Source organism: Roseovarius conchicola, assembly GCF_041403425.1.
Taxonomy (GTDB): domain Bacteria; phylum Pseudomonadota; class Alphaproteobacteria; order Rhodobacterales; family Rhodobacteraceae; genus Roseovarius; species Roseovarius conchicola.
Genome location: NZ_JBGEHK010000012.1, coordinates 1 through 56,687 on the forward strand (window position 1 = coordinate 1; position 56,687 = coordinate 56,687).

Consider the following 56,687-nt stretch of genomic DNA (forward strand, 5'->3'; position numbering starts at 1 on the left):
ACCCGGGCCAGCGCCGGACCGTGGGATGGCGCTCAAACGGTCATGTGGTGTGCTTTATCCAAGCCAAGCCCATACTCCCCATCCAAGACACGCCCAGCCTCACCAAAGCGCCAGCCCGACGGGGCGGTCCGGCGCTGGCCCGGGGCCTGCGGCCTGTTAACCGGGCTGGGGTAGTGGAATGGCCGCAAAGGGCTCAAAACAGCCCTTCACAACGATCCCCACGGATAGCCATCTTACCGATCTGGGCCTACTCGCATCCAGTATTCGACATGACTATGAAAGCAATCCGGCCACCCAAAGCAGCGCGAGGACAACGGAAAGTTGATGCCGCCCGACATCCGACGCATGCTATGCGCAAATGATGCTTCGCTTTCTTCTGTCCGGCCTTGGACTGGCCGCCCTGCCCGCCCGTGCCTGCGAAGTCGCGCTGGTTCTGGCAGTGGATGTCTCCGGCTCGGTGGATCGCGGGGAATACCGTATCCAGATGCAGGGTCTCGCCGACGGGCTGCGTGACGGAGCAGTGTCCGAGGCATTGGTTGCCGGAGAGGCCGCTTTGACTGTGGTGCACTGGACCGGCACATCGCGCCAAAGCATTGCCGTGCCTTGGGCGCAGATCACCAGCTTTGACGCGTTGGAGAAGTTCGCCGCCGCAGTCGAAACCGCCCCGCGAAGGTGGCGCAATTACTCAACCGCGATTGGCGAGGCGCTTGTCTTTGCCCATGATCAGTTCGCCGCCGTCCCGGGGTGCAAAAGACGGATCATCGATATCTCGGGGGATGGGTCGTCAAATGAAGGCATACATCCCCGGGCCGTACATGGTCGGTTGCTGAGCGACGAAATCACCGTCAACGCGTTGGTTATTGAAGGCGCCGAGCCGGACATGACCGGCTATTACTGGGAAAACGTGATCACCGGACCGGGCGCGTTCGTGATCACCGCCAACAGCTATGCCGATTACCCGGACAGGATGCGCCGCAAATTGCAGCGCGAGGTTGCCAAGCAGGTCTCGGATGCCCACTCTGATGATGTGACTCATGTGAGGTTCGCCGATTGAAAAAGACAGTTTTCATGGCCTTGCTGGCTCTTATGCCCGGTGCCGCGCTGGCACAGGATGACGCTGTCGAGGCTTTCGTGGCTTCAAACCTGATCGCCACGCTGTATCACGAGCTGGGCCATGTCTTGATTGATCAGATGGGCCTGCCGGTACTGGGTCAGGAAGAAGATGCCGCGGATGTGCTTTCGGTACTTATGATTGATGCATTCTTTGAAGAAGAGCTTGCCGTTTCCATCGCGATCGACACAGCCTTCGGGTTCTATGAAAGCGCCGAGGACGACGCGCCCGCCTTCTGGGATGTACATGGGCCCGACCTGCAGCGGTATTACACAACGGTTTGCCTGTTTTACGGTGCCAACCCGGATGAGCGCGAGGATATTGCCCAGGACATGGGTCTGCCCGAAGACCGCGCGGAGAGCTGCGAAGAGGAATTTGAGTTGGCCCATGACAGTTAGGGGCCGATTCTGGATGAGCTGGCAGCGGATGCGCCTGGCGCGACCCGGATAATCCAGGTTGATACCTCGCCCGAGGCCGACCTTGCCTATGCAGTTCTGAGCGACGAGGTGGCGGCCCTAAACAATGATTTCGCCCTGCCCGCCGCACTCGAGATTCGTATTGAGCAATGTGGGGAAGCCAACGCCTGGTACGATCCGTCAGATGCCTCGATCACGGTTTGCAGTGAATATGTGACTTTCCTGACTGAATTGGTTGGCGCATGAGTCGCGTGAAATTTGTGATCACGCCATTTTTTTCGTGATCACAAAGCAGTTTTTTGCGACAATTTGCCTGTCCAGACTGGTATTTAGGGCTGGGCAACAGGAACAGTCGCGTTAAAATAAAGAAAACAGGTCTGCTCTAGAAGGGTCGTCAGCGATCCGGGCCTGCATACGGAAGGGACCGACTATGGCTGACGTGAACCGGGGCAATCGCCCACTGTCACCACATCTACAGATTTACCGCCCGCAACTGACCTCGATCACCTCGATCCTGACACGCATCACTGGCAACGCGCTGCTGTTGGGCGCGCTCCTGATGGTGTGGTGGTTTCTGGCTGCGGCCAGTGGCCCCGAGTATTTCGCTGTCGTGGATGGGATCATCACCAGCTTTATTGGCGATCTGATCATGCTCGGCTCGCTCTGGGCGCTCTGGTATCATTCGCTGGCTGGATGGCGTCACATGATCTGGGACAGTGTCTGGATGATTGACATCGACAGCGCCGAAAAACTGGGCTGGGCGGTGATCGGCGGATCGCTGATCCTGACCATCCTGACCGTCATCATCATCTGAGGAAGCAAAGACATGCGTTACATCACCGACCGCAAACGCGCCGCTGGCCTTGGGTCTTCCAAAGATGGCGTCAAACATTTCTGGGCCGTGCGCCTGACCAGCGCCGGGCTCTTTATTCTGATCCCCCTGTTCATCTTCACCTTTGGCCCCATGCTGGGCGCACCGCATGACGAGGTGGTTGCCTATTTCGCGCGCCCCTTCCCTGCGATTGTTGCTGCGCTCACCATGATCGTCGGCTTCAAGCATTTCTGCGATGGCGCGCGGGTGATGCTGGAAGATTACGTGCATGGCGACCTCGAAATCATTGCCACCGTGGCCGTGACCATCATCAGTTATGGCGCCATGGCGACGGGGCTTTTCGCCATCGCCAAGATCGCCCTTTGAAAGACCGGAGTACATAAAGAATGGCTGCTTACGAATACGAGACGCATGAATATGACGTCGTGGTCGTCGGTGCCGGGGGCGCGGGCCTGCGCGCCACGCTTGGCATGGCCGAACAAGGGCTGCGCACCGCCTGCATTTCCAAGGTCTTTCCGACCCGCTCGCACACGGTTGCTGCACAGGGCGGCATCGCCGCGTCCTTAGGCAATATGGGCCCGGACAGCTGGCAGTGGCATATGTACGACACGGTCAAAGGCTCGGACTGGCTGGGGGACACGGACGCGATGGAATACCTCGCGCGGGAAGCCCCCAAGGCGGTTTACGAGCTGGAGCATTACGGCGTGCCGTTTTCGCGCACCGAAGAGGGCAAGATCTATCAACGCCCCTTTGGTGGGCACACGACCGAATTCGGCGAAGGCCCCGCCGTGCAGCGCACCTGTGCCGCCGCCGACCGGACCGGCCACGCGATCCTGCACACGCTCTATGGCCAAAGCCTGAAAAACAACGCCGAGTTCTATATCGAGTATTTCGCCATCGACCTGATCATGAGCGATGACGGCATTTGTACCGGCGTGATCTGCTGGAAGCTGGATGACGGCACCATGCATGTGTTCAACGCCAAGATGATCGTTCTGGCCACAGGTGGTTATGGACGCGCGTATTTCTCGGCAACCTCTGCCCATACCTGCACCGGTGACGGTGGCGGCATGGTGGCCCGCGCGGGCCTGCCGCTGCAGGACATGGAATTTGTGCAGTTCCACCCCACCGGCATCTATGGCTCGGGCTGTCTGATCACCGAAGGGGCGCGGGGCGAAGGTGGATACCTGACCAATTCCGAGGGCGAGCGGTTCATGGAGCGCTATGCGCCCAACTACAAGGACCTGGCCCCGCGCGATTATGTCAGCCGCTCGATGACCATGGAAATCCGCGAAGGGCGCGGTGTGGGCGCGAATGGCGATCACATCCACCTGAACCTGTCGCACCTGCCACCCGAGGCGCTGCATCTGCGCCTGCCCGGCATTTCGGAAAGCGCACGCATCTTTGCCGGTGTGGACGTGACCAAGGAACCAATCCCGGTTCTGCCGACAGTGCATTACAACATGGGCGGTATCCCGACGAATTACTGGGGCGAGGTTCTGAACCCCACTAAAAAAGACCCCAACGCGGTCGTGCCCGGCCTGATGGCCGTGGGCGAAGCGGGCTGTGCCTCGGTGCATGGCGCGAACCGTCTGGGATCAAACTCGCTGATCGACCTTGTGGTCTTTGGACGTGCCGCTGCTATTCGCGCGGGCACCGTGGTGGATCGCAAGGCGCCGGTGGCAGACACCAACGCCGCGCAGGTCAACAAGGCGTTTGAGCGTTTCGACGGGCTGCGTCATGCGGATGGGGGCACCCCCACCGCCGAGCTGCGTCTGGAGATGCAGCGCACCATGCAAGAGGATGCCGCTGTCTTCCGGACCTCGAAAACCCTGGCCGAAGGTGTCACCAAGATGGAAGCCATCGCTGCCAAGCTAGGCGATATCAAAGTCACCGATCGCACACTTGTGTGGAACTCGGATCTGATGGAAACGCTGGAACTGACCAACCTGATGCCCAACGCCCTGGCCACGATTGCCGGGGCCGAGGCGCGCCATGAAAGCCGCGGCGCCCATGCGCATGAGGATTTCAGCAAACGGGATGATGAAAACTGGCGCGTGCACACGATCTCGCGCATTGAGGGCACTAAGGTGGACCTCACCTATCGCCCGATTGTCGAAGCCCCGCTGACCACCGAGAAAGAAGGCGGTATCAGCCTCAAGAAAATCGCACCGAAAGAGAGGACATTTTGATCAGACCTGAACATATTCTCGCAGTGTTGGTGTTTGGAGCCTTCACCACGCAAGCCTCGGCACAATCTGCACCGATTTTCATAACCGATACCATGGTCTTCGAATGCGTGAAGGAAACGCGCGCGCCGGGCCGCTATGAATGGCTCCAGGTTGAAAACCTGATCGAGATCCAGGCCATCGAGACCGGTACCGCGCGCGGTGCAAATGATGTGAATGACTGTCTGCAGGACAAGTTGCAGATTCAGTACGGGTCCGCCGCACTGACCAAAGCCGCAGCCGGATCGCCCGGCACGGTTACCGGCGTCGGGTGCCGCAACGCGACCGCGACGCTCATGGCGGGCAACATCTATTGCATCGGAAGGCGATGATGCGTGGCTGGATACTGATACCTGCGCTTGTGGCCCTGGCCGGTTGTGACGCGGCCAATGATGCCGCCGACACTCTGGCCCGCGAGCGCGCCAAAACCGTGGTGAACGGTGTTGTCGAAAACAAATTCCCCGGCGTGAACGCCGCGCCGGTCACGGATTGCATCATCGACGCGGCCTCGGCCAATGAAATCCTGACAATCGCCGGGGCCTCGGTCACCGGTGTCACAAACGATACGGTTCAGCAGGTGGTCGAGATTGCTCAGCGCCCCGAAGCCGTTCAATGCATGCTAGAAAACAGCCTGACCCTTGATGCAGTCCTCCGCGCATAAACTCTCGGATATCCGTGGCGTTTGCGTGGTGAAATCGCACCTGCGCCAGACAGACCGGTGCGCCGGGGGCGCATGGCGATGACGGCACTGCAGGAGAAAGCGCCCGAGACGCATGAGGCGTGGGGCAAGCTGGGCTTTGTGCCCGGGAAAACCTTGCGGGTCTTTGGGATGCGCCGTTCTGGCAATCATGCCATCATCAACTGGCTGCAATGCAATGCGCCAAACGGGCGCTCGGTGTTCATGAACCATTGCAAACCCGGCGCAGACCCGTTCCAGACCTTCAAAAGCGTTGAAATAGATGCCGTCCGCCTGTCCCGCAAAAAGGCACAAGCGAATCTCGCCGGGTTTTGCGCCGATGTCGGCGACGGTGCCATGCTGCTGATGTCCTACGAGGACAGCGCGCCGGTTGAGTGCAGTGTGAAGAATCCGATCTCAGGCCCGTTTGACGAAACGCTGCTGGACGCAGACGTGCTGATCTACCGCAGCTTCCTCAACTGGGCGGCGTCACTGTTCAAAAAACTGTCAGTCAATGAAGACTATACCGAGGTTGGGCGCGCTGCCATTCTATTGCGCACATGCGAGACCTACACCCGCCTGCTGAAACGGGTCGCCAGCGCCGAGACGTCGGGCACCGTGCCGGTTTGCTATGACGACTGGCGTAAGGACCCGTCCTATCGCGCCAGTACCCTGGCTAGGTTGGGACTACCTATGCGAGACAACTCGCTAGGAGAAATCCAACCCTATGGCGGCGGTTCTTCCTTTCAGAAAGACATTGCGAACGCCGACGAATTGGCGACCGGTCAACGTTGGCAGCAAATGGCACATGACCCAAGATATCAACTCATCCTGGCCATGGCCGCGCGCGATACGGATTTGATGGCCGTCCTGACACAGCTGTTTCCCAAAGACGCGTCCGTGCTGGCAAAGATAGCGGCACGGGTGCCCCTTGAGCAGGAGTTGTTTCAATGACCCCTGCATTCAACACGAGTGGCGCCAGCCCCGCGCCGAACCACATTGCCGACCTGCCAGGATCGGTTAAGATAGACCGCCACATGCGGAGAACCGCCCGGTGCCGGATGGCACCCCGCGTAGCAAGGAGACAGATCCATGGTTGAATTCGCTCTGCCGAAAAACTCCAAGATGACGACCGGCAAAACCTGGCCCAAGCCAGAAGGCGCGACCGATATCCGCAAGTTCCAGATTTATCGGTGGAACGAGGAGGACGGCCAGAACCCGTCCATCGACACCTACTTTGTTGATATGGACACCTGCGGACCGATGGTTCTGGACGCCCTGATCAAGATCAAGACCGAGATCGATCCCACCCTGACTTTCCGCCGCTCCTGCCGGGAAGGTATCTGCGGGTCCTGTGCGATGAATATCGACGGGATCAACACGCTGGCCTGCATCTATGGCATGGATGAAATCAAGGGAGATGTGAAAATCTATCCCCTGCCTCACATGCCCGTGGTCAAGGACCTGATCCCGGACCTGACGCATTTCTACGCCCAACATGCCAGCATCATGCCGTGGCTGGAAACCAAGACAAACCGCCCCGCGAAAGAGTGGAAGCAAAGCATTGAGGATCGCGAGAAGCTGGATGGGCTTTATGAATGCGTGATGTGTGCCAGTTGCTCGACCGCCTGTCCCAGTTATTGGTGGAATGGTGATCGCTATCTTGGGCCCGCCGCATTGCTGCACGCCTATCGCTGGATCATTGACAGCCGCGATGAAGCGACGGGCGAGCGTCTGGACGATCTGAACGATCCGTTCAAGCTGTATCGCTGCCACACGATCATGAACTGCGCCAAAACCTGCCCCAAGGGGTTGAACCCGGCTAAGGCGATTGCAGAAATCAAGAAGATGATGGTCGAGCGCACGGTCTGAATTTGGCCGCGTCCTTTCCCGTGATCCACATGCAGTCGGGCCAGATGCGCCCGACCGAAATCGCCGTGTTTGGCGAACGCAATTCCGGGACCAATCTGGCCCATGCCCTGTTGCAACAGAACATTCCGGCCTTTGAGAACAGCCCTGGGGACCGGATCGGCAAGTTCGGGTTTCGCTATGGCTGGAAACACGGCTTTCCCCAGATGCTGGCCGCGCCTGACACGACGCTGGCGATCTGTCTGTTTCGACATCCGGAAACTTGGCTGCGCTCGATGCATGCCCGTCCCTGGCACGCCGGACCTGACTTGAAAGATCTGCCCTTCGCAGAGTTCATCCGCACCGAGTGGCAAACCCGCGTGGATGAGACGAATTTCGGCGTCAACAAGGCCGACCCCCGCGCCCTGGCCGAGTTGCATTGGGACCGTCACCCGCTGACCGGCGAGCGGTTTGAAAACATCCTTGCGCTGCGCAATGCCAAGACCACCGGGTTCCTTTCCCTCAGGGCCCGGTTCGCCCATTGCCTAATACTGCGCCACGAAGACATCACTGCCGCACCCGAGGGTTTTGTGACCCATGTTGCACAGCACTATGGCGTGGAGCGCCGGAATCAATTTCACCCGGTAACAGACCGCCGCGGTCGTTTCACGGAAGGCAAGTTTGAAGCCGCGCATTATGATCCGCTTAAACCAAAGGATCGCGACTTTGTCTGGTCCAAGCTGGACAGAGCGCAGGAAAAAACACTGGGGTATCAAGGCCCAAGCTGACGCAGCGACAGTTGCACCGATTGCATGGCGGGATGGCAGGAACGGCTGTGTAAACGGGCACCCAAGATGCCTACATTCCCATCAAGCCATTCTATAAAGGAGCAGCCCAATGGCACAAGCCGCCCTCAAACCCGTCCCAGTCGAGGCCCCGAAGACCCCTGATTGGGTGGATGCCTATTACAGCCCCGAGCCAGCAAACTTTCCGCGCAAGCCCAGCCCCGAGTTGAGCGCGCTGGAACAGATGTATGCCTATTACGACGCCTGAACAGCATCAGACCACCCGCGCCTAGTCCTCGGGCGCGGGCATCCTTTGCGCCACGATCAACGCGACCAATGCAACCAGCGTCGCAGCGACAAGGTGATACCCCAGGAACCAAAGCTCTCCGGCGGCAGCCTCAAAATCGGCTGACGTGATGAATGTCTGCGCCGCGCGCCAGGTGATGAACAACACGATCCCAAGCGATATACCCATGGACCACGCCATGGTGCGCGCCAATGCGGGCTTGCTGCCGGTGATCCACAGCAATCCCCCACCCAGCATCACTCCCACTACGCCACCGGTCAGGGAGGCCCGCGTCTGCCAGAACGGATGGGTCAGCTCAACTGCCGCCAACAGCCCGCTGAGGACCAGCACAGCCAGCACAGCAACACCGCAAAGACAGGCGAACAAGATGCGCATGGGGGTTAACTCCTTTCAAATCCCGATCATCTTGCACCTCGCGCGGACAACACTCAAGAGCCGCTCCGACCGCCAATCCATCTGCACGAAAACTGCGCAACCACCCCCATGGGATATGCACGAGGCGCGGGCATCCTCCGCTCATCGCAGCAAAGAATGAGGACATGTGAAATGCTGAAATCCCTTGGTTTACGATTTTTGATGGTGGGTCTGTTGATCCTGTTGATGTTTATCCCCGTGTTATTTGTCGGCGACATCATTGATGCGCGCGCCGATTACAACCGCTCGACACGCAGTTCGGTCGGGCAGGAATGGGGTGGCCAGCAATCGATCAGCGGCCCGGTGATGGTGATCCCCGTGCAGGAAACCGTCATGGTGCGCGAACGCCGCGAGGTGCTGGACCCGGAAACAGGCATTCAGCGGCTGGACGGCGATGACAAGCCGGTGTTTCGCTATGTCGATGTGCAAAGGACGCTGAACCGCGCGCCGGTCTTCCTTTACCCGGACCAGTTCACAGCCGCTATCGACACCGTCACTGAAGAACGCGCTCGTGGGATATTCACCGTTCCCGTTTACACCGCTTCGGCCGCGCTTACATTTGACTTTCCAACCGATCAGGCAGCCAAGGCGCTGATCAATGACGAGGTGTTGATTTGGGACGAAGCGGAACTGCGCGTCAGTGTCTCGTCCAACCGAGCCTTGCGCGGGGCGGCGAAGTTGCAGGCCGGAGATACGCAGTTTCAGATGGAACCGCAGGCCCTTCAGGATAACCGGATCGGCGGTATTCTTGCGCCCCTGGGCGACCCCCGACAGCATGGGATTTACAACCTGACATTGGAGTTCAATGGGGCCGAAGCCCTGTCGATTGCACCGGTGGGTCGGGACAGCGAGGTGACCTTGACCAGCGACTGGCCCGATCCCAGCTTTCGCGGAGCTTTCCTGCCGGATAGTCACGAGATCACAGAAGCCGGGTTTACCGCGCTCTGGACGATCCCGCATCTGGCCCGGCCCCTGCCGCAGATTGCACGCGAGGATCAGGATTATGCCGCACGTCATTCCACCAGTTTTGGGGTTAACCTCTATCAACCCAATGATTTTTATCAGAAGTCCTATCGCGCGGCGCGCTACGGCATCCTGTTCATTGGGCTGACTTTCCTGACCATCTTCCTGATCGAAGGACAGGCAAAACGCCCCACGCACCCGGTGCAGTACATCCTTGTGGGGCTCGCCCAATCCACCTTTTTCCTGCTGATGCTGGCGCTGGCCGAGCAGGTTGGATTTGCCACGGCTTACCTTGTGTCCGCCGCAGCCACCGTTGCGCTGATCACCGCCTTTGGCGCCATGGCCCTGCAACTGGGCAAACGGGCCTTGGTTCTGGGGTTGCTTTTATCGGTGCTTTACGGCGTGCTTTACCTGATCCTGCGCAGTGCCGATTATGCCCTGCTGGCCGGTTCGGTGCTGACCTTCGCGGCAATTGCCGGCACGATGTTCGCCACGCGGAATGAGAACTGGTACGGCGAACCGCGCGCCAGTGGCCCCAAGCGCGGTTGGTTCTGGCGCAAAGATCCTGCCCCGGTGCCTGCGCCCCCGGAAGCCCCTGAACAGAGCTAAAGACTGGCCCCGCCCGAGTTCACCCTTGGGCGGGACCCTGTTAAGGTGCAGCCATGATATTTGTGATCCTCGCCCTTCTCGTCGCGTTTGTTCTGATCGTCTTGTTTGCGCGCAGTGACATGCGCAGTTGCCGTTGGCGCAAAGTCGGGCCAAAGGACGAAGACGGAAAGACATTGTACAAATGCGCCGCCTGTGGTGCGCGGGTCTTGACCACGACCGGCAAAGCGCCTTTGGTCTGCAAGGTCAATCCACGCGACTAAGGACAGCCCATGACCGCCCCCAAAGATGCCCAGGCCCGCCGCGATATCAAGCCAGTGATCTGCTACCCCAATGAGACGCTGCCAGTGCCTGACATGGCACTCTACGCTTCGGCACGTGCGGGCGCCGAGAAAGTCGCCGAGGTCCGCGTCAAGCCGCGCGAGGCCGCCTGTTTCCGCGCCAAGGCCGGGCAGTTCTTTCGCATCACCAGTATTGAGGGTCCGCAAGTGGGCGATCTGAACCTGTGGAATGCCGATGATCTGTCCGAGCGTTTCTATTCCGGCAAATCCCGCGCGCTGCACGGCACCCATTTGACCACGGGCGAGCGGATGTGGTCGTCCTTTCCCACTTTGCGCCCCATGGCCACCATTACCGAGGATACGCTGGGCTGGTACGGGATGGATGCCTATGGCGGATCGGTCCATGACGTGATCGGCACGCGCTGTGACCCCTATACCGGCAAACTGCTGGCCGGGTCGCTGTACCACCACTGCTGCCATTCCAACCTGATCCGCGCACTGGCTGATGAAACGGGCCTGTCCCTGTCCGAGGCCGAACCGCTTGTGCATGACGTCCTGAACGTCTTCATGTGTACCGGCTTCACCCGCGACACCGGTCAGTATTTCATGAAGGCCAGCCCTGTGCGCCCCGGCGACTACCTTGAATTCTTCGCCGAGATCGACCTGCTGGGCGCGCTTTCGGCCTGTCCGGGGGGCGATTGCTCATCCGAGCATTCCAGCGATACCGCCGCCTGCCATCCGTTGCTGATCGAAGTGTTTGCCCCGCAAGACGGCACGCTGGAAAGCTGGGCCAGCCCGCCAGTCAACGGGTACGACCGGTCGCATGGGCGCTAACCCCAGCTTCTTCTGGCCATAAATATCCCCGCCGGAGGCATAAAACTCTTACTCAAGCGCCGCGGTCAGCGCGATTTCGACCATCTCAGCAAAGCTGCGTTCGCGATCAGAACTGGGCAGCGCCTCACCCGTTTGCAAATGGTCTGACACGGTCAGCACGGCCAGCGCCCGCGCGCCATGGCGGGCGGCCACGGTGTAAAGCTCGGCTGCCTCCATTTCGACTGCCAGAATGCCGTGGCGGGTCATTTGCTCGTTCAGGTCGGGGCGTTCGTCATAGAATGTGTCCGAGGAATAGATGCCGCCGACATGGAATGACGCCTCCCGTGCTTCTGCGGCATGCACCGCCTTGTGCAGCAGGGTCCAATCCGCACAGGGTGCGAAATTCACCTCGCGCAGTATCGTCGATGATGGCGTCGAGACGCTGGAGGCCGTCGTCGCCAGCACCAGATCGCGCAGGTGTACATGCGCCTGCATGGCGCCACAGGACCCGATGCGAATAAGGGTCTTGGCACCGTAATCGCGGATCAGTTCGTTGGCGTAGATCGACAGGCTGGGCATCCCCATTCCGCTGCCCTGAATGCTGACGCGATTGCCTTTCCACAGGCCGGTATAGCCATTCATGCCGCGCACGGTGTTCACCTGCTCAACATCACTCAGAAAGGTCGCTGCCGCCCATTTGGCGCGCAACGGATCGCCCGGCATCAGCACGGTCTCGGCAATCGCCCCCGGTTCGGTCCCGATATGGATGGTCATGCTGCCCTACCCCCGCGCGTATTTGATAAACGGTGTCAGTTGCGCAATCCTGTCATACAGCTTGCGCGCCTCTGTGTTGAAATCTTGCGTCATCCAATAGACTGACGGTCGGCCATCGGCATCGGCCTGTGCATAGACCGCCTCGATCAGCTTACGCCCCACGCCAGTGCCCCGCACCGACGGATCGGCATACAAGTCTTGCAGGTAACAGACCTGATCCACCCGCCAGTTATGGGCATGGTAAATGTAATGCACCAACCCGACAGGCATGTCGCCCTGCAGTGCCAGAAATCCGTTCTGATCGGGATGGTCCGCTGATAGAAGACGGGCGAATGTGGTCTTGTACACCTCATCCGGAACGCTGGTTTCATAAAACTCCAGATAGGCCGTCCACAGCGCGCGCCAGGCGATTTCGTCTTCGGGCGCCATCGGGCGGATGGTAATGGACATCTGATATCCCTCTTGTGGCTGGGGTCTGGTCCCGCATTTTGGGCCGAATTTCCCTCTCATACCAGCGGATTATGGCGTAGCAGGTGGCAGGGCTGTACCGAAAGATTTGCACTTGGGGCCCAAATACCCCATTTGGGAGAGAGAGCAGAGCGCCCGAGGCGCATCAAATACCAAAAATGGAGTCCCTGATGACCCTCAAACCTTTTCTTATCGCTGGTCTGATAGGCCTGACAGCACTGAGCGCACCAGCCCTAAGCCACGCTCAAGAATCTGTGGCCCCTCTCACCGCCGAAACCGTGACAGATGCGCAGGTGAACGGCTTTGTGCGTGCTGCGATTGGCCTTGAAGGGCTGCGAAAAGAGTACACGCGCAAGATCGCAGAAGCCGAAACCGAGGATCAGCGCGCCGAGTTGATCGAGGAGGCGGATGAGCTTGCCAAGAAGCTTGTCACCCGGGCCAAGGGCATCACCCCCGATGAGTATCTGGCTATTGGGCAACTCCTTCAAACCGACACGGGCCTGCAAGAGCGGGTCACAAAACAGGCCGAGGTGGTGAAAGCGGAAATCGCCCAGTTGGAACAGAATAAATCCGATCTGAAACGCCTGAAAGCCGAAGAACAGTTTCAGATGTTAAACCAGTAAGCGCCGCTTACTCTGCGGCCACAGCCTGCGGATCGGCCAGCGTGACGATATCCATCATGATCGTGTTCAGCTCAAAATCCTTGGGCGTGTAGACGCGCGCGACACCCATCTCGCGCAGGCGCGCGGCGTCGTCATCCGGGATGATCCCGCCAACAATCAGCGGCACATCGCCAAGGCCCTCGGCGCGCATCCGTTCGATCAGATCCTCGACCAGCGGAATGTGACTGCCGGACAGGATCGACAGGCCGACCACGTTGGCCCCGTCTTCCTTCGCTGCTGCCACAATCTGCTCGGGCGTCAGGCGGATGCCTTCATAGGCAATGTCCATTCCGCAATCCCGGGCGCGGAAAGCGATTTGCTCGGCGCCGTTGGAATGCCCATCCAGCCCCGGTTTGCCGACAAGGAACTTCAGGCGCTTGCCCAGACGGTCGCTGACCGCATCCACCGCCTCGCGGATTTCATCCAGACCTTCGGTCTTGTTCGACGGGCTTGAGGACACGCCCGTCGGCCCGCGATATTCGCCATGCACCTGGCGCATCTGCCCGGCCCATTCGCCGGTCGTGACCCCCACTTTGGCCGCCGCGATAGATGCGGGCATGACATTTTCGCCCTTTTCCGCCGCTTCGCGTAGGGCGGCCAGTGCGGATTTCACTGCGTCCTGATCCCGCTCGGCCTTCCAGGCAGTCAGGCGATTGATCTGTTCCTGCTCGACCGCAGGATCGACCACCATGATGCCGCCATCCTCAGTTTGCAGGGGCGAAGGTTCGGTGGTGGTGTATTTGTTCACGCCCACGACAACGGTTTCATTGGCTTCAATCCGACCAAGGCGTTCGGCGTTGCTGTCAACCAGCCGTGATTTCATATATTCGATCGAGCCAACGGCCCCGCCCATGCTGTCGAGATTGGCCAATTCGTGGCGCGCGCCCTCTTTCAGCGCTTCAACCTTGGCATCCACCGCCGGGTTGCCCTCAAACAGATCATCGAATTCCAGAAGATCGGTTTCAAAGGCCAGAATCTGCTGCATCCGCATCGACCATTGCTGATCCCAAGGGCGCGGCAGGCCAAGTGCTTCGTTCCAGGCGGGCAACTGCACCGCACGGGCGCGGGCCTTTTTGGACAGGGTTACAGCCAGCATTTCGATCAGGATTCGGTAGACATTGTTTTCCGGCTGCTGCTCGGTCAGCCCAAGCGAGTTCACCTGCACACCATAACGGAACCGGCGGTATTTCGGGTTCTCGACGCCATAGCGTTCTTGCAGGATCTCGTCCCACAGATCGACAAAGGCGCGCATCTTGCACATCTCGGTGACAAAGCGGATGCCTGCGTTGACAAAGAAGCTGATCCGCCCGGCCAAAGCCGGGAAATCCTCGTCCGGAACACGGGTTTTCAACTCATCCAGCACGGCGATGGCCGTGGCCAACGCAAAGGCCAGTTCCTGCTCGGGCGTGGCACCGGCCTCTTGCAAATGGTAGGAACACACGTTCATCGGGTTCCATTTCGGCACGTTGGTATAGCAGTATTCAGCCACGTCCCCGATCAACTTGAGCGAGGGTTTGGGCGGGCAGATGTAGGTGCCGCGGCTGAGGTATTCCTTGATCAGATCGTTCTGCACGGTGCCTTGCAGCTGGCTGATATCTGCGCCCTGTTCTTCGGCCACGGCGATGTAAAGCGCCAGCAGCCACGGAGCCGTCGCGTTGATCGTCATCGAGGTGTTCATCTGATCCAAGGGGATATCGTTGAACAGCGTGCGCATATCACCCAGATGGCAGACCGGCACGCCCACTTTACCCACTTCGCCGCGCGCCAGTTGATGATCGCTGTCATAGCCCGTTTGCGTCGGCAGATCGAAGGCCACGGACAGTCCGGTCTGACCCTTGGCAAGGTTGGCACGATAGAGCGCGTTCGAGGCGGTCGCGGTGGAGTGACCGGCATAGGTGCGGATGAGCCAGGGACGATCTTTCTGCGTTTGCGACATGAGCGGGCCTCGTGAATCAAGAAGGGTAATATTCTTACTTAGATTGCTTGATACCGGTAACAATATGCCAATGTCAATTCGCTGCGATGCGGCATAAGGCCATTTACCCCACCGTCAAACACTGTAAAGCTGCGCGGATGGGTGGAACGGTCCAAATGCCCCTCTGGGCGCTGATCCTTTTGGTGGCTTTCGCCGCCGTTACATTCGCATCTCATTTCCTGTTCCCTTCTGTACGCTGGTTTTTTCGCCGCCGGATGGAACGTGTGGTCAACCGGCTGAACGAAAAGCTGGAACGTCCGATTGAACCGTTCAAACTGGCCCGGCGCTATGACATGATCCAGCGTCTGATCTATGACCCGGTGGTCGCGCGTGCCATAGCCGACTATTCGACCAAACACGGCGTGCCTGAAAACGTCGCCTTTGAAAAAGCCCGTCGTTACGCGCGTGAAATCGTGCCGCGGTTTTCGGCCAGCGCTTATTTCGGGGTGGCGATCCGGCTGGCCAAACTGCTCAGTCGTTCGCTCTACCGGGTGCGACCGGGCAATTTTGAGGAAGCCAAGCTGCTTGAGGTGGACAAGGACGCGACCGTCATCTTTGTAATGAACCACCGCAGCAACATGGATTACGTGCTGGTCACCTGGCTGGCCGCCGAACGCTCGGCCTTGTCTTATGCGGTGGGCGAATGGGCGCGGGTCTGGCCGCTGAGCAGTTTGATCAAGGCGATGGGGGCCTATTTCATCCGCCGCAAATCGCGCGGCGACCTTTATCGGCGGGTTTTGGAACGTTATGTGCAGCTGGCTACCGAGGGCGGCGTGACCCAGGCGATTTTCCCCGAAGGTGGGCTAAGCCTGACCGGTGCGTTGGCTGAACCCAAGTTGGGCCTACTGAAATATATATATGAAGATCACAGTCCAGGCGCGCGCGATGTGGCGTTCGTGCCCGTGGCGCTGAACTATGATCGCGTGTTCGAGGACCGCATCCTTGTCGCGGCGGCCCATAAGGGCGGGCGTCGCTTTCATGCCAAGATCAGCGTCGTGGCCAGTTTCATCTTTAAACAACTTTGGTTGCGCGTGACCGGGCGGTATCATCGTCATGGTTATGCCGCCGTCAGTTTTGGCGCACCGGTGCTGTTGTCCGAGTTCCGCCAGAACCATCCGGGCGCACCGGTTGAAGATCTCGGCGCGCGGCTGATGCAGCGGATCGGCGAAGAGGTGCCCGTGCTGCCCGTCCCGATGGTGGCCCGCGTGTTGCTGCAGGCCAGCGGCCCCCTCACCGAAGAAGCCTTGCAAACCCGGATCAGCGACATGATCGACGAGTTGGCTGAGGCCCATGTCCACCTTCCCCGCGACGACAGGGCGTATACGACCGAGGTAGGATTGAGGATGCTGCGGCTGCGCGAGTTCGTCGAAGACACACCCGAAGGCGTGAAGATCATCGAACAGGAACGCGACATGCTGGCCTACTACGCGGCCTCGATCGCCCATTTGTTTCGCGACCGCAGCGAATAGCCCTCATTTTTCTGCAACTGCTGGGTTATAAAATTTCAAAAAAGATGCATCCGGCATTGCATTGTTGCGCGACCAGCGATATCTCAAAGGTCATCTCGCGATTCTGCATCGCGGCAAATGCTTACTGAGGAGGCCCGATATGGCTCTGGACACTGAAACGGGTATTGCACCCTACGACGCGCCCAAGAAAGACCTGTATGAGGTTGGCGAAATGCCCCCGCTGGGCCACGTCCCCAAGCAAATGTACGCATGGGCGATCCGCCGGGAACGCCACGGCAACCCCGACACGGCGATGCAGGTCGAAGTGGTCGATGTGCCCAAACTGGACAGCCACGAAGTGCTGGTTCTGGTGATGGCCGCAGGCGTGAATTACAACGGCGTCTGGGCCGCTCTGGGCCAACCGATCTCGCCCTTCGATGGCCATGGACAACCCTATCACATCGCGGGATCGGATGCTTCGGGTATTGTTTGGGCCGTTGGCGACAAGGTGAAGCGCTGGAAAGTCGGCGACGAAGTTGTCATCCATTGCAACCAGGACGATGGCGATGACGAGGAATGCAATGGCGGCGATCCGATGTATTCGACGACACAGCGGATCTGGGGATACGAGACCCCCGATGGGTCTTTCGGGCAGTTCACCGCCGTGCAGGCGCAGCAATTGATGCCCCGCGCCAAGCATCAGACCTGGGAAGAAAGCGCGTGCTACACGTTGACGCTGGCCACCGCCTATCGGATGCTGTTCGGACATGAACCGCATGATCTGAAACCGGGTCAGAACGTTCTGGTCTGGGGCGCTTCCGGTGGGCTCGGCTCTTACGCGATCCAGCTTGCGTCTGTTGTCGGGGCGAATGCGATCGGGGTGATTTCAGGCGAGGACAAACGCGATTTTGTCATGGGCCTGGGCGCAAAGGGCGTCATCAACCGCAAGGATTTCAACTGCTGGGGCCAGTTGCCCACGGTCAACACGCCGGAATATGCCGAGTGGTTCAAGGAGGCCCGCAAGTTCGGCAAGGCAATCTGGGACATCACCGGCAAGGGCGTGAATGTCGACATGGTTTTTGAACATCCGGGCGAAGCCACTTTCCCGGTCTCCACGCTGGTCTGCAAGAAGGGCGGCATGGTCGTGATCTGTGCCGGCACCAGCGGGTTCAACTGTACCTTCGACGTGCGTTACATGTGGATGCATCAGAAGCGCCTGCAAGGCAGCCATTTTGCCCATCTCAAGCAAGCCTCCAGTGCCAACCGGCTGATGATCGAAGGGCGTCTTGATCCGTGCATGTCCGAAGTGTTCACCTGGGATGACCTGCCCGAAGCGCACATGAAAATGCTGCGTAACGAACACAAGCCCGGCAACATGTCGGTTCTGGTTCAATCGCCCACGACCGGCCTGAAAACCGTTGAAGAGGTTCTGAACGCCCGCAAAGGCTGATCAAGTTTATTCCAAATTGGAAACAATGAACCGCGGGCCCTGCAATTGGCCCGCGGTTTTTTCGTGCCGGAAACCGTAAGCTTTTGGAAACAGCGCCTTAGGATTTGCCACCCCCCTATTTCTGGGGAGTTGAAAACCGCGAATTCCACAAATCTTCTGCACAATTTATACTTGTGTTAACCCTTCGTTAACCATCGTTAAAGAGAGTTGAAATGAAAGATGAATGGATACTCGACGTTCTGACCGACCTGCGGGCCTTTGCCCAACAGAACGGGATGGGCCAGTTGGCAGAACAGCTGGATGACACGCGGCTTGTGGCCGCGACGGAACTGGCTTTGACGGGGGAAGGGAAGCGCGTAAATGACGGTTGCTCCGCGATTGCGGCTGGACCCCCTTTTGAGCGCGTTGGAGAACGCCACTGAACTTGCCCAGGTCCAGGGCATCATCGAAGATTTGCGAACGCTCTTTGGTGTGGATCACATGGTCTATCACTGGGTCAGTGCGGCAGGCGATCAATATGGCTGCGGCACCTATTCGCTGGACTGGAAACACCGTTACCTTGAAAAGGAATACCTGCGCGTCGATCCGGTGATTCAGGGGTGTTTTCAACACTTTCACCCGGTTGACTGGAAGCGCCTGGACTGGTCCGGCAAGGCCGTGCGCGCCTTCCGGCAAGAGGCAATCGAGTATGGGGTCGGCAATCAGGGGTATTCGGTCCCGGTGCGCGGACCCAACGGACAGTTTGCCCTGCTGACCGTCAGCCACACATGTGACGATGACGCCTGGTCCGACTTCACCGCCAAGAACCGCCGTGACCTGATCCTTCTGGCGCATTACTTCAATAAGAAGGCGCTCGATTTCGAACCCGATCGGACACCGGAACCGGCCCAGCCCCTCAGCCCGCGCGAGGTGGATGCCATCACCTTTCTGGCCATGGGCTACAGCCGCGCGCAGGTGGCCGAAGCATTGTCGATCTCCGAACACACTTTGCGAGTCTATATCGAATCCGCCCGCTTCAAACTGGGCGCGATGAACACCGTGCATGCCGTCGCAAAGGCGTTGAGCCGGGGATTGATAGTGGTTTAACGCACGGTGCCATTACGCTCCCTTAACCATTGCGCCCTACCCCTTTTCGCCGGAGCAAGCGAAAAGGAAAACGGAGATGCTACGTTATGTTTACGGGAATGATCTGGCAGATTACCCCAAATTGCGGGACACGATGTTTCGCGACCGGGCCGATCAATTCAAGACTCGTCTGAACTGGGCCGTCAATGTCGATGCGGATGGCTATGAACGCGACGAATACGACGACCTGAACCCGCTTTATGTGATCTGGGAAACACCTGCCGGGGCGCATGGGGGTTCGATGCGGCTGTTGCCAACCACTGGACCGACCATGGTCAATGACCACTTCAGCCACCTCACCGGTGGCGGGGCCATCACCAGCCCCTTGATCTGGGAATGCACCCGGTTCTGTCTGGCCCGCGACGCCGGTCAGAATGTTGCCGGTGCTCTGATGCTGGCCGGGGGTGAGATCATGCATAATTTCGGGATCGAGCATTATGTCGGCGTATTTGATGCCCGGATGGAGCGGATTTACCGTTTTATCGGATCCTCGCCTGAAATCATCGGACAACAGGGCGAAGGCCGCGATCGGATCAGTGTTGGCTTGTGGGAGTTCACAGGCGATGCCCGAACCCGCGTGGCGCGGCGCGCGGGCCTCTCGCTGGCGATCTCTGAACTGTGGTTCAACCGCGCCTTCGGCCATATGCAGGGCGATCTGGTGAAAAGCGCCTGAAGCACTTCTTTCACTGGCATAGGACGTGGCGCGGCGATAGGGTCGCGCCATGTCGCAAACCGCACTCACTTTCAGCCATGATCAGGCCGACGCCCATGACCGCATCAGTGAAATGTTGCGCAACGCGGGCATTGATCTGGAAGACAGCCTGCTGACGCCACCGCGCGATGGCAAAGACAGCGTGATGGCCGTTGTGGGCAAGGCCGGATCGGGGAAAACCCTGTTGCTGGCCGCGCTTTACAAGGCGCTGGAAGAGGCCGGTGTCGATGTGGTCTCGGGCGATTGGGAAGGCAAGCGGCGCAAGGACCGGCGCACCCTGGCCATCCTGGCCCCCACCAACAAGGCGGCTAGTGTCCTGCGCACGCGCGGCGTGCCGGCCACAACGATCCACCGCATCCTATATACGCCCGTCTATGACCCCGAATATGAACGCATCGCCGATTGGTTGGCCGGACAAGGCGAGCGCCCCGAGATCGAGGGGTTGACCGATGTGGCGCTGGACCGGGCGCATGCGTTTTATCAGTCGAATAAATCCATCCCCGGCGCTTTGGCGGCTGCGGGCCTGCGCGGCAGCGATTTCATCACCGGCTGGAAACGGCGCGAAGACCCGTTGGACGTGGGATTTGTCGATGAAGCCTCGATGCTGGATGAAAAGCAGTTTCAGGACCTGACCGAGATCTTCCCAACCCTGCTGTTATTTGGCGATCCGGCACAGTTGCCACCCGTCAAGGGCGAAGGCGGCGGGATGGTGTTTGATACCCTGCCCGCTCCTGCCATTCTGGAACTGCACCGCATTCACCGGCAGGATGCTGACAATCCGATCCTTGATCTGGCCCATGCGCTGGCGGACCCCGAGGTGGATTTCTACGCGTTCGAGAAGCTGGTGCAAGAGGCCGCCGCGCGGGATGAGCGGGTGAAATGGGCCGAGCGGGTCGAGGTTGATCTGATGGCGCGCAGCCCCGTTCTGGTCTGGCGCAATGCGACGCGCATCCGGCTGATCAACGCCTTTCGCAGCGTGCATGGCGCCCCTGAGACCGAGCTTCTGGAGGGTGAACCGCTAATCTGTGACGGGATCGAGCTGCCCATGAAGCACCGCAAGAAGCGGCTGGATCTTGAGGCGCGCGGATTGATCAAGGGCGCGCAGGTGATTTATCTGGGACCCGGTCGCAAGCCGGGGTTTTCGCGCCTGCACGTGATGGGGGCCGAAGACCCGCAAGTCAGCGCCGCCAGCATCGTCAAAATCGAAAAACCTGATGAAGAAGAACCGTTTATCCCCTTTGCCGCCCGGATGGGCGCTACGTTTTTGCATGGGGCTGCGGTGACGATCCACAAGGCGCAGGGGTCACAGTGGTCCGATGTGCAGGTCTTTGCGCCTGACATCTATGCCGCCGCCCGGATGGGACGGTCCGAGGCGGGGCAACCCTTGTGGAAACGCCTGATCTATGTGGCGATCACCCGCGCCGAAGAGCGACTGCATTGGGTGGTGCGCAATCGTTTGTCGAAACCCACCAGCCCGTTGCGCATTGATGATCTGCGGGTCACCCCCGCGCCGCTGGAACTGGAGGCCGAAACATGAAGACCATTATCATCACCGGGGCCAGCTCGGGCATTGGTCGGGCTACCGCCGAGCAGTTTCTGGAGGCCGGATGGCAGGTCGGCCTGATCGCCCGGCGCAAAGAACGCTTGGAAGAGATCACGCATCCCAATGCCGTTCCCCTGCCCTGTGACGTGACCGACGCCCCAGCGATGAAAGACGCTTTTGATCGTTTTGTCGCGCGGGCCGGGCGGCTGGACGTGCTGTTCAACAATGCCGGGCTTTTCGGCCCCAACGGCCCGATTGACGAGATCCCTCTGGACGGTTTTGACGAGGTTCTAGCGATCAATATCCGGGGCATGTTCATTGCCGCGCAACTGGCCTTTGGGCACATGCGCGCGCAAGACCCGCAAGGCGGGCGGATCATAAATAACGGCTCGCTGTCGGCGCATAATCCACGGCCCGGTTCGGTTTGTTACACCACGTCGAAACACGCCATCACCGGCATGACGCGCAGCCTGTCTCTGGATGGGCGACCCTTTGATATCGCCTGTGGGCAGATCGACATTGGCAACGCCAAATCCGAGCTGGTCGAAAACCTGAACGCCCGCGCACAGGCCGCCAACCCAGATCAGCCGTTGATGCCGATGATGGAGGTCGAGGATGCGGCCCGTTCGGTTCTGCATATGGCGCAGATGCCGCCCTCCGCGAATGTGCAATTCATGACCGTGATGGCCACCAAGATGCCCTATATCGGACGGGGGTAACCCATGCATCCCAACCAGATTTTTCGCAAGACACCGGAAGCGCGCAACATCGCGTTCGCGCGCGAAATTGGGTTTGGCATGCTGGCTATCTCAACCCCGGGCGCCCCTCTGATCAGTCACATTCCCTTTTTGCTGTCCGAAGATGGCAGGCTGGCCGAATTTCATCTGGTCCGCTCAAACCCTATTGCGCGGGCGATGAAGGATGGCGCCGTTGCCGCCCGGATCGCCGTGCAGGGACCTCATAGTTACATCAGCCCGGATTGGTACGGGATCGACGACCAGGTACCCACCTGGAACTATGTTGCCGTGCATCTGACGGGCGATATCACACTGGCTCCTGAGGAGGGATTGCTGAACCTGCTGGATCGCCAATCCGAAGGGCTCGAGGCACGGCTTGCCCCGAAACAGCCATGGGTCACGGACAAGGTGAGCGACGGCGTGATGGAGCGGATGATGCGCCAGATCGTGCCCTGCAGGATGGAGGTCACGCAGATCGACGGCACCTGGAAATTCAGCCAGAACAAGATCGACAGCGCGCGCCATCTGGCGGCTGATCATGTCGATGGCTATGGCATGGGCAGCGAGGTGCGCCTGCTGGCCGCGATGATGCGGGCCGATCCCGAGACGTGATGGACAGGCCCGTACAGCGCGCCTAAGCTGTGCCCAACCACAGGAGAACCCCATGAAACTGATCTCGGCCGGCCCCTCGCCTTTTGTGCGCAAAGTGCGCGTTTTATTGCATGAAACCGGACAGTTGGATGATGTCGAGATTGTTGATATCGCCACCACGCCCGTCAAATCCGACCCCCAGGCGATTGCCGCCAACCCCACCGGCAAAATCCCCGCGTTGATCCGCGAGGATGGCCCGGCGATCTATGACAGCAGGGTGATCACCCGGTTTCTGGATGCGCGGGCGGATGCGGGGTTGTATCCCACGGCCCGGCAATGGGAGACGCTGACGCTTGAGGCCACAGCCGATGCGATCATGGATGCCGGGGTTCTGATGGTCTATGAGCACCGCGTGCGCGCACCGGAGAAGGTGGATGACGATTGGGTCAATGCGCAATGGGGCAAAATCTCGCGCAGCCTGTCGGCGGTCAACACCCGCTGGATGAGCCATCTGGCCGGGCCGCTGGACATCAGCCATATCGCCATTGGGTGTGCGTTGGGGTACCTCGATTTCCGTCACAACGCGCGGACATGGCGCACCGGTAATGACAGCCTTGCCGCGTGGTATGACACGTTTTCCCAGCGTGAGAGTATGATCAGCACCGCACCCGAGTGAGGCAAACGCCGGAGCCTCCGGCGGGGATATTTATGGCCAGAAGAAATGGAAGGCCCGGGGATCAACCTCGGGCTTTCGTGTGCTTAACCCAGCGCCTCGTTGCAACGCGCGCAGGTGCCGGGGTGTTTATGCGTGCCCACATCCGGCAGGATTTTCCAGCAGCGATTGCATTTTTCGCCCTCGGCCATCTCGAAGACAACGCCAACTCCCTCAACCTCGGGCAGACGGAACGCCTCGTCCGGGGCCGGATCGCCGGTCAGGCGAAGACCGGAGGTGATGAACAGGTCGTCGACATTGATCTGGCGCAGCATCTCACGGACGGTAGTATCCTCAACATGCAAGATCGGGGCCGCCTCAAGGCTGGAGCCGATCACCTTGTTCTGACGTTCCTGTTCCAGCGCCATGGTCACCACCCGGCGCACCCGGCGGACCGAGGCGACGGCAGCAGCAAGGTTGTCGTTGCGCCACTCGGCCGGAGTGTCCGGAATATCGACCAGATGCACGCTGCCTTCACCTTCGGGAAAGCGCGACAACCAGACCTCTTCCATGGTGAACACCAGAACCGGTGCCAGCCATGTGGTCAGGCGATGGAACAACAGATCCAGCACCGTGCGGGCCGCGCGACGCCGCAAACTGTCCCCATCGCAATAAAGCGCATCCTTGCGGATATCGAAGTAAAACGCGCTCAACTCAACCGTGGCGAAGTTGAACAGCGTCTGTATGACCCCCTGGAAATCATAGGCGGCATAGCCCTCGCGGACACGTTCATCCAGTTCGCTCAGACGGTGCAGCACCCATTTTTCAAGGTTGGGCATTTCCGCCGGGTCGACGCGGTCGCTTTCCTCGAAATGGCTGAGCGCGCCCAGCATGAAGCGCATCGTGTTGCGCAACCGGCGATAGCTGTCGGCCACCCCTTTCAGGATTTCCGGCCCGATGCGCAGATCGGCGGTGTAATCCGATTGGGCCACCCACAGACGCAGGATATCGGCGCCGTATTGTTGCACGACCTTCTCGGGCGCGACGGTGTTGCCAAGCGATTTGGACATCTTGTTGCCCTTCTCGTCCAGCGTGAAGCCGTGGGTCAGAACCCCGCGATAGGGCGCATGCCCGATGGTGCCGCAGGCCTGCAGCATGGAGGAGTGGAACCAGCCGCGATGCTGGTCGGTGCCTTCAAGATAAAGATCGGCCAGCCCATCCTCGCTGCCATCTTCGCGGTCCCGCAGAACGAAGGCATGGGTGGAGCCGGAATCAAACCAGACATCAAGGATATCAAAGACCTGCTCCCAGTCGTCGGGGTTGTAATCATTGCCCAGGAACCGCTCTTTCGCGCCGTCCTTGTACCAAGCATCCGCGCCTTCAGCCTCGAAGGCTTCCAGAACACGAGCATTCACCGCCTCGTCCCGCAGCAGGAAATCGTCATCAGTGGGCAACGCGCCCTTCCGGGTGAAGCAGGTCAACGGCACACCCCAGGCACGTTGACGCGACAGCACCCAATCGGGGCGCGCCTCGATCATCGAATAGAGGCGGTTGCGACCCTTTTGAGGGGTCCATGTGACCATCTGGTCGATGGAATTCAGCGCGCGTTCGCGGATGGTTTTACCATACTGATCCTTACCGTCGCCCACGGGGCGATCCACAGCGGCAAACCATTGCGAGGTATTGCGATAGATCACCGGGGCCTTGGAGCGCCAGGAATGGGGATAGCTGTGCTTGATCTTGCCCCGCGCCAGCAGGCCGCCCACTTCTGCCAGCTTGTCGATCACGGCCTTGTTGGCACTGCCCTCCTTGCCATTGGGCTTGAGGATAGCCGTGCCGCCAAACAGTGGCAGGTCCTCGCGGAACCGGCCATCTTCCATGACGTTATAGGTGATCACCTGTTCCAGCATGCCCAGATCGCGGTACAGCTCGAACTCTTCCATCCCGTGGCTGGGCGCGCAGTGCACGAACCCGGTGCCTTCTTCGTCGGTTACGAAATCCGCGGCGCGGAAATCACGGGGGTCATCCCATTCGCCATTGCCACCTTCGGCCCCGGCAAGGGGGTGTTTCAGGCTAAGGCCCGAGAGTTCATCGGAAGACACATCGCGCGCACGCGTCCACATGCCATCCTCAAGACGGGCGCGCGCAAACACATCGCCAGCCAGCTTGTCGGCCAGCAGGAAACGATCCCCGACCTTGGCCCAGGATTCCTCAGGCGTCGACGTAATCTCGTACAGCCCGTAGGAGAAATTCTCGCCATAAACGACCGCCTTGTTGGACGGGATCGTCCAGGGGGTCGTGGTCCAAATGACTACATTGGCCCCGGCCAACTCTTCGGCTTTCTTTTCCAGTTCGCCGAATGCCGCTTCATCGACCCGCTTGTATACCTCATCAGGGAACGAGACGTCTTTGGAAACCTTAAACTTCACCCAGATCGTAAAGCTTTCCTTGTCGTGATACTCCACCTCGGCCTCGGCCAAAGCGGTTTGTTCGACGGGTGACCACATCACGGGTTTGGAGCCCTGGTAGAGCGTGCCGTTCATCAGGAATTTCTGGAATTCCTCGGCGATGATCCGTTCCGAGCGAAAATCCATGGTCAGGTAGGGTTTTGACCATTTCCCGGTGACGCCCAGCCGTTTGAATTCGTCGCGCTGCACGTCGATCCAGCCTTCGGCGAATTTGCGGCATTCCTGGCGGAAATCGACGATATCCACATCGTCCTTGTCCCGCCCCTTGGCGCGATACTGTTCCTCGATCTTCCACTCGATGGGCAGGCCATGGCAGTCCCAGCCCGGGATATAACGCGCATCATGCCCCATCATCTGTTGGGAGCGCACCACCATATCCTTGAGGATCTTGTTCAGCGCGTGACCGATATGAAGATGGCCGTTGGCGTAAGGAGGGCCATCATGCAGCGTAAAGGGCTTCCGTCCCTCTGCCTTCTCACGCAGCTTGTCATAGATGCCAATCCTGGCCCAACGCTCCAGCCATTCAGGTTCACGTTTGGGCAGGCCCGCACGCATCGGGAAGTCGGTCTGCGGCAGGTTCAGCGTGTGTTTATAGTCGGGTGTTTCGGCGCACATTTGTGGCGTCCTTCGTATCGGTAACTGTCATGGTAAAGGGGGGCGGCGTGAGGGGTCAAACGCCTTGTCCCGGCGGCTCGATCTGCTCAGAGCGCCGGGCATATAATTCGAATAATGATGGCCAGTATCCGTGTCATGACGTGCCTTATAAGCAGGCCTGGATAGAGGGGCAAGATGAATGCGCGCGCGCGTGCTGGGCTAGATCGGCCATTGCATAACTCTTGATGAATTGTACCACCGGCAATCCCATGCCATTCTGCCAGAAACTAACCACCTGTGAATGGGAGCGAAACTTGAGACCCCTTTTGTCTTTCATTGCCGCCGTCATTCTATGGCAAAACGCCGCAAACGCCCAAACCAGCGCAATGTATGATCAAAGTTGCCGCGACCTCGTCAAGGCAATGGAAGAGTATTATGCGGATCGCGACGACGCCAACCTGCTTGCAGTGGTGGCCAATGATCCGGCGTCGACGCTCCTAGACGATTTCATGTCAGGCTTGAACGGCGATGTTCTGATCCGCGTTCGCATCGCCCTTGAAGGAGACTTCATTTCAGCTTGCGCATTAAATGGTGGAGTAAGCTCAGTCGTCCCGAATACCGTGGGTGGCCACTTGGAGACTATCGTAAAGACGTATGGGTTCGATCGCTCAGCACCAGATTGGGGTCTTCCTAACGTCCCAATGCTAGATTTCAAAATCCACACCGTCGAAGATTGGCTGCGGTACTTTCAATCGCTTCCAAAGGACGTAACACTCTATCGCCACAACGATTTCGCTCTGATTGCGCTTACGAAGTATATTCAGAAATACGACATACAGACAACGGAAGAACGGGCCATCGCCTACGATCTAATACGTCTCATGTCGTTTTATGAGACCGAGGAAGAAGAGTCCCAACCGCTCGCCGTTTTACTGGATCGCGTCGCGCGGGAAGAGGGTTTGCGGCTGAAGTAAAGCAACGCCGTTCTGGCTGAGCATGAAAGAGGAAACCCCTTGTACACACCCAAAGATATCGTCACCTCGCCTGACGCACTTTATGACGGTGCGCGTCAGCCTTATGAAAGCCAGACTGCCAAATTCATTGATCATATTGACACGCATTGCCGCAACTGGATTGCGCATTCGACCTTTCTGACCATGGCCACGGTGGACAAGGCGGGCAACATGGATGTTTCGCCCAAGGGCGACCCTGCGGGGTTTGTCAAAGTGCTGGACCCGAAGACGCTGGCGATCCCCGACCGGCCCGGCAACCACCGCTATGACGGGTTCAAGAACATCATGGAGACCGGACGTATCGGGCTTGTGTTTCTGGTGCCCAACCGCAACGAGGTGGTGCGCGTTAATGGCAGTGCCGTGGTGGTCACCGATGAAGAAGTGCGCGCGCAGCTGAGCATCAAGGGGCGCATTCCCGACTACGCCGTGATCGTGAGCGTGGAAGAGGCGTTTTATCATTGCGGAAAGTCGATCATCCGCTCGCGCCTGTGGCACCCGGAGGACCAACTCCCGGTCAACAGCTTGCCCACCTATGCCGAGGCGTTGATTGCCCATGGCGACCTGACCGAGGATTTCGACGATCTGACCGCGCGTCTGCGCCACAATGATGAAAAGCGGCTTTATGACGAATAACGTCAGGCGTTCACATGCTCCCACACTTTTGAGATCACGACCGAGCCTTCGCCCACAGCCGACGCCACCCGTTTGACCGATCCGGCCCGCACATCACCCACGGCAAAGATGCCGGGGCAAGACGTGGCATAGGGGCTGTCCGCCCCCGCCGCCTGTCCGGTCAGAACAAAGCCCGCCTCGCTGAGATCAACCAATCCTGACAGCCACTCGGTATTGGGGGCGGCACCCACCATCAAAAACAACCCGCATGTGTCTACATCGCGCGGGCCATCCGGTGTCGACAGCGTCAGGCCCTTCAGATGGTTTTCGCCCCGCAAGGCGCTGACCTGTGCGCCATAATGGATGGTGATCGCCGGATCGGCCTCAAGCCGGCTGGAGAGATAGTCGGACATCGAGGCCGCCAGGGAATTGCCCCGCACCAGCAAATGCACATGACACGCGCTGCGCGACAGGTACATCGCCGCCTGCCCCGCCGAATTGCCGCCGCCAACCACATAGACATCCGTGTTGCGGCAATAGCGCGCTTCGGTCTCGGTGGCGGCATAATAGACCCCTGCGCCGTCCAGTTCGGATAATCCGTCAATCGGCAGGCGACGATATTGCACCCCCGTGGCCACCACGACAGAGCGCGCACAAATCTCGGTGTCATTGTCCAGGGTCACGCAGAACAGGCCATCGCGCCGCGCGATCCCGGTGGCGCGCAGGGGCATGGCAAAGCGGGTGCCAAACTTCATCGCCTGCACCTCGCCGCGCCCGACAAGGTCGCCGCCGGAAATGCCGGTGGGAAAGCCCATGTAGTTCTCAATCCGGCTGGACGTGCCCGCCTGTCCGCCCACAGCGATGTCCTCGATCACCAGCGCCGACAGCCCTTCGGCACCGGCATAAACCGCCGCCGCCACACCGGCCGGGCCACCGCCCACGATCAGCACATCGACCACCTCGTCATGGCAGGGATCAAGGCCCATGCCCAAATGTTCGGCCAGTTTGGCGGGGGTGGGGTTTTCCAGCACCTGATCTTTGCCAATCACAACCGCCGGGCGGCCCAGCGCGATGGCGCAGGCGTTGGTCTCGTCCTTGGCCTCTTCACTACCGATATCAAGCGAGCGAAACGGGATGCGGTTGCGCGCTGCAAACGAGGCGATGCGACGGATGTCACGATCCTGATCGGCCCCGATCAAAAGGATGGCGCTGTCCTGATCCTCGATCTGGCGGCGGCGACGCGCGGCAAAGACGGTGATGATGATATCACTCATCTCGGGGATCTGCGACATCAACTCCAACATGGTGTCGCGCGGTACCCGCAGCAATGTGGTGTCCTGCGCCGCGCGCATCGGCAACACGAAATTACCGCCGTTCAGGAACGAGATATCGCCCATAAACTGCGTCGGTCCCAATGTGTGCGGCAGATAACCTTTCCGGGTGACGGCATCCAGCACCTCGATCTCGCCCTCCAGAACGTAATCGAAATGGTCCATGGGATCGCCGATCTCGGCGATGATCTTACCCTTGCGATAGGTAACCTCGGTGCCAACCTCGCGCAGTGCGTTAACATGCGACTCGTGCAGAGGTGTGCGCTGCATCTGCCTTAAATCACCCGCCAGCCGTTCCATTGACACTCCCCGGTTAACTTCTCTGGCTTCAACTTAGGGTGCGACGACGCAATGTCATCCTGCGCGACCCAACCCCATTGCAATCACATCGCAGCCCCGGCACAACATCCACATGAGCACAGCCCTGCCACCTCGTTTTGACATCACGCGCGCCCAGATCGAACGGGTGGTGACCACGTTTTATGCCGCCATTCGCGCCCATCCCGGTCTTGAGCCGGTCTTTGCCGTGCATGTTACCGACTGGCCCGCACATGAAGAGATGGAGACCCGGTTCTGGGCCAACACGATTCTGCATGAACGCAGTTACGAGGGCAGCCCTATGATTGCCCATCTGCAGGCCAAGAACGTCAAACCGGGAATGTTCTCAACCTGGCTTGACCTGTTTGACAACGTGCTGCGCGCCGAGTTGAGCAAGGATCAGGCGGCCGCATGGTCGGCCATGGCCCATCGTATCGGGCGCAGCCTGCGTGCAGGCGTGGTTGAGCGCGATACCCTGCCCGGGGGCGTGCCAAAGCTGCGGTAACTTGCCGACAGCCGCCCGATCCCGGCAAATTGCCGCTGGTTGGCAATAAATTCGCCAATTAATTGATCCGCTGAGAGCCTAACGACGTAGTGCATATTTAAGGAACAAGTTGCTGTGTAATGAGTTAATTAAAACACTAATCAAGAATGAGGACATTCACATGAAACGCCGTACCCTGCTCAAAACGGTTGCTGCCACTGGCCTTCTGGGCGCTCTTGGTGCCTGTGCCAACCAGTCTGAAGGCAATGACATTGTAGACATTGCTTCCAGCAATCCTGATTTCTCCACTCTCGTGGCCGCTCTTGGGGCCGCTGGCCTTGTGGACACTTTGCGCGGCGATGGTCCGTTCACTGTCTTTGCACCCACCAATGCCGCCTTTGATGCGCTGCCCGCTGGTACGGTAGACAGCCTACTGCAGCCCGAAAACGTCGGCACGCTGCGCTCGATCCTGCTCTATCACGTTGTGCCCGGCAACATCACATCGGATCAGGTGCTGGGTCAGCGTCTGGATGTGGCCACCGTCAACGGCCAGACCGTGCGTGTTGATGGCACCGGCGGCAAATACGCGGCCACTGTGCGCGTGAACGACGCCAATGTGACAGCGGCTGACATCATCGCCACCAACGGCGTGATCCATGTGATCGACAAGGTCCTGCTGCCCAGCTAAGGCACGCACACCAAATCAGGTCTGTCCGAACAGACCCGTAAGCGCCCGTTTCACCAACCCGGTGACAGACGGGCGCTTTTCTTTTGTAAAGGGCAGCGGACGGCACACTTCCATCGCCGCCACGCCCACCCGGGCCGTTAGCGCGCCATTCACGATCCCCTCGCCAAAGCGGCGCGAGATTTTGGACAATACGCTGCCCCCCGCAACCGAACTTATCAGGTCATCGCCCACGGCCACGGCCCCTGTGGCCACCAGATGCGTCATCACCGCGCGCGCCAGCCGCCAACTGCCCAACGTGCCCGAACGCCCGCCGTAAATCTCGGCCACGCGCCGGATCATCCGCAGATTGCTGGTCAGTGCCGCCACGACGTCGGCCATCGCCAGCGGTACAATCGCCGTGACGGTCGCCACCTGACGGGCCGCCGCTTCAACCTCGCGCATCGCCGCCTTGTCCAACGGGGCCAGCACCTCGGTCTCGGCCAGACCCAACAGCGAGGTGGCGTCAAATTGCTCTTTGCCGTATTCCGCCAGGCGATCCCGGCCCCAGCGCGTGTCTTCGCGCCCTGCATAAAGGCGGGTCAGATCACCGGTCACCTGTTTGGCTTTTGCCAGATCGTTTTCCGCCAGCGCCACCTCGGCCCCGCGATGCAACCGGTCCATCCGCGACAGACGGGAGAATGCCGCCAGTTCACGCAGAGCCGCCACCAGGCAAACCAGCAGGAACACCACGATCAACACCGTGACGCCATAACCCAGCAAGGGCATACGCGCGATCAGCCCGGTCACGAAATCCCACGCCGCGACGGAGATCACCGCGCCAAGGATCGCCGCCAACAACCCCCAGAACCAACGTGACAAGCGCGACGGACGACGCGCCGCCAGCGTGGCCACGGTTTGCATCGCCCGTCCCTCGGGCGGTGGTGTCATGTCCATATCGGGTACTGGCGGTACTTCCGACGGGGATGGACCCTTGGGGGCATCATCGAGATCGATCAGAACGGGGCCTTTGTTCATGCCGCCTGCCTTTCGTTGCTTTGCGCCTCGGCCTGCCAAACCATCAGGATGTCCGGCAGGTTTTCATCATTGCCCATGCCGCAGCCACACAGAACCTCTTCAAAGCCTTGCGCCGCATAAAAGGCGCGGGCCTGTTCATTGGCGGCCAGCACCCAGAGCTGTAGCCTGTCACGGCCTGCCTTGGCCTCGTCCAGCAAAGTGCGACCTACGCCCCGCCCCCGCGCACGCGGGTGCACGTAAAGCGCATGGATCACTTCGCCATGGCGCGCGATGAACCCCGCCGTGCCCTTGGCATCGCCGACCTGCCGCACCCAGCCACGCCGGATGACCCGACCCATCAGATGCGCATCAACCCAACGGGAGCGGCACACCGGCAACCACGGGGTCGCCCGGGTGAACGACCACAGAATACCAAGAAGCCGAGGGATATGGCGCAGCGTCGCAGGTTGCGGCATCATAGCTTGTCTCCGATCAGGAATTGCGCAGCGCGGTCCAACCGGATATGGGGCGGACCGTCCCCCGGTTTAAGGCTCAGCGTGGCGGGTGCGAAGGACATGACCTGATAATCCGCGTCCAGCCATGTTTCAGCCCCCTCCCGGGCAGGGTTCAAAAGACGGTTGGGATCATCCGGCAGCGCACCGGGATAAAACGCCGCCTGTTTTCCGGTTTGCAACAGCCGCCCACGCACGCAATCCAATGCCGTGCCGTCATGATCCATCGTTTCCTCAACCGTTGCACGCAAAGCGGCGATGGCCATGGCCTGCGTGTCGGCCCCGGCGAAATCGGCGCGATCCCGCGCCTCGCGGGTCAGGGCCTGCATGATCGCGGCCAGCTTGTCATGCTGGCTGTGATGCAGATGGTCGGCCTTGGTGGCGGCAAAAAGGATTTTTTCCACCCGTCGCCCCATCAACAACTTACTCAGAAAGGCGTTTTTTCCGGGGCGGAACGCGCCCAGGATGTCCGCCATGGCACGGCGCATATCCTCGACCGCCTGCGGGCCTTTGTGGATCGCACCCAGCGCGTCAACCAGAACCACTTGCCGGTCAATCCGCGCGAAGTGATCGCGAAAGAAGGGTTTGACCACCTGGGCTTTATAGGCCTCAAAGCGACGCTCCATTTCCCGCCAAAGGCTGCGGCGCGGCGTGGTGGCGGGTTTGGGCAAGGGTGCGAAGGTCAGCACGGGCGAGCCCGCCAGATCACCGGGCAGCAAAAAGCGCCCCGGCGTGCAATCGTAAAACCCGGCCTCGCGCGCCGCGCTCAGATAAGCGGTAAAGCCCTTGGCCAGCGCCTGTGCAACCGGCTCGTCCAGCCGGGCATCCGCCTCGGTCGCTCTGGCCTGGTCCAGATACCCGGCGGCCTCCTGGCGGGTGTCGATGCGGGCCAGCACTTCTGCCGACCATGCCTCATACGTCTTGTCCAGCAGTGCCAGGTCCAGCAGCCACTCGCCCGGATAATCCACGATATCCAGATGCACCGTGCGCGGCCCCTGCAGGCCCGATAGCAATCCCGACGGGCGCACGCGCAAAGACAGGCGCAATTCCGACACCGCGCGGGTGCTGTCGGGCCAAGCAGGTTCAGCGGCGGTCAGATCGCCCAGATGGCTTTCAAAATCAAAGCGCGGCACGGTGTCATCAGGCTGGGGCTGCAAAAAGGCCGCCGCGATGCGCCCGTCACTGGCCGCCACAAGCCCCGGCATGCGGCCGCCATCCATCAGATTGGCCACAAGCGAGGTGATGAACACAGTTTTACCCGACCGTGCAAGGCCCGTGACACCAAGCCGGATCACCGGCTCAAAAAAAGTCTCGGACACCGTCTCGCCAAAGTTTTCTATCCTGCGGGTTATCCCGTCGGCTATGGTGGAAATGACCAATGCGTGCCCCTTGCGCCTTTACGCGGTCAAGATAGACACCCGCCCATCAAGTTGCCAGAGGGGAGGATTGGGGGATTGTTCCCCTGCCCAGCCCACGCTATCCCCCCGCCTATGCCCAGATATGCTCTCAAAATCGAATATCACGGCGCGCCCTTTGTCGGCTGGCAACGCCAGGCCGAGCACCCTTCCGTGCAAGGTGCGATCGAGGCGGCCTTGGCCAAGCTGGAACCCCGGGAGCATACGATTGCAGCAGCCGGCCGTACCGATGCAGGTGTACATGCGCGCGCGCAGGTGGCCCATTGCGATATGACGCGAGAGTGGACACCGTTCCGCTTGTCTGAAGCCCTGAACTATCATCTCAAGCCCGCCCCGGTGGCGATCCTGGATTGCGCCCGAGTGGCGGATGACTGGCACGCCCGGTTTTCGGCCACCCAGCGGCACTACCTGTTCCGCTTGCTGATGCGCCGCGCGCCTGCCACCCATGACGAGGGGCTGGTCTGGCGCGTGGCGCGCCCATTGGATATCGATACCATGCGCGAGGGGGCCAAGCATCTGATCGGCCGACATGATTTCACGACCTTCCGGTCGACCATCTGTCAGGCCGCCAGCCCCGTAAAAACGCTGAGCGGGCTGGACATGGACATGGTCAACGGACCCTCGGGGCCGGAAATCCAGTTTCGCCTGCACGCGCGATCTTTCCTGCACAATCAGGTCCGCAGTATCGTCGGAACGTTAGAAGGCGTGGGGGCCGGAAGCCGGAAGCCTGAGGATGTAAAAACCGCGCTTGAAGCCCGCGACCGCGCCGCCTGTGGACCGGTTTGCCCGCCTCAGGGGCTCTACCTGGCGCATGTTGATTATGACGACAACCCGTTCGAGACACATTAGCCTTTGATCTTGGCAGGCCGCCTCGGTAAATGGGTCACAGCGGTCCCTTAGCTCAACTGGATAGAGCAGCTGACTTCTAATCAGCAGGTTGAGGGTTCGAGTCCTTCAGGGATCGCCATTTCTTCCTACCAGACGGCGCCCGGTATCAGAGCGGTTTCCCCGGGGCCAGAATGCCCTCATCCTGCGCGACTTCGATCAGGTTCACGCCACCGCGTTTGCGGGCGGCGGCCAGCGCCTCCTTGAACTCGGGCAAGGTGGACACGGGCGTGCCTGTCGCCCCAAAACTGCGGGCAAAGGCACAGAAATCGGGGTTGGTCAGCGCGGTGCCCGAGATGCGGTCGGGATAGTGCATTTCCTGATGGGCACGGATCGTTCCATAGCGGTTGTTGTTCACTACGATCACCGTCAGGCGCAGGTTGTGATGCGCCGCCGTGGCCAGTTCCTGACAGGTCATCATGAAACAGCCATCGCCTGCAAAACAGATCACCTCGCGCTCAGGTGCCGTGATCGCCGCGCCAACTGCGGCTGGCAGGCCGTACCCCATCGAACCGGAGGTGGGGGCCAGTTGCGAACTATGCCCGCGATAACGATAGAACCGGTGCACCCAGCCTGCGTAGTTGCCTGCCCCATTGGTGACAATAGTGTCCTCGGGCATCACGTCATTCAGGTGATCCACCATCCGGGCAAACGCATCTTCCATGCCGAGCGCATCCGGGTCACCATAGGCCTGATACTGCCCCTTCAACATTGCCATATCGCGGGCAAAGCGATCCGGGGCAATGGGTTCCCAAGCCGAAACGGCCTCGCAAAAGCTTTCCATATCGGCAGTCAGGGCGAGGTCGGGTTCGTAGACGCGGCCTGGCTCTTCCGGGGTCGGGTAGACATGCACGAGAGCTTGCTGCGGGATGGGCGGTGACAGATACGTGTAGCCACCCGTGGTCATCTCACCCAGACGCGGACCAATGGCGATCAGCAAGTCCGACGCGGTCAGCGCCTCCACAAGATAAGGTGCCTTGCCGACGGCAAAATGGCCAACATAGTTGGGATGGGCGTTGTCGATCACGCCTTGCGCGCGCATCGAGACAGACACGGGCAGGCCTTGGGCTTTGGCAAATCGGCCCAGCGCCAAAGAGGCCTTGGCGCTCCAACCCCCGCCACCCGCCATGATCAGCGGGCGCTTGGCTGCCGCAATACGGTCGCGCAGCGCCTCAAGCGCATCCGGTGCGGGGGCGTAACGCGTCGGCTCGATCCGGCGCGGTGCGGCAGGCGCAGTCAGATGATCGGTCAGCATATCCTCGGGCAAGGCCAGCACAACAGGCCCCGGACGCCCTGACATGGCAACACGGTAGGCGCGGCTGATATATTCCTGCAAACGCGCGGCATCGTCGATCTGGGCCACCCATTTGGCCATCTGGCCGAACATCCGGCGATAGTCGATTTCCTGAAATGCCTCGCGTTCGACTATGTCGCGCGCCACCTGCCCTATGAACAGGATCATCGGCGTGCTGTCCTGAAACGCCACATGCACGCCCGCGCTGGAATTCGTGGCGCCCGGACCGCGGGTCACAAAGCACACGCCCGGACGGCCCGTCAGCTTGCCATGGGAATCTGCGGCCATCGCGGCCCCACCTTCCTGGCGGCAGGTGACAAACTCGATCTCGTTACGGCCATGCAAGGCGTCCAGAACGGCCAGATAGCTCTCGCCGGGCACGCCAAACACATGCGAGGTCCCTTGGGCCACAAGCAGATCAACCAGATGGTCAGCAGCGCGGATCTGAGAGGAGGCGGACATGTTAAGAACCCTTGTGATAGCGCGGATCAGCGCCACACTGCCTTTGGGTGCGTGGCTTGTCCATCCTCGTTTGGGGGATATGTGTCGCGCCTTTCCCCGGGTCCATCACCGCACTTTTCTTTTTGCGGGTCATACCCTACTCTAACCCCAGACCGATGGAGAGTGCCGTGACCAAAGCCAGCTGATCGTTTTACCCCTACCCCGAACGATATGCGAAAGGCCTTGTCATGCCACGTCCCTTCCCTGATGCGCACACACGCGCGCCTTTGATCCTTCCCGATGGCACGCCCCATGAGGGCACCGTGTTTCTGAACCCCGCCATTGACCATCCGCGCATCACTGCGGGCGATTACAGTTACGCCAGTGCAGATGTAGCCCCGGCGGACTGGGCTTCCTATCTCGCGCCTTACCTCTTTCCTAACTCCACCGAGCAGCTGGTGATTGGCAAGTTCTGCCAGATCGCCCATGGTGTCTGTTTTATCACCGCCTCGGCCAATCATCGCTATGACGGGTTCTCAAGTTTCCCTTTCGCCGTCTTCGATGGCGGGTTTGAAGACGACCGCCCGTCCCTACCCGGCCCCGGGCCGGATACGGTGATCGGCAACGATGTCTGGATCGGACGCGAGGCGCGGATTCTGCCAGGCGCAGCGCTGGGCGATGGGGTGATTGTTGGCGCGGGGGCTGTTGTTGCAGGTCATGTGCCGCCCTATGCGGTGGTGGTCGGCAACCCGGCGCGCGTCGTGCGGATGCGCTTTGTCCCCGATGTGATCGCGCGTTTACAGCAGATCGCATGGTGGACCTGGCCCATCGCGCATATCCTGACCCATGAAGCCGCGATCTGCGGCGGGGATATTGACGCGCTCAGCGCGGCCAGGCCGAACCTCTAGGTTTGTGGCCCCCGGCGTGAAACGATGCTTGATTCCCACCCAAAGGTGGCTTAATCCCAGCCGTGGCCATAGGGGTATAGCTCAGCTGGTAGAGCGACGGTCTCCAAAACCGTAGGTCGCGGGTTCGAACCCTGCTGCCCCTGCCAATCAACTCAATGATTTATGGGGCTGCCCCCGCCAGAAGTTGTAATTTTTGTGCGTTTTCTTGTGCGTTTTTGCGGAAAGCGACTGCGAATAGACTTTTCTACCGGACCTTTATTCAATAGGAGACGGCAAGTTGCGACATCCTGCTAAGCGTTCTCAGCACGATATCGTGCCCAGCGCCTTCTCTGCGCGTCTGCTATCCTCTCGCGCCCCTCTTTGGTCTTCGGTCCTGTAGACATGCCCCCATGGAATTTTCAGCGGAGCTTGCCTGGCTCGGCCAAATTGTTGCAAGCGGTTCCTCTCCGCGTCTTGGCGCAACATAGATGACGATAGTCGGACATGCTGTTGATTGAGGGTTGGACCGGCTTGGTTTGCCGATCAACTAGGTCTTGCTGTAATCCATGTTCGAGTAAGACCCCATCCCCGCGCGCGTAGACTGATTTCGGATTGGGGCAAAACCTGCACATCAAGCACGTCGAGGATTCTTGCTAACAAGCCCCAACGGTATTCTAACGGCCGAAATTGCCGTTGCTTTGTTTCGTATCTGCTGATCCTGTGGCGGGAACACCCTACGAGCTCCCCCATCTGAGTCTGCGACAAACCAGCCTTGCGGCGGATCGTTTTAAGCGCAGGTCCGGTTATCGCCTCTACTTTTTCCATGGGCCCAAACCTTGCGCATTGGATGAAGTTGTTTCTAGCCGACTGCAGTTTATTCAAGTGCGTGAGAATTGCGAACCTAAGAAGTGTCGGTGCAAAAACCCCTGGCCCGATCGCTGCGAGATTATGTCGTAGGGCGGCCTCAAGTCCTCCTGCCCCGAGCTCGAGCACCCACAAGTGAGAAAGGGGGGCCAGAGAAGCTAGCTTATCCGCTGTGGAGGCATTCAAACTGATGCAGACGATTTTTGAGACTGGATTGTGCGAAAATCTGATCAACGATCGACAACGGACTTTAGTTCTTACTGCGGCGTTAGGTCAGTTTGAGCCCATCGTGCTTTTTGGGTTTCATCGCTGCGTGCTCTCGCAGCGTCGGAAATGCCGCGCCCGCGAAAACTTGGAACCGCTGCGCAGCGGAGCGAGCGGCCATTCGTGCGGATTGCAGGAGGATCAGACGTCGAGTTTTCAGGTTGCGGGACGCAGCGAGCATTCGCTTTGGCTAATGCAATGCTCGCTGACCCAGGTTACTTGGCCATTTAGAAGCTATCAAAGCTTCTCATACTTCTCGATGAATTGTCCGGGAAACGCGATCCGATTCAGGGCTTCAGCGAAGAAGTAATCCCCAAACATCACGGCGGCATCAGGACCGATTTTGTGAGGTTCTGAGTAACAGCCGTGCTTGAGAATGCCGCGATGGTTGTCCTCGGTCGCCAAGTAGTCCTCGCAGAGACCTTTGATCAGGAATTCCGCCTTTCCACGCCAGTGGGCGGCAATGGCTTCTTCCGGGTGCAGATCGGCCAGGTCCAGCAAACCTGCGGCCATGATGGCGCTTGCGGCGGAGTCTTCGGGTACGCCGTTGCCTGTGGCATCAAAGTCGTATGGCGGAACCGCTTTATCACCGAGCGCATCAAACCATTTCTCGGAGATTGCAATTGCTTGCGACAAGTAACCGACGTTGCCGGAATTGGCAGCCGTCACAGCAAGCCCCATCACTGCCCAGCCGGTGCCGCGTGACCAATAGCTGTCATCATGCGCCCCTTGGTACGTATATCCGCGCAACCGTTCCCCGGTGGTTGTGTCGTATTCCACTGCGTGAAACTGGGTGTTGTCGTCACGATTGAACGAAAGCATCGTCATCTTCGCATGTTCTTCAGCTGCAAGCCGAAAGCTGGCGTCGTCCGCTTCCTTACCCGCCCAATAGAGGAGCGGAATGTTCGCCATTGTATCGATGGCCGAAGCCGCACGACCACGTGGATCGGACATTGGCCCCCAGGAAGAGACGTAAGACCCCCGGTCAGTGACAACCAGCCGTGAGCGCAGCTTGTCGGCGGCGCGCAGTGCTGTTGCCCTATGGCGCTCATCGCCGGTGATGCGGTAGAACGGCATGGCTGAACTAAGAAAGATGAACCCAATATCATGGGTGTTACCGTCATTTGCACGCTCTTCAACCAACACCATGCGATCCGAGGCGAGCCTGAGATATTTTTCGTCCCCGGTGTGGAGATAGCTTGTCAGCAGCATGCCGACCCAGAACCCACAAAACCAGTTACCGTGGCTCCAGTTTTCGCCGGAATACCCCGCAGAGATGCTCACTGACATGGTATCCCATGATCCATCCGGATGGGTCACATAGGGAAAGGCCGCGCCGATTGTTGTTTCGTCTTGCAACGTCTTTTTGGCGATCAGGTCGAGTGCTTTTTTGATATGTGGAGCCACTGTGTTTGACATGTTTACTGTCTTTCTATTTTTATCCGTGCAGCGGATTTTCGATTGGAGAGGAGATTGTGAGATCGAGGAAGCGCGCCTTGAAGCCTGACCGTTCGGGGGAACATGCCATCGGACCGATTCTGGCAGCGCTGGTCATCGCAAAGTCGGCAACGCGCATGAGACGCCACGTCCCGTCCGGCGTCAAGAAATGGGCGATGATCGCGCCGTTTGCCACTGTCATCCGAACCGTCTGCGGGCCAGAGATAAGAGGCTGGCCGATGACGGACCAGTCAGAATTCCCCCGTGTTACGACAATCGAGAAATTGGTCATTCCGTCCGAATGCTCAATGCCGCATTTGACCCAGTTCTTTTCGTCGATACGCAGCATCAGACCCGCTTGGTCGTAGAGCGTCTCATAGTCGCCTTCAAAGGTCAGCGTGGCTGTGAAGAATTCTGGTGCGGGAAGTTGCCAGAAATGCCCGTTGTCACGCACAAAGCCGTAATGCGTGTGTCGCCAGAAATCGCTCTGCTCCGCAGTTGTGACACTCAAGGTGCCATTCTTGATCGCCCAATCGGCAGGATCGTTGAGCCATGAACCCGCAGAGAAATCAGCCATTCTGGCTTGCTCCGCAGCTTTCGCGCACGATCAGACGTGGCGGGTAAGTGATATCCAGCGGGTTGCCGTCGCTTCGGTCGAGGGACCAATTTTGCAGCGCCTGTCCGACCATCTCGCCAAGCTTCGCAGCCGGTGTCGCCACCGAGGTCAGCGGAACAGGTTGCAGCGCGGCTTCCGGAATGTCGTCGTACCCAATGACGGCGATGTCCTTGCCAGCGGTCATTCCCATCGCGCTGATGGCGTCCATGATGCCTATGGCGACGAGATCGTTATAGGCGATGAGTGCTGATGGCGCATTGTCTTGCGCTAAAATGGCCTCTGCCGCCGCGCGGCCAAAGTCGCGGGTCGACCCACCGTTGCGTATGTATTCCGGTTCAAGGACCAGTCGGTGGCTCATCAGTGAAGAAGCAAAGCCAGCGTAGCGCTCGGAATAGGCGAAGTTCTTTTGGTAGCCGCCAACAAAGCCGATTTTATTGTGGCCAAGAGATACGAGGTGTTCGGTCGCAATCTGCATGCCAACCATCGGATTGGCGCCGACGTAGTCGAAAGGTGTCTTGCCGATCCGGCGCACGGCCATGAACAGAGGGCGGCGGCGGTTCTCGAATTCCTCAAGGTCGGTATGCGTAGTCCCGGTGGCCGGAACGAGCACCACACCTGCAATGTCAGAGTTCCAAAGATCGGACAGGAGCTTTTGCTGCCGTGGAATCGAATCGTGGGACGACAGAATGGATGTGTAGGCACCCGCATCAGCCAACACCTTGTCGAGCCCCTCATAAAGCTTATGGAAGTAGGGGTTGGAGATATCATCGACAACCAGTGCGAATTGCGAGCCTTTCGCGTTGCGCACAACTGGAGCCTTGCGAGCATACCCCGAGGCCTCGATTGTCTCGATCACGGTTTGGCGGGTCTCATCCTTCAGGTTGCCCTTCCCCTGAACAACAAGCGACACGGTGGCGGGTGAAACACCCGCCATTTGCGCGACATCCCGAAGTGTAATTTTCTTTGATCCCGCCATCCTGACGCCTCGCTATGCTGGTTCAACGGCAGGATAATAGGTTCTCTTCGGAACCTCCTGATGCAGAGGCGGTTCACCCAAAATTATAGCTGCTGCCTTCTCGCCAATCATAATAGCAGGCGCGTTGGTATTTCCACTGTTGAGGTAAGGCATAATCGAATTATCACAGACACGAAGCCCCTCAAGCCCGTGTACTTTCAATTCTGGATCGACAACCGCCATATCATCCGTCCCCATTTTGCATGTGCCAACGGGGTGATAATCAACCGATGCGAACTCTCGCGCATAGGCCAGGATCTGTTCGGGTGTTTTTGCGTCTTGGCTTGGGTATTTTTCGCGCTTGATATGCTGCGCAATGGCCGGTTGCGCCAGAATCTCCCGGACATGTTTCACGGCCTGAACGGACATATCTCGGTCGAATTCGGTATCGTGGTAGTTGGGATCGATCACCGGCATATCAGCCGGATTCGCGGATCGCAGCGTGACTTCGCCCCGGCTGGTCGGTCGCATATGGCAGGTGTTGATCGTCAACCCGTGGCCCGGAACGAATGTTCGCGCGCCGTTCACTACATAGGCTGGCAAAATATGTGTCTGTAGATCGGCGCGTCCGGTGCCGTGCACGTCGATGAAACAGCCCCCCTCGGCCACGGGGGACGTTGGCGCCCCGGTTTTGTAAAGCGCGTACTGGATGCCGTGTTTGATGTTTTTGGGGAACTTGTGCTGCCCGTCGTAGGAAATCGGCTTTTGCAGGTCACACACGACATAGGTGTTCAGATGGTCCTGATAGTTCTTGCCGACCCCATCCATGTGATGCTGCATGTCGATGCCATGTGACTTCAGTTCATCGGTAGGGCCGATCCCGGACAACAAGAGCAGTTTTGCTGTGTTGATCGAACCCGAGGTGACCAGAACCTCTCGGTCGCATCGGACCGTCTCAACCTTGCCGCCCTTTGTGTATTTGACGCCGACAGCGCGGCGGTTCTCCAGAATGATCTGTTTGCTTTGTGCATGCGTGATCACCGTGAGGTTGGGACGCTTCATCGCAGGATGCAGGTAAGCCACAGCGGCGGACGCGCGGCGGCCCTCGTGCTGGGTGACCTGATAGAGTCCAGTGCCAAGCTGATCATCCCCGTTGAAATCTGGGTTAAGCTTGTGTCCGGCCTGCTGTGCCGCACGGATATAATCCTTGCAGATGATATGCGGTGAGCGCTGGTTCGAGACCCGTAACGGGCCATCCGTGCCATGGTATTCGTCTGCAATAGTGTCGTTGTTCTCGGCGCGCCGGAAATAGGGCAGCACGTTTTCATAGGACCAGCCGGTATTGCCCGCCTCAGACCATTTGTCATAATCCTCTTTCTGGCCCCGGATATAAATCATCCCGTTGATCGAACTTGATCCGCCAAGTGTCTTGCCCAGCGGAAACCAGAGCTCGCGATTGTTGAGGTGCTTCTGGGGCGCGGTGGAATAGCAATAATTCACACTGGGTTTTTGCAGCATGGCGAACCCGCCAGGCATGTGAATCATCGGATCCCTGTCCGGACCGCCAGCCTCAAGAACCAGAACTTTGTTGTCCGGGTTTGCCGAAAGCCGATTGGCCAATACGCACCCCGCCGAACCCGCACCAACAATGATGTAGTCGTACATCTCCAACACGCCTCCCGTCGCTATTCGCTCACTAGACATATAAAAACTCTTTCCGAGTCGCGCAAGAAATTTAGTAAATATTTTATGATGGATTTCGTTTTTAACGAACCAATCCACGAAAACATGCAACAATTTGTTTATTATGGTGGGTTTTCGTGTGGATAAATTTAGTAAATTATTTATTAAATTGGTTGACGGGGTTTTGGAAATTGCTAGGGTTGCCACGTCAGGTCGATTCGTTTTCGCTTGCAAGTTTTTGGGGGCACATCATGTGCCAACCGGTAAAAGCAAGCGGGCGACAGGGCGCACATCAAATTCCTAAGGGAGGAAACCATGATTAATAGACGGAAACTACTGTCGTTCGTTTCAGCTGCAACACTGGGTCTGGCTCTGGCGGCTGGGTCTGCCGTCGCAGAGGGTTGGACGATCGGCTTTAGCCAGGACACGATGGATCACCCGTGGCGCGCCTATATGGTGACATCCGCCGAAGCGCAGGCCAAGAATTACCCCGAGATCAAGGAGTTCATCTATACCGATGCTGGCGGTTCGAACGAAAAACAGATCGCTGACATCGAAGATCTGATCTCGCGCGGCGTGGACCTCATCATGATGAGTCCTCGTGAAGCGCAGGCGCTGGTACCAGCGGTCGATGCGATTAAAGCTGCTGGTATTCCGCTTGTTGTTCTAGACCGCGAGGTTGTTGGTGAAAACTACGACGTCTTCATCGGCGGCAACAATCTGCAGATCGGTGAAGAGCTGGGCAAATACACTGCCGCCAATGCGCCCGATGGCTTCAAGTATCTGGAGCTTGAGGGCATTCCAGGGGCGACGCCGACAATTCAGCGCCATGAAGGCTTCACAGCGCAGATCGAAGGCAATGCGACGCGTCTTGATGCGCAGCCTGCCAACTATGACCTCGCCCCTGCCATTCCGATCATGGAAGACTGGCTGACCAAGTACAAAGGCGAATTCCAGGTTATCTATGCCCACAACGACCCGATGATCCTTGGCGCGATCAACGTGTTGAAAGAAGCGGGTTATGAGCCGGGCGAGGTATTCCTGGTCGGTGTTGATGGCCAGCGTGAAGCTTTCGAAGCCATCCAAGAAGGCTGGCTGCAGGCCACGGCCATCTATGCGACTGGCGGCGCCCTGGGGCTGGACATGGCTGTCCGTATCCTGAAAGGCGAATCCGTACCAAAGCGGATCATCACCGAAACGCCTGTCATCACGTCTGAAAACGTCGGCGACTTTTACGATCCAGATTCCCAGTACGTTCGCTAAGAGCGTGTCACTCACAGGCCCCCCGTGCAAGTCGGGGGCCTGCTTTTCAATAACCTTTGGAAGACTGTCATGAACAACGACGCCGATCCCGCAGTCGTAAGCGCAGCATTGTCTGATCACATCATCAGTCTGCGACTTAACCGTCCTGCCAAACGCAACGCGATCAACAACACGATGTTGCAGCTTTTGGCAGATGAAGTACGCGCCGCGGAAGCGAATGGTCATATTCGCTGCATCATTCTGACCGGCGGTCCGGATTTCTTTTCTGCGGGCGCTGATATCAAAGAGATGCAAGCAGATGGTATCGACGCCATCCAGAACAGAACGCGGATGGAGAACTGGGCAGTTCTGGAAACCACGCGTATTCCAATGATTGGCGCCGTGACCGGGATGTGTCTGGGTGGCGGTCACGAACTGGCCATGCTCTGTGACATTGTTGTTGCCTCGGAAAAGGCAATGATCGGACAGCCCGAAATAAAACTGGGTCACATTCCCGGTGACGGTGCCACGCAGCGTTTGCGCCGTGTGGCCGGCAAATACGCCGCCATGCAAATGATCCTGACCGGAGAGCCTGTGAACGCACAAAAGGCGCTGTCCATGGGGCTGGTGTCAGAAGTTGTTGCGCATGAAGACTGCGAAAGCCGCGCTCAGGAAATTGCACAACTCGTCGCGCGCCACTCGGCAAAGGCCCTTGGCTTTGCGAAAGATGCGGTAAGGGCGTCAGATGAATTGCCACTGTCTTTGGGCCTTGAGCGCGAGCGCGGCAACATCGCCTTGGCTTTTACAACCAAGGACCAAAAAGAGGGCCTAACCGCCTTCTTCGAAAAACGCGCGCCCAAATTCGTTGATGAATAAGAAACGGCACACAGGAACAGGGAACCAGACCATGCAACTCGATGGCATTCGTATCGTCAGCTTCAACCACTTTCTCATGGGGCCTCTGGGCATCCAGTTCCTTGCCGATCTGGGCGCAGAGGTGATCGCGATTGAACCGATCAAGGGGGCATTCCAACGCCATTGGGGCGGAAGCGATGCCAAGAAAGCCGGTGGAGAAACCACCCTGGAGCTTGTCGCAAATCGAAACAAGAAAAGCGTTTGTCTTGACCTGAAAGACCCCGAAGCACTGGAAATAGCCAAAAAGCTGGCAACGAGTGCGGACGTGGTCGCCGAGAACTTCCGGCCCGGTGTAATGGAAAAACTGGGCCTGGGCTACGAAACGCTGAAGGAGATCAACCCTGAGGTGATCTTTGCCTCAGCCAGCGGATTTGGGCCGGACGGTCCCTATGTCAATCGGCCCGGTCAGGATATGATCGCGCAATCGCTTTCGGGGCTGGCCTGGATCACCGGCAAGGAGGGCGAAGTGCCGCGATTGGTCGGCACCTCCGCGATTGACCACCACGGCGCGATGATCTTTGCCGCAGGTATCCTGGGTGCCTTAGTGAAAAAGGGCCGAACCGGCAAAGGTGGACGGGTCGACGTGAACCTTTTCTCTGCCGCGTTAAACTTGCAAGCGGAATCGCTGGTGTGTTACTTCAACGGGGAAAAGCCGGAAAGCGCGCAACAACCCGGCCACGTTGGCAGTTGGTATCACGAAGCCCCCTACGGCATTTACCAGACCGCGGATCGCTACATCGGTTTATCCTTGGGGAACTTGCCGCTGATGGTTGAAGCGATAGGTGCCGAGGGTGAGATTGAGGCCAAACAGAGTGAAGCCTTCGACCGCCGCGAAGAGTTCTCGAAGCTCTTTGCCGAAAAGCTTAAGACAAAGACCTTCGCAGAATGGGCCGAGATTTTCGAGGCACGGGATATCTGGTTTACGCAAGTCAACGACTACGACGATCTGGCCGAAGATCCGCAGCAGCTTCACAATGGCGATCTGATGAAGGTCGAGGCCTGGACAGGCGAAGAGATCACGCTGGTCGCCAACCCGGTGCGCTATGATGGCCAAACGGCTCCGGTCACCTTGGCACCACAGAAACTGGGGGCGCAAACCAGTGAAGTCTTGACCGACCTAGGATTGAGCCAAGAAGAACAGGACGCGCTTTGCAAGAAGGGCGCAATAGGGTTGGGGTGAACAGAAATGCTTCTGGAAGCTAGAAGCGTCAGCAAGTTCTATCCGGGGGTCAAGGCGCTCAAGGATGTGGACTTTAACATTGACGCTGGCGAAGTCGTGGCCGTTGTCGGCGAAAATGGCGCTGGTAAATCCACGTTGATGAAGATCCTCGCAGGGGCCATCGAGCCCAATGAAGGTGAGTTGCGTCTTGATGACCAACCCGTGACATTTGATGGTCCGCTGGATGCTCAGATGCGCGGGATCTGTACGATCTATCAGGAGCTGATGATCGTGCCGGAGTTATCCGTTGTTGAAAATGTCTTTCTGGGGCACCTCAAGAAAAAGGGTAGCATCCTAGATTGGCCTGCGATGCGAAAAGAGGCCAAGGAAATTCTGGCACGCCTCGGGTTGACCGCCTCGCTGGATGCGAAAGCAGGAGAGTTGAGCGTTGCTGAGCAGCAGCTGATCGAGATCGCGAAATCCATGAGCCGCAAGTCGCGGCTGCTCATCATGGATGAGCCAACTGCATCGCTGTCAAAGGAAGAGGTCGAGAGCCTGTTCGATCTGGTGCGCTCGCTCAAGGCCGAAGGCATCGCCGTCATTCTGATCACCCACCATTTGCACGAGATTTTCGAGATTTGTGACCGGCTCATCGTGCTGCGGGACGGCGATTATGTCGGGGCCGCTGATATTGACCAGATCGACGAAGCCGGTCTGGTAGAGATGATGCTGGGCCATGCGGTTGAGACATATGACGACAGTCACCGAAAGATAGTCAAGATGGACGAAGTGGTGCTAACGGCGCGCGGCCTCACGCGTGCCCCGGACATCAACAATGTTGATCTGACCCTGCATCGTGGCGAGGTTCTCGGGATTGCCGGTCTTATGGGCGCGGGGCGCACAGAACTCGTGCGGGCGCTCTATGGGGCCGATAACCTTGATGCCGGAACTATAGAGATCAACGGGTCTGTTACCCGTATATCCAATCCGCGCAACGCGCTTGATCACGGCCTCGGGCTGGCACCGGAAGACCGCAAAACACAGGGTTTGGTCCTATCGATGCCCATAGGGCAGAATGCGACCCTGTCTTCACTATCCGATCATGTTGGACTGTTGGGCTTGAATCTGCGCAAGGAGAACGCGGCGGCAAAGGACCTCTGCGAGCGATTGTTTGTGAAATATGCCAGCCTGTCGCAGCCGGTCGGCAATCTGAGCGGTGGCAATCAGCAAAAGGTGGTTCTGGCAAAGCTACTAGGGGCCGGAACGGACATCTACCTTCTGGATGAGCCGACCCGAGGCATCGACATTGGCGCGAAAGAGGCCATCTTCGATCTGATCTGGGATCTCACCGCGCAAGGCAATTCGGTCATCATCATCTCTTCGGTGATCGAAGAGTTGATCCGGGTCTGTGACCGTATCGTCTGTTTGCATCTTGGACACGTCACCAACAGCTACGCGCGCGGCGACTATGATCTCAACCGGATCATGCTGAATGCCATGGGCAAATCCGAAGCGGGAGCAACCCAATGATGGACGCAGTAAAGACATTCGTGTCCCGGGGAAACTTTGTCATCCTTGTGGCATTGATCGTTGTGGCGAGTCTGGTGTCCGAGCACTTCTGGACACTGGAAAACATCATGAATGTGATCCGGGCAGCCTCGCTGATCGGGATCATCGCAATTGGGATGAACGTTGTCATTATCGGCGGTGGCATTGATCTGTCTGTCGGGTCGGTGGTGGCGTTGACAGGGGCGGTCGCGGCCAGTTTCTGGGTCGCGGATGCGCCCTTCTGGCTGTTTCTGGTCGTGCCCTTGCTTGTGGCCCTGACCGTTGGCTTTGCCAATGGCGCATTGGTCAGTTGGCTGGGGCTGCAACCCTTTGTGGCGACGCTTGTCCTGATGACAATCGCGCGCGGCGCCGGCCTGGTCTATACTGGTGGCCAGCCGGTTTATGCAGATTACCCGGACGTCTTTATGATCCTGTCGCGGGGCGTTGTCTTTGGCGTTCCGGTGGCGTCGATCATTTTTCTGGGTCTCACCATTCTCACCTGGTACATCATGCGCTGGCGCGTCTTTGGCCGTGAAGTCTATGCGATTGGCGCGAATGAGACCGCCGCGCGGTTGTCCGGGGTCAATGTCAGCCGCGTCAAATTCAAGACCTATCTTTATTGTGCTCTGCTCGCTGGGCTCTCGGGACTGGTTCTGACCAGCCGCATGGAATCGGGCGAACCGGGGCAGGCGGGTATCTTCTGGGAGCTTGACGCAATTGCCGCAGTCGTCATTGGCGGCACCTCCATCCGGGGCGGCAGCGGGTCTGTCTGGGGAGCCTTTGTCGGCGCGTTGATCATCGGGATCGTTGCGAACCTGTTCAATCTTTTGGGTGTCGGGCCAGCCTGGCAACAGGTCGCCAAAGGCGCGATCATTATCTTTGCCGTGATGCTTCAGGCCCTCAGCGACCGTGGCACCTCAAGCCTGAAATGGCGGGATTTCGTGCCGTCTTTCGCGGGCTTCGGTACTTGGGTGAAGCCCCTTGCGGCGGTGGCTGGGCTTCTGGTGATCCTGAACGGGACGCTCTATGCAACCGTTTATCCGCTCTTTCAGATTGATCTGGCAAAGGCGCCTTACACACGGGCCAACAACCTTGAGCTGACGCGTGTCTATCACCGGGCGATCCCGCTTTATGAACAGGTGATCGAACGCTTCCCCGACAGCAACTATGCGCTGCTGTCCCGCATCGGCATTGCCAACTCTGCCCGGGGCGGCGGCGATCTGGAGCTTGCGGAAAGCTCTTACGCGATCCTTCTGGAAGAGGTCACATCCGGGGCGATCCCTGAAAACCTCCGCTTCGACATTCTCAGAAACTACGTTGTTTTGTTGCAGGAAACCGGCAATGGGGAAAAGTTCGAGGAGGTCTTCGCTTTGCTTGAGGCCGATTTCCCCGACGCTGATGCCACGCGCGAGGGGCGAGTGTACCTGGAACAACTCCGCGCCGCCGCGGAGGTTGCACAAACCGGAGGCATCCCTGAAAACGCGCCTGTCATTGTGACCGCTGACGGCGTGAGCCTGCCGGAAACCGTCAAGCTGGGCGAGCGTTTCGATTTGACGATCACGCTTGAAGCGAATGGCGACCAATCGGCTGACTTTTCGATCATGACGGCCCTCAATTTCTGGAAAGGTTTCCGCTTGATCAAAGCCTCGCCGAACCCGCGCTCGAACACCGAGTTCTGGGGGCGGCGCGCATGGACCTACGGCCAGATTTCCGAACCGCTCACAGTCGTCGCGACCCTCGAAGCCATTAAAGCCGGGGAGTACCGGCTGGACCTCGACATCGAGCGCAGTTTTGACGTTCTCGAATTCGGCATCGTCAAAACCATCACGGTGGAGGAATAAGCCATGACAAAGATCTTCAAGACATACCCCTTCGTTGTCGTACTGGTGCTGATGACCATCGTGTTTGGCATCCTGTCACCAACCTTTCTTGACCTCGGCAACCTGACCAACATCCTGAAACAGGCCTCGCTTTTGGGCTTTGTCGCCCTTGGCATGTGCTTTGTTCTGATCGGTGGCGGGCTGGATCTTTCGGTCGGGTCCATCGTGGCGCTTTCATCGGTGCTGATTGCCGGCCTGTCCGCCACATTGCCGCCCATTGTCGGCATTCATGTGGCCTTGCTGGCGGGTATTCTGATCGGCGTCGCCAATGGTTACCTTGTGACCGCTTTCAACTTCCAGCCCATCATCGTGACAATATCGACGATGGCCATCGTGCGCGGCATCGCTATGGCCTATTCGGACAGCCGCCCGATTTTCGGAACATTGCCCGACGAGCTGTTTCTGCTCGCGGATGGTGTCATCCTTGGGCTTCCGGTTCCGGCAATCCTGTTTTTCCTGGCCTGCGCGATTTCAGTGCTGTTCTTGCGATACACGGATCTGGGGCGACAGATCTATCAGGTCGGCGGCAACGAAGAAGCAGCGCGGCTTGCTGGCATCAACGTCGCGCGCGTGAAAATCGTCACCTATGCGATCAGCGGCTTTCTGTCTTCTTTTGCGGGTCTCATGCTTGTCGCCCGTATGCAATCAGGCGAGGCCGTGCGCACCGGCATCGGCTGGGAACTCGACGCCATTGCCGCCGCTGCCATCGGGGGTGTCTCGCTGATGGGGGGCATCGGCACGGTTGTTGGCACACTTTGCGGCGCGCTGATCATTGGCATGATGGCCAATGCCTTCAATCTTCTGGGCGTAAATCCCTACTGGCAACGGATCGTGATCGGCATCGTGCTGGCGATTGCCGTGGCCAGCTATTCCAGCGGAAACCTGCGGAACTGGATCAAACGCTTTCGCCCCAACTCATCAAAGGTGGACACATGACACAGACACTCCCCGTCACTCTTCGCGAGAATGAATTCTTCATCAATGGTGCCTGGCAAAAGAGCGCTGGCCGCGAACGTCTCGAACGGATCAGCCCGGGTCATGGCGTTGTGGTGAGTTCCGTCGCACTCTGCACGGCTGCCGATGTGGACGAGGCGGTGTCTGCCGCGCGTGATGCCTTTGAAACGGTCTGGTGCGAGACACCCGGTGCCGAACGCGGGCGCATCCTGATTAAGGCCGCGCAGGGCATCCGGGATCGGTTGGACGAAATGGCCTATTGGGAAACGCTGGAAACAGGCAAACCGATCAGCCAGGCCAAGGCCGAGATTGTCGCCGCCGCAGACCATTATGAGGCCGCCGCGGGTATGGCTCGCATGGTGACGGGCGAGACCCACAACACCTATGGTGAGGGGATGATCGGCCTTGTCACCAAACAGCCCATCGGTGTGGTCGGTCTGATCACGCCCTGGAATTTTCCGTTTATCGTGCTTGCGGAACGTCTGCCCTTCATCCTTGCGGCTGGCTGCACGGTGGTGTTGAAACCGTCTGAGTTGACCTCGACCACCAGCCTGATCTTTGCGGACATTCTGTCCGAGGCGGGATTGCCCAAGGGTGTCTACAATGTTGTGACCGGCACCGGACCCGTGGTGGGTGAAGCTATATCGACGCATATGGACATCGACATGATCTCATTTACCGGGTCGACCGCAGTTGGAGAGCGTGTTCTCGAAGCCTCCAAATCCAACCTCAAGAAAGTCGGGTTGGAGCTGGGCGGCAAGAACCCGCAGGTGATCTTTGCGGATGCCAATCTTGATGATGCTGTTGACGGTGCCGCCTTTGGCCTTTGCTTCAATGCAGGCCAGTGCTGCGTGTCCGGTTCGCGCCTGATCGTCGAGGCGTCTGTCGCCGAAGAGTTCAAGGCAAGGCTTATCGAAAAACTCAGTCGTGTGAAAATCGGGGACCCGCTAGACCCGGACACGCAGATGGGGGCCATTGTCACCCCTGATCATTTCAACAAAATCCGAAGCTATATCGAGAAAGGGCAAGCCGAGGGTGCCTCGCTCGATGCGGGCGGCAAGACGGTCTCGCCCTCTGGTGGAGAATTTATTGTGCCCACGGTTTTTTCCGGTGTCACGCCGGATATGGCGATTGCACGCGAAGAGATCTTTGGACCTGTTGTGTCGATGTTGACTTTTGAGACAGTTGAAGAAGCCACCGCTTTGGCGCTGGACACCGAATACGGGTTGGCCGCCTCGGTCTGGAGCAAGAACATCGACAAAGCGCTTGGCGTGATCCGCAAGATGCGCGCAGGTCGCTGCTGGGTGAACACCACAATCGTCGGTGGCCCCGAGCAGCCGATGGGCGGATTCAAACGCTCGGGCACGGGCCGGGAATGCGGGATGATGGGGGTTGAGGAATATATGGAAACCAAATCCATCCATGTCGCCTTGGGCGACCGCGCGCATTGGATTAGCTGATATGACGCGCACGAATCTGAATGACATGAATGGCCTGTTTGTCGGCCGGGTGTGGATCCCGGAAACGGGGCCGGTACTGGTGGTTTTGCGGGATGGCGCGCTGTTCGACATCACCTCTCGCGAAGTGCCCACCATGCGCGACCTGTTGGAGAGGGACGACCCGGCGGCCTATGCCGCTGGTGCCTCGGGGGCCCTTTTTGCCGCTCTGGCTGATCTTGAGACCGAAAGCCTTGCTGCCGAAGGCGATCCCGCCCGCCGGCATTTTCTGGCCCCTAATGATCTGCAATCCGTCAAGGCTGCGGGCGTCACCTTTGCCAAGTCCATGGTCGAACGCGTGATCGAAGAACGGGCTGCCGGCGATCCTCAGGCCGCCGAAGCGATCAGGGCGCGGATCGGTGATCTGATCGGTGCCAGCCTGTCAAACATCACGCCGGGGTCCGATGAGGCCGAAACGGTCAAACAGGCGCTGATCAAGGAAGGGCTCTGGTCGCAATACCTCGAAGTAGGCATCGGGCCCGATGCCGAGGTCTTTTCCAAGGCGCAGGTCCTGTCTGCCGTAGGTTGGGGTGCGCCGGTGGGGTTGCATCCGAAATCGGTCTGGAACAACCCGGAACCCGAAATCGTGCTGGCGGTGAACAGCAAAGGCACCATTCAGGGGGCCACAATCGGGAACGATGTGAACCTGCGCGATTTCGAAGGCCGCTCTGCCTTGCTGTTATCCAAGGCCAAGGATAACAACGCTTCCGCAGCAATCGGTCCGTTCATTCGGCTGTTTGATGACAGCTATGCGATGGACGACGTCCGGAACGCTGAACTGACGATGACCGTCACCGGCAAGGACAGCTTTGTGCTGACGGGCCATTCCCTCATGTCCGAGATCAGCCGTGACCCGACCGATATCGTTGGGCAGACACTCAACGAAAACCACCAGTATCCCGATGGCTTCATGCTGTATCTCGGGACGCTGTTTGCACCGACCGAGGATCGCGACGTGCCCGGCGAGGGCTTTACCCACAAAACCGGCGACCGGGTTGAAATCTCGGCCACCGGCCTTGGCACGCTGACCAATGATGTCCGCAGAAGCGGCGATTGTGCGCACTGGACCTTCGGACCGTCGGCCTTCATGCGCAATCTGGCTGCGCGCAACCTGATTTGAGGAACTGACACATGCTGACAGGCAAACACTATATCGCGGGAGACTGGATCGAATCCGATGGACGCTTCTCCTCGCAGCCCGTGACGGGCGAGGCGCAGGAATTCTGCGTGGGGACGCCCGCTTTGGTCGAAGAGGCCGCAACCGCTGCGGAAGAGGCGTTTGAAACCTACAGCGCCACCTCGCGCGAGCAACGCGCGGCCTTCCTTGACAGGATTGCCGATGAAATCGACGCCCGTGGCGATGCCATCACCGAAGTGGGGTCGGCCGAAACCGGCTTACCCGAAGCGCGATTGCAGGGCGAGCGGGGCCGCACGGTCGGCCAGTTGCGCCTGTTTGCCAGTCATATCCGCGCGGGCGATTATCTGGACCGCCGTCATGATGAGGCCTTGCCGGATCGCGCACCCCTGCCGCGCCCGGAGCTGCGCATGGTCCAGCGCCCCATCGGCCCGGTGGCCGTCTTCGGTGCATCAAACTTCCCGCTCGCCTTTTCCGTCGCCGGCGGCGACACGGCCAGCGCGCTGGCTGCCGGTTGCCCCGTCGTCGTGAAAGGCCACTCGGCGCATCCCGGCACGTCCGAGATCGTGACACTGGCCATCGCGGCAGCAGTGGAAGCCTGCGACATGCCAAGGGGAGTGTTCTCTTTAATTCAAGGCGGTCGCCGCGACGTGGGTGAGGCGCTGGTCCAGCATCAACTGATCAATGCGGTTGGTTTCACCGGTTCTCTTGGCGGTGGCCGGGCGCTCTTTGATCTTTGTGCCGCACGCCCCACGCCGATCCCCTTCTTTGGTGAGCTTGGCTCCATCAACCCGGTTTTTATCCTGCCGGAGGCCGCCAAGGCGCGCGCAGCTGAGATTGGCGCCGGATGGGCCGGATCGCTGACCATGGGCGCGGGCCAGTTCTGCACCAACCCGGGTGTGGTGTTCATCGAGGACAGCGCGGCAGACGCCTTTATTGCAGCCGCTGCCGAGGCACTCGCCGCCATCGGTGAACAGACAATGCTGACCGACGGGATTGCCGAAGCCTATCGACAGGGGACGGCACACATTCAACGTATTGACAGCTTGCGCGAAGTGGTCGGCACCTCCTGTGACGGGCGCGCGGCGCAACCTTACCTGTTCGACACCACACTCGACACCTGGGCGGCAGAACCGCATCTTGCCGAGGAAGTGTTCGGCCCGCTTGGTATTGTGGTGCGATTGCCGTCCGCCGACGATTTCCAAGGAGTTGCACGCGGCTTTGTCGGACAACTCACGGCAACCTTGCAGATGGACGCGGGCGATACCGATATGGCCGCATCGCTTACGCCGATCCTCGAACGCAAGGCGGGCCGTATTCTGGCCAACGGCTTCCCGACTGGCGTTGAAGTCAGCGATACCATGGTCCACGGAGGCCCTTATCCAGCATCAACCAACTTTGGCGCGACATCTGTCGGCACGCTCTCGATCCGTCGTTGGCTTCGCCCTGTGTGCTACCAGTCGATGCCGGACGACATCTTGCCAGAAGACGCAACAGGATAGGAAGAGCCTCATGCAGATCGACGTCCTTCCAGATGTCAAAACCACGCTGGGTGAAGTTCCTCTTTGGCATGGGGGGGGAACTGATGGTTCGACCGTAGATGGCGACGACTTTCTCTGGAGCGCCAAGGTCTACGCCAGAAAGTTTGTGCGATATGCCCCCAACAGCAAAATTGATCGTGTGATAGAGATGTCCGTGAAGAAGGTCGCAAGCGTGAACCTAGGTTGGCCGAATTTGGACATGTTCTACGTCACATCCATGGGAAAACCGCCTTTGCCGCGTTTTCCCGGAGACGCCCTTGTGCGTGGATCACAGCTCGCTGTTCGAGGCCTTGGTGTCCAAGATGCCCCTGAGCCGAGGTTTGGAGCGTGAACGGATTGAACCGGGGCCGGAAACCACGGGGTGTTTTGGCACTTTGGCGACGCTTCCGTGTCCAAGTTCGTCTTATGGAACGTCAGATGAAGCGCAATGCAGAGGCTGGGATCAAACCTGTTGAAGTCGAATATTGGCGGAGCTTGATGTGAGCGGACTTTCCCTGTCCGGTGTGATCCCGGCGACCCTGTTGTGCTTCAACGACGATCTTTCGATAGATGAGGCAAGCAGTCGGAAACACCTGTCAGACGTGGCCAATGTGTCCGGAATTTCCGCGATCACCGTGAATGGCCATGCGTCTGAAGTTGGAAGTTGCTCATTCGAAGAGCAGGCTCGGATCCTTGACTTCTCGTTGGACGAAGCGGGCGATCAGGTGCCCATTATCTCTGGCGTATATGCAGATGGTTCCTTAGAAGCAGCCAGCCTCGCGAAAGCCTGGGAGAGAGCAGGAGCGTCGGCCTTGCTCGTCTTCCCGTCGAACGTTCTTGGCATGGGCGGCTTTCAGAGACCCGAGATGGCAAATGAGCATTTCAAGTACATTGCAGATGCCACGGATTTGCCGCTCATCGCCTTTGTTTACCCTGTGCAATCCAACCTGCACTTTACCTTCGATGGGCTGGTGCAGCTTTTTGATGAAGTGCCGAGCGTCAAAGCAATAAAAGATTGGTGCAACGATCCCAAGCGGCACGAACGTCATATTCGCGAGTTTCAGTCGCGGTCTGACCCGGTGAATGTGCTCACGACGCATTCGTCCTGGTTGATGAGCTCGCTTTCACTCGGTGCCGCTGGTCTCTTATCGGGCGCGGGCAGCGTTGTGGCGCCGCTTCAGCTTGCGCTGTTCGAAGCGATCCAACGCGGTGATTTCATCCGCGCCCGAGAGGTCAACGACATTCTCTACCCATTTCAACAAGTATTCTATGCAGATCCGTTTCTCGACATGCACAATCGAATGAAGCACCTGCTCTACCTCAACGGTCGCGTTCCAAACCCAATGGTTCGGCCGCCAATGATGGCGCTACAGAAATATGAAGTCGACAGGTTGAAGGGGCTTACCCGGCTTGCAGAAGATTGCGGGGGCGCGAACTAGGTCTCAATCAGACCACGTTCCCTACGAAAGCGTTTCAACCGCCGGTGCTTCCCGCAGAATAAGTCAATCTGCGCTCTGTTCTGCCGTGTGGCGACAAGACCGGCCATTCATACAGACCGCAGCAAGGATAAGTGGGCGGGCTTACCGACTGCGTGTGGAAGCCGACACTCCATTTTCCATCGTCGCTAACGCGGCATTTTTCACTTCTCTTGTGCATTGCCTTGCAAT

At 59.0% G+C, this 56,687-nt stretch carries 56 protein-coding genes, 2 tRNA genes and 1 pseudogene; 44 read left to right on the top strand and 15 right to left on the bottom strand.

Features of this window, described 5'->3' with window-relative positions:
- The first annotated feature begins 361 nt into the window (after positions 1-361).
- The 12 genes from V6N02_RS20750 (at position 362) to V6N02_RS20805 (ending at position 8,164) form a co-directional block, all read left to right on the top strand.
- Entirely contained in the window at positions 362-1,054 is a 693-nt protein-coding gene (locus V6N02_RS20750) for a DUF1194 domain-containing protein (RefSeq protein WP_371229099.1), read from the top strand.
- Between the two features lie 14 nt (positions 1,055-1,068).
- A complete protein-coding gene (locus tag V6N02_RS20755) occupies positions 1,069-1,509 on the top strand; it encodes a DUF4344 domain-containing metallopeptidase (RefSeq protein WP_371229102.1) in 441 nt (146 codons plus the stop codon).
- A gap of 96 nt (positions 1,510-1,605) precedes the next feature.
- Complete coding sequence (locus V6N02_RS20760) at positions 1,606-1,773, top strand: DUF4344 domain-containing metallopeptidase (protein ID WP_371229291.1); 168 nt, start codon at positions 1,606-1,608, stop codon at positions 1,771-1,773.
- Between the two features lie 184 nt (positions 1,774-1,957).
- Entirely contained in the window at positions 1,958-2,341 is a 384-nt protein-coding gene (gene sdhC / locus V6N02_RS20765; RefSeq protein WP_371229105.1) for a succinate dehydrogenase, cytochrome b556 subunit, read from the top strand.
- A 12-nt stretch (positions 2,342-2,353) separates the two neighbouring features.
- Entirely contained in the window at positions 2,354-2,725 is a 372-nt protein-coding gene (gene sdhD, locus V6N02_RS20770; RefSeq protein WP_371229108.1) for a succinate dehydrogenase, hydrophobic membrane anchor protein, read from the top strand.
- Positions 2,726-2,745: 20 nt separating this feature from the next.
- Positions 2,746-4,551 carry a succinate dehydrogenase flavoprotein subunit gene (sdhA, locus tag V6N02_RS20775; protein WP_371229111.1) on the top strand — a complete coding sequence of 602 codons (1,806 nt, stop codon included), beginning with the start codon at positions 2,746-2,748 and terminating at the stop codon, positions 4,549-4,551.
- Positions 4,548-4,919: a hypothetical protein gene (locus V6N02_RS20780; protein WP_371229114.1), complete on the top strand. Its 372-nt coding sequence runs from the start codon at positions 4,548-4,550 to the stop codon at positions 4,917-4,919. Before sdhA ends, V6N02_RS20780 begins: the two co-directional genes overlap by 4 nt.
- The gene (locus V6N02_RS20785; protein ID WP_371229117.1) at positions 4,919-5,248 is read left to right on the top strand and encodes a succinate dehydrogenase; all 330 of its coding nucleotides are present in this window, start codon (positions 4,919-4,921) and stop codon (positions 5,246-5,248) included. The genes V6N02_RS20780 and V6N02_RS20785 overlap by 1 nt, the downstream gene beginning before the upstream one ends.
- A 78-nt stretch (positions 5,249-5,326) precedes the next feature.
- Complete coding sequence (locus tag V6N02_RS20790; RefSeq protein WP_371229119.1) at positions 5,327-6,217, top strand: hypothetical protein; 891 nt, start codon at positions 5,327-5,329, stop codon at positions 6,215-6,217.
- 138 nt (positions 6,218-6,355) lie between these two features.
- Positions 6,356-7,135 (top strand): succinate dehydrogenase iron-sulfur subunit, encoded by a 780-nt coding sequence (locus V6N02_RS20795; RefSeq protein WP_371229121.1) that lies wholly within the window; start codon positions 6,356-6,358, stop codon positions 7,133-7,135.
- Between the two features lie 20 nt (positions 7,136-7,155).
- A complete protein-coding gene (locus V6N02_RS20800) occupies positions 7,156-7,899 on the top strand; it encodes a hypothetical protein (protein WP_371229123.1) in 744 nt (247 codons plus the stop codon).
- Positions 7,900-8,008: 109 nt separating this feature from the next.
- Positions 8,009-8,164 (top strand): hypothetical protein, encoded by a 156-nt coding sequence (locus tag V6N02_RS20805; protein ID WP_371229126.1) that lies wholly within the window; start codon positions 8,009-8,011, stop codon positions 8,162-8,164.
- 21 nt (positions 8,165-8,185) lie between these two features.
- On the opposite strand, the gene V6N02_RS20810 is transcribed toward V6N02_RS20805, so the two are convergent.
- A complete protein-coding gene (locus V6N02_RS20810) occupies positions 8,186-8,578 on the bottom strand; it encodes a hypothetical protein (protein ID WP_371229127.1) in 393 nt (130 codons plus the stop codon).
- A gap of 225 nt (positions 8,579-8,803) precedes the next feature.
- Between V6N02_RS20810 and creD the strand changes: the two are divergent.
- The 3 genes and pseudogenes from creD to V6N02_RS20825 all read left to right on the top strand — a co-directional run.
- A pseudogene (creD, locus tag V6N02_RS20815) lies at positions 8,804-10,033 on the top strand (cell envelope integrity protein CreD); the annotation flags it as partial.
- 209 nt (positions 10,034-10,242) lie between these two features.
- Entirely contained in the window at positions 10,243-10,449 is a 207-nt protein-coding gene (locus tag V6N02_RS20820) for a hypothetical protein (protein WP_371229299.1), read from the top strand.
- 9 nt (positions 10,450-10,458) lie between these two features.
- A complete protein-coding gene (locus tag V6N02_RS20825; RefSeq protein ID WP_371229129.1) occupies positions 10,459-11,301 on the top strand; it encodes an urea carboxylase-associated family protein in 843 nt (280 codons plus the stop codon).
- 48 nt (positions 11,302-11,349) lie between these two features.
- Here the strand turns inward: V6N02_RS20825 and deoD are convergent, their stop codons facing one another.
- Positions 11,350-12,054 (bottom strand): purine-nucleoside phosphorylase, encoded by a 705-nt coding sequence (gene deoD / locus V6N02_RS20830; RefSeq protein ID WP_371229131.1) that lies wholly within the window; start codon positions 12,052-12,054, stop codon positions 11,350-11,352.
- Between the two features lie 6 nt (positions 12,055-12,060).
- Entirely contained in the window at positions 12,061-12,504 is a 444-nt protein-coding gene (locus V6N02_RS20835) for a GNAT family N-acetyltransferase (RefSeq protein ID WP_371229134.1), read from the bottom strand.
- A 188-nt stretch (positions 12,505-12,692) separates the two neighbouring features.
- On the opposite strand from V6N02_RS20835, the gene V6N02_RS20840 reads away from it, so the two are divergent.
- The gene (locus tag V6N02_RS20840; protein WP_371229136.1) at positions 12,693-13,145 is read left to right on the top strand and encodes a DUF4168 domain-containing protein; all 453 of its coding nucleotides are present in this window, start codon (positions 12,693-12,695) and stop codon (positions 13,143-13,145) included.
- 7 nt (positions 13,146-13,152) lie between these two features.
- Here the strand turns inward: V6N02_RS20840 and V6N02_RS20845 are convergent, their stop codons facing one another.
- Positions 13,153-15,120, bottom strand: coding sequence for a methylmalonyl-CoA mutase family protein (locus V6N02_RS20845; protein ID WP_371229139.1), 1,968 nt, complete (start codon positions 15,118-15,120; stop codon positions 13,153-13,155).
- Between the two features lie 137 nt (positions 15,121-15,257).
- On the opposite strand from V6N02_RS20845, the gene V6N02_RS20850 reads away from it, so the two are divergent.
- The 9 genes from V6N02_RS20850 (at position 15,258) to V6N02_RS20890 (ending at position 23,441) form a co-directional block, all read left to right on the top strand.
- Entirely contained in the window at positions 15,258-16,628 is a 1,371-nt protein-coding gene (locus tag V6N02_RS20850) for a 1-acyl-sn-glycerol-3-phosphate acyltransferase (protein ID WP_371229141.1), read from the top strand.
- 139 nt (positions 16,629-16,767) lie between these two features.
- On the top strand, positions 16,768-18,057 hold the full coding sequence (ccrA, locus tag V6N02_RS20855) for a crotonyl-CoA carboxylase/reductase (protein WP_371229143.1): 1,290 nt from the start codon (positions 16,768-16,770) through the stop codon (positions 18,055-18,057).
- Positions 18,058-18,269: 212 nt separating this feature from the next.
- On the top strand, positions 18,270-18,479 hold the full coding sequence (locus tag V6N02_RS20860) for a hypothetical protein (RefSeq protein WP_371229145.1): 210 nt from the start codon (positions 18,270-18,272) through the stop codon (positions 18,477-18,479).
- The gene (locus V6N02_RS20865; protein WP_371229147.1) at positions 18,418-19,143 is read left to right on the top strand and encodes a helix-turn-helix transcriptional regulator; all 726 of its coding nucleotides are present in this window, start codon (positions 18,418-18,420) and stop codon (positions 19,141-19,143) included. The genes V6N02_RS20860 and V6N02_RS20865 overlap by 62 nt, the downstream gene beginning before the upstream one ends.
- A 76-nt stretch (positions 19,144-19,219) precedes the next feature.
- Entirely contained in the window at positions 19,220-19,855 is a 636-nt protein-coding gene (locus V6N02_RS20870; RefSeq protein ID WP_371229149.1) for an acyl-homoserine-lactone synthase, read from the top strand.
- 49 nt (positions 19,856-19,904) lie between these two features.
- Positions 19,905-21,431 (top strand): ATP-dependent DNA helicase, encoded by a 1,527-nt coding sequence (locus V6N02_RS20875; RefSeq protein ID WP_371229151.1) that lies wholly within the window; start codon positions 19,905-19,907, stop codon positions 21,429-21,431.
- The gene (locus tag V6N02_RS20880) at positions 21,428-22,156 is read left to right on the top strand and encodes an SDR family oxidoreductase (protein WP_371229154.1); all 729 of its coding nucleotides are present in this window, start codon (positions 21,428-21,430) and stop codon (positions 22,154-22,156) included. The genes V6N02_RS20875 and V6N02_RS20880 overlap by 4 nt, the downstream gene beginning before the upstream one ends.
- A gap of 3 nt (positions 22,157-22,159) precedes the next feature.
- A complete protein-coding gene (locus V6N02_RS20885) occupies positions 22,160-22,786 on the top strand; it encodes an FMN-binding negative transcriptional regulator (RefSeq protein WP_371229157.1) in 627 nt (208 codons plus the stop codon).
- A gap of 52 nt (positions 22,787-22,838) precedes the next feature.
- Entirely contained in the window at positions 22,839-23,441 is a 603-nt protein-coding gene (locus tag V6N02_RS20890; RefSeq protein ID WP_371229160.1) for a glutathione S-transferase, read from the top strand.
- Positions 23,442-23,524: 83 nt separating this feature from the next.
- On the opposite strand, the gene ileS is transcribed toward V6N02_RS20890, so the two are convergent.
- A complete protein-coding gene (gene ileS / locus V6N02_RS20895; RefSeq protein ID WP_371229162.1) occupies positions 23,525-26,500 on the bottom strand; it encodes an isoleucine--tRNA ligase in 2,976 nt (991 codons plus the stop codon).
- Positions 26,501-26,805: 305 nt separating this feature from the next.
- Here ileS and V6N02_RS20900 point away from each other — a divergent pair, with 305 nt between their 5' ends.
- Entirely contained in the window at positions 26,806-27,453 is a 648-nt protein-coding gene (locus V6N02_RS20900) for a hypothetical protein (protein ID WP_371229164.1), read from the top strand.
- A 39-nt stretch (positions 27,454-27,492) separates the two neighbouring features.
- The gene (locus V6N02_RS20905; protein ID WP_371229167.1) at positions 27,493-28,125 is read left to right on the top strand and encodes an MSMEG_1061 family FMN-dependent PPOX-type flavoprotein; all 633 of its coding nucleotides are present in this window, start codon (positions 27,493-27,495) and stop codon (positions 28,123-28,125) included.
- Between the two features lie 2 nt (positions 28,126-28,127).
- Here V6N02_RS20905 and V6N02_RS20910 read toward each other — a convergent pair whose 3' ends face one another.
- Entirely contained in the window at positions 28,128-29,705 is a 1,578-nt protein-coding gene (locus tag V6N02_RS20910) for an FAD-dependent oxidoreductase (RefSeq protein ID WP_371229170.1), read from the bottom strand.
- A gap of 142 nt (positions 29,706-29,847) precedes the next feature.
- Between V6N02_RS20910 and V6N02_RS20915 the strand changes: the two genes are divergently transcribed.
- Both V6N02_RS20915 and V6N02_RS20920 read left to right on the top strand, forming a co-directional pair.
- Positions 29,848-30,258 (top strand): group III truncated hemoglobin, encoded by a 411-nt coding sequence (locus V6N02_RS20915; protein ID WP_371229173.1) that lies wholly within the window; start codon positions 29,848-29,850, stop codon positions 30,256-30,258.
- A 160-nt stretch (positions 30,259-30,418) separates the two neighbouring features.
- The gene (locus tag V6N02_RS20920) at positions 30,419-30,925 is read left to right on the top strand and encodes a fasciclin domain-containing protein (protein WP_371229176.1); all 507 of its coding nucleotides are present in this window, start codon (positions 30,419-30,421) and stop codon (positions 30,923-30,925) included.
- A gap of 15 nt (positions 30,926-30,940) precedes the next feature.
- Here the strand turns inward: V6N02_RS20920 and V6N02_RS20925 are convergent, their stop codons facing one another.
- The 3 genes from V6N02_RS20925 to V6N02_RS20935 are packed head-to-tail and all read right to left on the bottom strand — an operon-like array spanning position 30,941 to position 33,809.
- A complete protein-coding gene (locus tag V6N02_RS20925) occupies positions 30,941-31,939 on the bottom strand; it encodes a YcjF family protein (protein ID WP_371229179.1) in 999 nt (332 codons plus the stop codon).
- A complete protein-coding gene (locus tag V6N02_RS20930; protein ID WP_371229182.1) occupies positions 31,936-32,397 on the bottom strand; it encodes a GNAT family N-acetyltransferase in 462 nt (153 codons plus the stop codon). Before V6N02_RS20930 ends, V6N02_RS20925 begins: the two co-directional genes overlap by 4 nt.
- Positions 32,394-33,809 (bottom strand): YcjX family GTP-binding protein, encoded by a 1,416-nt coding sequence (locus tag V6N02_RS20935; RefSeq protein ID WP_371229185.1) that lies wholly within the window; start codon positions 33,807-33,809, stop codon positions 32,394-32,396. Before V6N02_RS20935 ends, V6N02_RS20930 begins: the two co-directional genes overlap by 4 nt.
- 111 nt (positions 33,810-33,920) lie before the next feature.
- Between V6N02_RS20935 and truA the strand changes: the two genes are divergently transcribed.
- Positions 33,921-34,694 (top strand): tRNA pseudouridine(38-40) synthase TruA, encoded by a 774-nt coding sequence (truA, locus tag V6N02_RS20940; protein ID WP_371229188.1) that lies wholly within the window; start codon positions 33,921-33,923, stop codon positions 34,692-34,694.
- Between the two features lie 41 nt (positions 34,695-34,735).
- A tRNA-Arg gene (locus V6N02_RS20945) sits at positions 34,736-34,812 on the top strand.
- A gap of 27 nt (positions 34,813-34,839) precedes the next feature.
- Here V6N02_RS20945 and V6N02_RS20950 read toward each other — a convergent pair.
- Positions 34,840-36,486 carry a thiamine pyrophosphate-dependent enzyme gene (locus tag V6N02_RS20950; protein ID WP_371229191.1) on the bottom strand — a complete coding sequence of 549 codons (1,647 nt, stop codon included), beginning with the start codon at positions 36,484-36,486 and terminating at the stop codon, positions 34,840-34,842.
- Positions 36,487-36,713: 227 nt separating this feature from the next.
- Here V6N02_RS20950 and V6N02_RS20955 point away from each other — a divergent pair, with 227 nt between their 5' ends.
- Together V6N02_RS20955 and V6N02_RS20960 are read left to right on the top strand one after the other, a co-directional pair.
- Complete coding sequence (locus V6N02_RS20955) at positions 36,714-37,373, top strand: CatB-related O-acetyltransferase (protein WP_371229194.1); 660 nt, start codon at positions 36,714-36,716, stop codon at positions 37,371-37,373.
- Between the two features lie 70 nt (positions 37,374-37,443).
- A tRNA-Trp gene (locus tag V6N02_RS20960) sits at positions 37,444-37,519 on the top strand.
- A 376-nt stretch (positions 37,520-37,895) separates the two neighbouring features.
- Here the strand turns inward: V6N02_RS20960 and V6N02_RS20965 are convergent.
- The 5 genes from V6N02_RS20965 to V6N02_RS20985 all read right to left on the bottom strand — a co-directional run bounded on the left by V6N02_RS20965 (position 37,896) and on the right by V6N02_RS20985 (position 43,378).
- Complete coding sequence (locus V6N02_RS20965; protein WP_371229197.1) at positions 37,896-38,177, bottom strand: helix-turn-helix domain-containing protein; 282 nt, start codon at positions 38,175-38,177, stop codon at positions 37,896-37,898.
- Positions 38,178-38,717: 540 nt separating this feature from the next.
- Positions 38,718-39,899 (bottom strand): glycoside hydrolase family 88 protein, encoded by a 1,182-nt coding sequence (locus V6N02_RS20970; protein ID WP_371229200.1) that lies wholly within the window; start codon positions 39,897-39,899, stop codon positions 38,718-38,720.
- A gap of 19 nt (positions 39,900-39,918) precedes the next feature.
- Positions 39,919-40,494, bottom strand: coding sequence for a DUF1349 domain-containing protein (locus V6N02_RS20975; protein ID WP_371229203.1), 576 nt, complete (start codon positions 40,492-40,494; stop codon positions 39,919-39,921).
- Positions 40,487-41,509: a LacI family DNA-binding transcriptional regulator gene (locus V6N02_RS20980; protein WP_371229206.1), complete on the bottom strand. Its 1,023-nt coding sequence runs from the start codon at positions 41,507-41,509 to the stop codon at positions 40,487-40,489. Before V6N02_RS20980 ends, V6N02_RS20975 begins: the two co-directional genes overlap by 8 nt.
- Positions 41,510-41,521: 12 nt before the next feature.
- The gene (locus V6N02_RS20985) at positions 41,522-43,378 is read right to left on the bottom strand and encodes a GMC family oxidoreductase (protein ID WP_371229209.1); all 1,857 of its coding nucleotides are present in this window, start codon (positions 43,376-43,378) and stop codon (positions 41,522-41,524) included.
- Between the two features lie 108 nt (positions 43,379-43,486).
- Here V6N02_RS20985 and V6N02_RS20990 point away from each other — a divergent pair, with 108 nt between their 5' ends.
- The 11 genes from V6N02_RS20990 (at position 43,487) to V6N02_RS21040 (ending at position 56,459) form a co-directional block, all read left to right on the top strand.
- Complete coding sequence (locus tag V6N02_RS20990) at positions 43,487-44,434, top strand: substrate-binding domain-containing protein (protein WP_371229212.1); 948 nt, start codon at positions 43,487-43,489, stop codon at positions 44,432-44,434.
- 69 nt (positions 44,435-44,503) lie between these two features.
- On the top strand, positions 44,504-45,289 hold the full coding sequence (locus V6N02_RS20995; RefSeq protein ID WP_371229215.1) for an enoyl-CoA hydratase-related protein: 786 nt from the start codon (positions 44,504-44,506) through the stop codon (positions 45,287-45,289).
- Between the two features lie 31 nt (positions 45,290-45,320).
- Positions 45,321-46,508, top strand: coding sequence for a CaiB/BaiF CoA transferase family protein (locus tag V6N02_RS21000; protein ID WP_371229218.1), 1,188 nt, complete (start codon positions 45,321-45,323; stop codon positions 46,506-46,508).
- A gap of 6 nt (positions 46,509-46,514) precedes the next feature.
- Positions 46,515-48,017, top strand: a complete 1,503-nt coding sequence (locus tag V6N02_RS21005) for a sugar ABC transporter ATP-binding protein (RefSeq protein ID WP_371229221.1) — start codon at positions 46,515-46,517, stop codon at positions 48,015-48,017.
- A complete protein-coding gene (locus tag V6N02_RS21010; RefSeq protein WP_371229224.1) occupies positions 48,014-49,876 on the top strand; it encodes an ABC transporter permease subunit in 1,863 nt (620 codons plus the stop codon). Before V6N02_RS21005 ends, V6N02_RS21010 begins: the two co-directional genes overlap by 4 nt.
- Positions 49,877-49,879: 3 nt before the next feature.
- Positions 49,880-50,851 (top strand): ABC transporter permease, encoded by a 972-nt coding sequence (locus V6N02_RS21015; protein WP_371229227.1) that lies wholly within the window; start codon positions 49,880-49,882, stop codon positions 50,849-50,851.
- Positions 50,848-52,329, top strand: coding sequence for an aldehyde dehydrogenase family protein (locus tag V6N02_RS21020; RefSeq protein ID WP_371229230.1), 1,482 nt, complete (start codon positions 50,848-50,850; stop codon positions 52,327-52,329). The genes V6N02_RS21015 and V6N02_RS21020 overlap by 4 nt, the downstream gene beginning before the upstream one ends.
- Before the next feature lies 1 nt (position 52,330).
- Positions 52,331-53,485 (top strand): fumarylacetoacetate hydrolase family protein, encoded by a 1,155-nt coding sequence (locus tag V6N02_RS21025; protein ID WP_371229233.1) that lies wholly within the window; start codon positions 52,331-52,333, stop codon positions 53,483-53,485.
- Between the two features lie 11 nt (positions 53,486-53,496).
- On the top strand, positions 53,497-55,002 hold the full coding sequence (locus V6N02_RS21030; protein ID WP_371229236.1) for an aldehyde dehydrogenase (NADP(+)): 1,506 nt from the start codon (positions 53,497-53,499) through the stop codon (positions 55,000-55,002).
- A 10-nt stretch (positions 55,003-55,012) separates the two neighbouring features.
- Complete coding sequence (locus V6N02_RS21035; protein WP_371229239.1) at positions 55,013-55,372, top strand: SMP-30/gluconolactonase/LRE family protein; 360 nt, start codon at positions 55,013-55,015, stop codon at positions 55,370-55,372.
- Between the two features lie 148 nt (positions 55,373-55,520).
- Positions 55,521-56,459 (top strand): dihydrodipicolinate synthase family protein, encoded by a 939-nt coding sequence (locus V6N02_RS21040; RefSeq protein WP_371229242.1) that lies wholly within the window; start codon positions 55,521-55,523, stop codon positions 56,457-56,459.
- Positions 56,460-56,687: the final 228 nt, after the last annotated feature.

Bases quoted from the DNA above. Each gene is read 5' to 3' on its own strand.
- V6N02_RS20810 (WP_371229127.1), bottom strand. From the start codon at position 8,578: ATGCGCATCTTGTTCGCCTGTCTTTGCGGTGTTGCTGTGCTGGCTGTG.
- sdhA (WP_371229111.1), top strand. From the start codon at position 2,746: ATGGCTGCTTACGAATACGAGACGCATGAATATGACGTCGTGGTCGTC.
- V6N02_RS20805 (WP_371229126.1), top strand. From the start codon at position 8,009: ATGGCACAAGCCGCCCTCAAACCCGTCCCAGTCGAGGCCCCGAAGACC.
- V6N02_RS20840 (WP_371229136.1), top strand. From the start codon at position 12,693: ATGACCCTCAAACCTTTTCTTATCGCTGGTCTGATAGGCCTGACAGCA.
- V6N02_RS20820 (WP_371229299.1), top strand. From the start codon at position 10,243: ATGATATTTGTGATCCTCGCCCTTCTCGTCGCGTTTGTTCTGATCGTC.
- V6N02_RS21020 (WP_371229230.1), top strand. From the start codon at position 50,848: ATGACACAGACACTCCCCGTCACTCTTCGCGAGAATGAATTCTTCATC.
- V6N02_RS20915 (WP_371229173.1), top strand. From the start codon at position 29,848: ATGAGCACAGCCCTGCCACCTCGTTTTGACATCACGCGCGCCCAGATC.
- V6N02_RS21005 (WP_371229221.1), top strand. From the start codon at position 46,515: ATGCTTCTGGAAGCTAGAAGCGTCAGCAAGTTCTATCCGGGGGTCAAG.
- V6N02_RS20835 (WP_371229134.1), bottom strand. From the start codon at position 12,504: ATGTCCATTACCATCCGCCCGATGGCGCCCGAAGACGAAATCGCCTGG.
- V6N02_RS20870 (WP_371229149.1), top strand. From the start codon at position 19,220: ATGCTACGTTATGTTTACGGGAATGATCTGGCAGATTACCCCAAATTG.
- V6N02_RS21025 (WP_371229233.1), top strand. From the start codon at position 52,331: ATGACGCGCACGAATCTGAATGACATGAATGGCCTGTTTGTCGGCCGG.
- V6N02_RS20975 (WP_371229203.1), bottom strand. From the start codon at position 40,494: ATGGCTGATTTCTCTGCGGGTTCATGGCTCAACGATCCTGCCGATTGG.
- V6N02_RS20995 (WP_371229215.1), top strand. From the start codon at position 44,504: ATGAACAACGACGCCGATCCCGCAGTCGTAAGCGCAGCATTGTCTGAT.
- deoD (WP_371229131.1), bottom strand. From the start codon at position 12,054: ATGACCATCCATATCGGGACCGAACCGGGGGCGATTGCCGAGACCGTG.
- V6N02_RS20930 (WP_371229182.1), bottom strand. From the start codon at position 32,397: ATGATGCCGCAACCTGCGACGCTGCGCCATATCCCTCGGCTTCTTGGT.
- V6N02_RS21035 (WP_371229239.1), top strand. From the start codon at position 55,013: ATGCAGATCGACGTCCTTCCAGATGTCAAAACCACGCTGGGTGAAGTT.
- V6N02_RS21000 (WP_371229218.1), top strand. From the start codon at position 45,321: ATGCAACTCGATGGCATTCGTATCGTCAGCTTCAACCACTTTCTCATG.
- V6N02_RS20885 (WP_371229157.1), top strand. From the start codon at position 22,160: ATGCATCCCAACCAGATTTTTCGCAAGACACCGGAAGCGCGCAACATC.
- V6N02_RS21030 (WP_371229236.1), top strand. From the start codon at position 53,497: ATGCTGACAGGCAAACACTATATCGCGGGAGACTGGATCGAATCCGAT.
- V6N02_RS20955 (WP_371229194.1), top strand. From the start codon at position 36,714: ATGCCACGTCCCTTCCCTGATGCGCACACACGCGCGCCTTTGATCCTT.
- V6N02_RS20950 (WP_371229191.1), bottom strand. From the start codon at position 36,486: ATGTCCGCCTCCTCTCAGATCCGCGCTGCTGACCATCTGGTTGATCTG.
- V6N02_RS20865 (WP_371229147.1), top strand. From the start codon at position 18,418: ATGACGGTTGCTCCGCGATTGCGGCTGGACCCCCTTTTGAGCGCGTTG.
- sdhD (WP_371229108.1), top strand. From the start codon at position 2,354: ATGCGTTACATCACCGACCGCAAACGCGCCGCTGGCCTTGGGTCTTCC.
- V6N02_RS20795 (WP_371229121.1), top strand. From the start codon at position 6,356: ATGGTTGAATTCGCTCTGCCGAAAAACTCCAAGATGACGACCGGCAAA.
- V6N02_RS20910 (WP_371229170.1), bottom strand. From the start codon at position 29,705: ATGCAGCGCACACCTCTGCACGAGTCGCATGTTAACGCACTGCGCGAG.
- V6N02_RS20980 (WP_371229206.1), bottom strand. From the start codon at position 41,509: ATGGCGGGATCAAAGAAAATTACACTTCGGGATGTCGCGCAAATGGCG.
- sdhC (WP_371229105.1), top strand. From the start codon at position 1,958: ATGGCTGACGTGAACCGGGGCAATCGCCCACTGTCACCACATCTACAG.
- ileS (WP_371229162.1), bottom strand. From the start codon at position 26,500: ATGTGCGCCGAAACACCCGACTATAAACACACGCTGAACCTGCCGCAG.
- V6N02_RS20755 (WP_371229102.1), top strand. From the start codon at position 1,069: ATGGCCTTGCTGGCTCTTATGCCCGGTGCCGCGCTGGCACAGGATGAC.
- V6N02_RS20750 (WP_371229099.1), top strand. From the start codon at position 362: ATGCTTCGCTTTCTTCTGTCCGGCCTTGGACTGGCCGCCCTGCCCGCC.
- V6N02_RS20845 (WP_371229139.1), bottom strand. From the start codon at position 15,120: ATGTCGCAAACGCAGAAAGATCGTCCCTGGCTCATCCGCACCTATGCC.
- V6N02_RS20920 (WP_371229176.1), top strand. From the start codon at position 30,419: ATGAAACGCCGTACCCTGCTCAAAACGGTTGCTGCCACTGGCCTTCTG.
- V6N02_RS20880 (WP_371229154.1), top strand. From the start codon at position 21,428: ATGAAGACCATTATCATCACCGGGGCCAGCTCGGGCATTGGTCGGGCT.
- truA (WP_371229188.1), top strand. From the start codon at position 33,921: ATGCCCAGATATGCTCTCAAAATCGAATATCACGGCGCGCCCTTTGTC.
- V6N02_RS20965 (WP_371229197.1), bottom strand. From the start codon at position 38,177: ATGGAAAAAGTAGAGGCGATAACCGGACCTGCGCTTAAAACGATCCGC.
- V6N02_RS20850 (WP_371229141.1), top strand. From the start codon at position 15,258: ATGGGTGGAACGGTCCAAATGCCCCTCTGGGCGCTGATCCTTTTGGTG.
- V6N02_RS20875 (WP_371229151.1), top strand. From the start codon at position 19,905: ATGTCGCAAACCGCACTCACTTTCAGCCATGATCAGGCCGACGCCCAT.
- ccrA (WP_371229143.1), top strand. From the start codon at position 16,768: ATGGCTCTGGACACTGAAACGGGTATTGCACCCTACGACGCGCCCAAG.
- V6N02_RS20825 (WP_371229129.1), top strand. From the start codon at position 10,459: ATGACCGCCCCCAAAGATGCCCAGGCCCGCCGCGATATCAAGCCAGTG.
- V6N02_RS20970 (WP_371229200.1), bottom strand. From the start codon at position 39,899: ATGTCAAACACAGTGGCTCCACATATCAAAAAAGCACTCGACCTGATC.
- V6N02_RS20890 (WP_371229160.1), top strand. From the start codon at position 22,839: ATGAAACTGATCTCGGCCGGCCCCTCGCCTTTTGTGCGCAAAGTGCGC.
- V6N02_RS20925 (WP_371229179.1), bottom strand. From the start codon at position 31,939: ATGAACAAAGGCCCCGTTCTGATCGATCTCGATGATGCCCCCAAGGGT.
- V6N02_RS20990 (WP_371229212.1), top strand. From the start codon at position 43,487: ATGATTAATAGACGGAAACTACTGTCGTTCGTTTCAGCTGCAACACTG.
- V6N02_RS21015 (WP_371229227.1), top strand. From the start codon at position 49,880: ATGACAAAGATCTTCAAGACATACCCCTTCGTTGTCGTACTGGTGCTG.
- V6N02_RS20790 (WP_371229119.1), top strand. From the start codon at position 5,327: ATGACGGCACTGCAGGAGAAAGCGCCCGAGACGCATGAGGCGTGGGGC.
- V6N02_RS20785 (WP_371229117.1), top strand. From the start codon at position 4,919: ATGCGTGGCTGGATACTGATACCTGCGCTTGTGGCCCTGGCCGGTTGT.
- V6N02_RS20860 (WP_371229145.1), top strand. From the start codon at position 18,270: ATGAAAGATGAATGGATACTCGACGTTCTGACCGACCTGCGGGCCTTT.
- V6N02_RS21010 (WP_371229224.1), top strand. From the start codon at position 48,014: ATGATGGACGCAGTAAAGACATTCGTGTCCCGGGGAAACTTTGTCATC.